The organism is Pseudoduganella sp. R-34, from assembly GCF_049904655.1.
GTDB lineage: Bacteria > Pseudomonadota > Gammaproteobacteria > Burkholderiales > Burkholderiaceae_D > Rugamonas.
Map to the genome: position 1 here is coordinate 2,596,189 of NZ_CP184572.1, position 52,424 is coordinate 2,648,612.

The window sequence follows — 52,424 nt, forward strand, 5'->3', positions numbered from 1 at the left end:
TGTGCTATGTGAGTGAACTTAGTGTGTGCTTAAGTGGCACTATCTTTGTACGGACTTTGATGTCGATTTTGCGCCCGGTCTCGCCGCTGCGTTCGCGGCTGCCCGTTTCTTCAATTCTTTAAACATCGTTTTTGCGTCATCAATGTCGGCTTGTTGCCCTTTTTTTGTGCCGCCTGCGAGCAGAATGATTACTTGGCCGGCGAGCTCGCCGAAGTAGACCCGATACCCAGGCCCATGGTCGACCCTAATCTCACTGACCTCTTCTCCAACCGGTGCGACGTCGCCGAGACCCCTTTCCAACTTCTCGACGTTGGACGCAACGATCGCCGCTGTCTTGACATCCTTGATGCTGGCCATCCAGTCCCGATACTTTTGCGTGCTTTTGATAGCCTTCATAGGCAACTCGTGTAATCATTCGATTACATTCATTGTAATCACTCGATTACGGCAACGCAATCGAATAATCATGCGCTGCGGGAGTATTGCGAAGTCGCGGACTTAATGAAGTGTCCCAAGTTGCGGAACGTCGTTGCCTGTAATCTGCAATTAACAAGACGCCAAAAGAAATCTCATAACTGTTGTTACGCATTCCCAACCGGCATATATTGTGTCAAATATGCAATTTCCGGAGAGGAGGGCAGATCATGACTGTAGCTGAACATCAGCGGTTGCAAAGAGCTTGACATGAAAAAGGCAGCCATTTGGCTGCCCTCAACTGGTGTGACGCTTACTGCTTAACCCCAGCCGTACCACGCATCGCGCAGTTCGCCGACTTTGACGTCGGTCAGCTTGCTCTGCTTGGCAAGCCATTCCTGAACCAGGGTGCGATGGTGTTCTTCAACCTTGCCGTAGGCTTTGTTCGAAACCACAATGCCACCGAAATCATCGTTGTAGCCGCCGCCAAAAGCGAGGCCGTTTGGCTCGATTGCTTCGTCGAGGAATTGATGGATCAGCGCATTGTGTTCGGCCATGGACAATTGGCCCACGATTTGTGCTTCCACGAGGAAGCCGAGTTCCTGGAACTCACCGAGGTGTTTTTTCTTGAGTTGGCGTTTGTTGTAGCGGCGGGATGCGGTCATGGTAGATCGTGGTCAAAAAAATTGGGTTGATGGTCATCTATTACCACCAACCCATCAGTCAGGCTTACCTCACAATTCCGAAGTCAGCAGCCTTGATCTTCACCATGCGACCATCCGGGTGGTACCAAACCACACCTTCCATCACATTCTTGGTCAAGTAAGACTTCAGGCCATCGAAATCACGAGGGCAATCAACAAGTACATCTTTGCCGTGAGGTACCAGCAGGTGTTCAGATAACCGTTCAGGATTTGCGCCATGGCGGGTGCCGACCGTAGGACCGCAGAATTCGTACGTCCCATCAGGCAGGCCTTCTTTTACGGCCGCCATGATCCTCTTCAAGTTCTTGCCTTCCACCTTGACCCAGCCCGGCCAGTGACCGGTTTCAGGATCGGGTTGTGGTTGAGCAGGCTCAAAGCCGGCGGGAGGGGTGCGTCCTGTTTTCGCGTCGTAGCGTACAAAGATCACGCCATCTTTCAACCGCACAGCCAAGCCATCCCATTTACGGGTTGCGTAGCCGGTACCTTCGGTGACCCATTCGGATCCCGGCACGACTTCGTTTCGAACTTGACGATTTCCGTCGTAGTTACGCTGAAACAACGACTTAATCTTAATCATTTGCTGCTCCTAGGTAGTTGGTAAGGTTTCGATTCCGGCCCCATCCACACTAGGTACTTCTACTACTGCACTACTACTGCACATCAGGATCAAAGTCACGCGACCAAGTCCCAAAGCACGTTGGCGGAAGCGGTGAGATTCGAACTCACGAACGGGATTAACCGTCGGCAGTTTTCAAGACTGCTGCCTTCAACCACTCGGCCACGCTTCCGGAGGGCTGGATTATACATTCCCGGAGCGGATCGCGCCAAGAATCGTGCAGTTCGTCGCAAATTCCCGCGCCGGGATGCCTGCGCCGGTATGGTCGGCCCACGATTAAAACCCTGGGGGACCGAATGAAACTGCATGCCATCGCTTTTGCCGCAATGACCTTGACCTTGGGTGCTGCCATGGCCGCTCCGATCGAGGTGAGCGTGGCGCCTTCAAAGCCGCTGATCGAGCAGGGCAAAGGCCAGCAATTGCTGAACATAGACTTCCTGATCAAGAATGACAGCCAGGATAAGGTTGAATTGAGCGAAGTCGAAGTATCCGTGCTGGGCGACGCCGGCAAGCTGGTGGCGCAGTATCGCGTAGGCGCCAATGGCCGCAGCGTGCTGGTGGTGCCGAACCGTTTTATTGAGCCGGGCAAGTCGGAGCTGGTCTTCAATCCCCTGTATGCATTCCCTCAGGAGCTCGATTTGTCGCGCCTGCGCTATACCTTCAAGTTCGACGTAGGCGACGATACCAAATACACGGTCGAAATCCCGGTAGCGCCAACTTCCTACAAGCCGAAAGCGCAGCTGCAACTGCCCGTTGCCGGGCCGGTCCTGGTACATGACGGACACGATTTTTACGGCCACCATCGCCGCCTGCCGTTGCTGGACCCTATGGCGCAGGCGCTGAAATGGAAGCGCAACTTCATGCGTTACAGCTATGACTTCGTGGCCACCGATGACCAGGGGCGCATGTTCAAGGGCGATGGATCGCGCAATGACGATTGGTATGGCTGGGGCAAACCGATCCTGGCACCGGCTGGCGGGAAGGTAATCCGCGCCGTCGGCACAATCCCGGACAATGCCAAAGGCAAGGGGCCGTCGTTTGGCAAGGAGCAGTTCATCGCTGATCCGAGCATCATGTGGGGCAACCACGTGGAGATCGAACATGGCAACGGCGAAATCAGCTTGCTGGCCCATATGAAGCAGGGCAGTGTGGCGGTCAAGGCCGGTGATATCGTGAAGGCTGGCCAGAAGGTCGGAGAAATGGGCTTTTCCGGCGATGCCTTCCTGGTTCACCTGCACTATGACCTGAAAAACGCGCCGGGCTTCGATGCCGATGCGCTGCCATCGCCGTTCAATACCTTCGAACGCCTGACAGGCAAGAACTGGCTCAAGGTCAAGCAAGGCCAGGTCGATAGCGGCGATGTGGTGCGCCGCCTGCCGTAAGCCTTAGCGGATGCGCCGGGTGGTTTCGCGCACCACCAGCTCCACCGGCGGGATGGTGCCTTCCACTTCCTCGCTGTTGATGAGGCCGAGCATCGATTGCACGGCCGTCTGTCCGATCACGTACAGCGGCTGGCGGATGGTGGTCAGCGGCGGCGTGGTGTAGGAGGAGCCGGGCAAATCGTCGAAGCCGACCAGCGAGATGTCGTCAGGTACGCGAATGCCTTTGCGATACAGGAAAAGCCGCGCGCCATAAGCCGTCTGGTCATTCACCGCGAAGACGGCGGTAAAGGGATGGCCGCCGTCGAACAGTCGATTCATGGCCAACAGGCCGCCGGCCTCCTGCAGGTCGCCTTCCACCACCAGCGCCGGATCGAAATCGATGTCGGCTTCTTTCAGCGCGCGTTTGTAGCCGGCCAGGCGCTCGACCGAGTCGCGGTTCTCGCCCGGCCCGGCCAGGTGGGCAATGCGGCGATGGCCCATTTCGATCAGGTGGCGTACGGCCAGCCAGGCGCCGTGTTCATTATCGAGCGCGAAGCCGATGGCGCGGTTGGTGCGCAATACGCGGCCCAGCGAGACGATAGGGCGCTGGGCGGCGAAGCCCAGCACCGCTGCGTCGGTCATGCGGCCGGTCAGCAGGATGATCCCGTCCACTTTGCGCGCCAACAGCAGGCGGATGCGCTCCGCTTCTTCGTCGGCGTTCCAGTGGCCGCTGACGATTACCGAGGCGTAGCCGGTGCCTTTCAGGCCATCGTCCACACCGTGCAGGATCTCGTCGAAGAAGGGTGAGGCGATATCCTGCACCACGATCCCGATCGTCATCGTGCGTCCGTGCTTCAGGCTTTGCGCCATCTGGTTGGGTGCAAAATTCAGTTCGCGGATCGCGGCCAGCACGGCTTGCCGTTTATCGTCGGCGACCTTGGCGGTGCCGTTCAAGATACGCGATACGGTGCTGGGGGAAACGCCTGCGCGGCGGGCGACGTCGGTCAGCGTGGCGGGCGATGGAGCAGTGGAGTGGTCGTTCAAAGGATTTCTCATTCTGAAAAGCTTTTCAAATGGAGATTACCATAGAACACGACAGTAACTTGAACTTAGTGAATTACTGTTGCACGAATAGTATGAAAGTCGTTTCTGAAAGCGTTTTCATGCCGGCATAACAGGGCCACGAAGGCGCGGTGGTCGGGCAGGTCCGCGACCGCACGCGCTGACACTGCAGCGATATTGGCGAATTCCTGGCGCGCGGCTTCGGCCAGCGGTTCAAGGCCGGGCAGGGGCGGCATGGCTTTCGGGAAGTCCATTCCATACAAGACGTATTGCCAGCTGGTGGGCGGGTACATCTCGAAATCGGTCAGGAAATCCATGCGTTGCGGCGGGCGGCAGCGCCACATGGCCAGCTTGTCGCGCAAGCTGTCGGTCCAGGTGGCGGGGTCGCAATTGTCGATCCAGAATTGTTCGCGGCGTTTGCTCAGGCAATAGTGCAGCTTGATGAAGTCGACGATGCGGGCATAGCGCTCGCCCATGAACTGGTTGAAGTGGCGCGCCACCGGCGCCATTTCGCCGTTATGCGGGAACAGGGCGCCCAGCATGTGCACCGCGGTTTCGACCAGGCCGATGCCGGATGCCTCCAGCGGTTCGAGGAAGCCGCCAGCCAGGCCGATCGCCACGCAGTTTTTGATCCAATGCTGTTCGCGGTAGCCCACGCGCATGGGGATCTTGCGCACGTTCAGGCCTTCGGCGGCTGGGCCGGCGTAGGCGCGCAGCACCTGTTCGGCGCGCTCGTCGCTGGTGTGGCGGCTGGAGTAGACGTAGCCGATGCCGCGCCGTTCCTGCAGTCCTATGTCCCAGGTCCATCCCGCCTCGTGCGCGGTGGAGATGGTGGCGGAGGCGATCGGCGTATCGGGCGCCGGATGCGGCACTTGCACGGCCAGCGCGGTATCGCATAGCAGGATATCGCTCACGCTGTGGAACGGCGCGCCAAGTGCGCCGCCGATCAACAGGGCGCGGAAGCCGGAGCAGTCGATATAGAGGTCGGCCGTGAGCGCGCCGTGTTCGCGGGTGTCGACGCTGGCGATGGCGCCATCCAGGTCGAGCTGTACGCCTTCGACATGATCCTGCACGTGGCGCACGCCGAGTTTGCGCGCATGCTTTGCCAGCAGGCCGGCAAAGCGCGCGGCGTCGAAATGGTAGGCGTAGTTCATCGGGCCGTTGTAGTCGCTGTCGCCGGGACGCTTCGGCGCGCGTTGCGCATCTACCACGCGCTTTTGCATGGTGACTGCTTCGGCAAACGGCTTGTTGCCGGCCAAGCCTTGCAGCCAGTAAGGCAAGAGCTCCGGCGCGCCCGGCCGCTGGCTTGGCATGGAGAAGGGATGGAAGTAGTGCTCTTCGCCGTGCAGCCAGTTCTGGAAGGTGATGCCTTGCTTGAAGGTGGCACTCGATTCGCGAATGAATTCCGCCTCCGGAATGCCGATCGCCGCGAGCGTGGCGCGCAGGGAGGGGAAGCTGCCTTCGCCCACGCCGATGGCGCCGATGTCGGGCGCTTCCACCAGGGTGATTTCCTTGCTGTCGCCGAACAGCTTGGCCAGGTAAGCGGCGCACAGCCAGCCTGCGCTGCCGCCGCCAACGATCAGTATCCGCGTGGTTGGGATCGTTCCCATTTTGTCGTCTCCTTAAAAATTTTTGTTGACTTTTTATTTTTTGAAAATGTACCATGAAAACGTTTTCAAGAAATAAGAAATCGTTTTCACAACAACTACCGGAGACAACATGAAGTTTTCTGCAATCCAGGTCGGGGTACTGGCCCTGGTCTCGTCCGTCAGCGCCTCGGCGCAGCAAGCCGCCCCTGCGGCCAACACCGAATCCGCCGTCGTGCCAGAGGTTCTGATCACGGCGACCAAGCGCACCACCTCCCTGCAAAAGACCCCTGTGGCTGTTACCGCCCTGGATGCAGCGGCACTCGAAGACGCACACGTGCAAACCATCCAGGACGTGACCAACCTGGTGCCAAGCTTCCAGGCCACCGGCCAGGGCGACCACGGCGTCATCACGATGACCATGCGCGGTATCGGTAACGACTCCGCCAAGACTGAATACGCCGATCCGGAAGTAGCCTTCTTTGTGGACGGCATCTACTCGCCTCGTCCGGAAGGGGCTACCGCGCTGCTGTTCGACGTGGAAGCGATTGAAGTCCTGCGCGGCCCGCAAGGCACGCTGTGGGGCCGCAATTCCACCGTCGGCGCAGTCAATATGCAGACCGTCAAGCCCAAGCTGAAGGAGTTCTCGGGCAGCGTTTCCGGCGGCATCGGCGATTACGCCCGCCTGGGCGCCCGTGCGGCGTTGAACGTGCCGACCGGCGACAACTCCGCCCTGCGCGTGGCCGTGATCCACGAGCAGCACGACGGCTACGTCAAGTACCAGCCCTTCCCGAACATTTCGCTGGCCGACCAGCGTGCGGCCTACCTGGCTGGCGGCGGCGACCCGGCCAAATTCCAGCCGATCAACCCGAACCAGTACGTCGTCAACGGCCCGCGCTACAACGCGCAGAACCAGAGCGGCGTACGTGTGAGCTGGCTGTACCAGCCGACCGATCGCCTGAAGTGGAACATCTCCTACGAGCGCTTCCAGGACCGTGGTACCCCGAACATGAACCTGATGCAGACTCCGCGCGCCGGCCAGGACGAGTGGTCGGCACTGATCGACACCGCGCCGTTCCTGCACCGTAACGTGAACACCTTCCGCAGCCGTCTCGAATATGCGGTGAGCCCGGACATGGCGCTGACCTACATCGCCGGCCATTCCAAGTTCTCCGGCTCGTCGACTTACGACCAGGACGGCGGCCGCGTACTGCCGACCAGCTTCACCACCGGCGGCGACTTCCAGGCCAATAACACGGTCTGGTCGAAATACAGCAGCAATAGCCACGAGCTGCAACTGCAGTCGGTCGGCCAGAAGGAAGTGGACTGGCAACTGGGCGCCTACTACGCGGCGGAAGACAACGGCATCCGCTTCGACATCCCGATCATGCACGGTACCCAGCAAGGCAGCGTGGCATGGCAAGGTTCCTTCATCCAGCCGAAGGAAACCGTGGATTCGCGCGCTGTCTTCGGCCAGGCGACCTGGAACGTCGGCAGCATGCACCTGACCGGCGGCCTGCGTTACACCTCGGACAAGCGCACCAATGAAGGCGGCAACGGCTATACCTGGAATTCTGACCCGAACGCACCGCAGGTTCCTCTGAGCCCAAGCATCGACCCGACCAAGCCGGGCCAGGGCTACAACCCGAGCGTGCCGTCCAACGATGGCCGCTACAAAGGCAGCAAGACCACCGGCCTGGCGCGCCTGAGCTACGACGTCGATAAGAACCACATGCTGTACGCCAGCGTCGCCACCGGCTACAAGGCGGGCGGCCTGCAGGACGGCGGCCGTACGTACGACCCGGAGACCCTGACCAACTACGAGATCGGCAGCAAGAGCTCCTTCCTGGGCGGCGCATTGCGCATCAACAACGCGCTGTACTACGAGGACTTCAAGGATTTCCAGTTCAGCTCCCCGGTCACCAATCCGGACGGTTCGCACACCTTCGTCACCAGCAATGTGGACGGCGCGAAAGTGTGGGGCTTCGAATCGGAAATCCAGGCCAAGCTGTCGCCGGATGACAAGCTGGCGCTGGCCCTGGCTTACACCCACACCAAGCTGGGCTTCCTGATCGCCGGCTCCAACGACTACGCGCTGCCGTTCTGCCCGGACCTGAACTCGAACTGCCTGAACGTCACCGGCAACATCATGCCGCACGCGCCAAAGTTCTCGGCCCACCTGAACTACCAGCACACCTTCCGCATGGCGAATGGCGACACCCTGATCCCACGCGTTTCGGCACACTACGAAACCAAGTCCGAACTGTCGATCTTCAACCTGGGCCCGGAAGACCAGCAAGCTGCCTACACCAAGTTCGACCTCGGCCTGCGCTACCAGGGACCGAAGCAGTTTTGGGTGGACGCCTTCGTGCGCAATGTGGGCGACAAGCGCATCAAGACCAGCGCCATGAACGGCGCCAATGTGTGGGTGGCGCAGTACCTGCCTCCGCGCACCATCGGTGTGAATGCGGGCATCGAATTCTAAGCCCGTTGCAACGCGGCCTGCCTCGTCCCTCGGGGCAGGCCATCCCTAAGCCTTAACCTGTGAATCAAGAAATGAAAGATAAACGCCTGCCGCCCGAATTTCTCTGGGGCGTAGCCACCAGCGCCTTCCAGATTGAAGGCGCCAACCAGGAGGACGGCAAAGGCCTCTCTATCTGGGACGTTTTCTGCAATACGCCCGGCAAGATCAAGGACGGCAGCGACGGCAGCGTCGCCTGCGATCACTATCATCGCTACCGCGAGGACGTCGACATCATCGACTGGCTCGGTGTCGATGCCTACCGCTTCTCGATCGCCTGGTCGCGCGTCCAGCCGGACGGCAAGGGCGCCTGGAATGAAGCCGGTTTCGCTTTCTACGACCGCCTGATTACAGCCCTGCACGAAAAGGGCAAGCAGGCATACATCACGCTGTACCACTGGGACTTGCCGCAAGCCTTGCAGGAAGAGGGCGGCTGGCTCAATCGCGATACCTGCTACCATTTTGCGGCCTACGCTGCCGAAGTGGCGCGCCGCTTTGGCGATCGTGTGGCCAGCATCGCCACCCACAACGAGCCGTGGTGCACAGCCAACCTGGGCTACGGCAACGGACAGTTCGCGCCTGGCGTGCGCGACGCCAAGGCGGCCATACAGGTTTCGCACCACTTGCTGTTGTCGCACGGCCTGGCTATGAACGCCATGCGCGCCGTCGGCTCGAAGGCAAAATTGGGCATCGTGCTGAACCAGTGGACCGCTGATCCTGCCACCGACAGCGACGCCGACCGCGAACTGGCGGAGTTCGAGTATGCGCGTTCGGTACAATGGTTCATGGACCCAATTTTCAAAGGCCGCTATCCGGAACTGGCGCTGCGCAAGCACGGCGCGAACGCGCCGCTGGTTGAGCCGGGCGACATGGCCGTCATCCACCAGCCGATCGACTTCCTCGGCGTGAATTACTACTTCCGCGCCTTCTGCAGCGCCGAAGACCCGCCGCGTACGCCGCCGCTGGAAAACGGCCGCACCGACATGGGCTGGGAGATCTACCCGCAAGGCCTGACCGAACTGCTGCTCAAGCTGAAGGGCGAGTACGAGCTGCCACCGATTTACATCACCGAGAACGGAATGGCCAGCAGTACGCCGGAGCACGATGAGGAGCGCATTTCCTTCGTCACGCGCCACCTCGATGCGCTGGCCAGCGCAATGGAGCAGGGCGTCGACGTGCAAGGCTACTTCATGTGGAGCCTGCTGGACAACTTCGAATGGGATTCCGGCTACGCCAAGCGCTTTGGCATCGTCCACGTCGATTACGCCACGCAAAAGCGCACGCTGAAAGACAGTGCGCACTGGTATCGTGAATTGATCAAGGTACAGCGTTCATGAACCGATCGCCGCTGCAGTGGGTCCCCACCGGCTACTTCGCGATGGCGATGGGGTACATGATGCTGACCAGCGTCACGTCCATCATGTTCAAGAACCTGGGCATGGACAATGGCCGTGCCGCGCAGTATTCGAGCATGCTGATCCTGGCCTACACCATCAAGCCCCTGTTCGCGCCAGTAGTGGAAATGTACCGCACCAAGAAGTTCTTCGTGCTGGTCACACAGTTGCTGCTTGGCCTGGGCTTCGGTGCGGTAGCCCTGGTGATGGGCATGCCGGGTTCGATGGCCCTGATGATGGTGCTGTTCTGGATCATGTCCTTCATCGGCGCCACCATGGACATTGCCAGCGATGGCGTGTACGTCACTTCGTTAAGCTCGCGCAGCCAGTCGCTTTACTGCGGCGTGCAAAGCCTGAGCTGGAATATCGGCCCGGTGGTGGCCTCCGGCGTGCTGGTTTACCTGAGCGGCCGCCTGCATTCGGACTACGGCATGGATTGGCTGGGCGCCTGGCGCATCGTCTTCGTGGCCGTGGCGATCCTGTTGCTGGCAATTACGGCATGGCACTGGCGCGCTATGCCGGACGGCGCCCGTGCCGCCGATACGCCGGAAAGCCTGGGCCAGGCTGCCTTCATCCTGCGCGACGCTTTCAAGACCTTCTTCGAAAAGCGCGGCGTGTGGATGATGGTAGCCTTCGCGCTGCTGTACCGAGTCTCGATCGGCCTCCTGGAAAAGATCGGCCCCTTCTTCATGGTAGATCCGGTCGGCAAGGGCGGCCTGGGCATGTCGAATGAGTTGCTGGGCATCGTCTACGGCACATACGGCTTGCTGGCCGTGCTGGCGGGCTCCCTGATTGGCGGCTGGTACGTGGCGAAGCGCGGCCTGAAACCGGTGTTGTTCACGCTGTGCTGCGTACTGAACATCCCGATTGCCACCTTCCTGCTGATGGCGATCTACCAGCCGTCCAACCTGTGGGTAATTGGCGCCGGTGTCGTGATCGAGAAATTCTCCTTCGGCTTTGGCTCGGTGGGCTTCATGATCTACCTGATGCAGCAACTGGCGCCCGGCAAATACACCACGACCCATTACGCTTTCGGCACTGGCCTGATGGGGATGTGCGGCATGTTGACCGGCATGGTCAGCGGCCACCTGCAGGAAGCACTGGGCTACGTCAATTATTTCTGGCTGGTGATGGCGGCGACCGTGCCATCCTTCATCGTGACGTGGTACGCGCCTTTCCACCATGAAGAAGCGCGTCCTGCTACCGAACCCGATCAGCTGCAGCGCAAGGCTGGCTGACGCTTGTCGTCGTGGGCGCCGATCACGTCGCGGATCGCGCTGACCACGACCTCGGGATTGGCCTGCTGCATCTGGTGGTCGGAATCCACGATCACCTTGCAGGCTTTCGGATACATGTTCTTGACCATGTTGCGAGTCTGTTCGTCGTCGTTGACGGTACCCAGGTCCACCGCCACGGCGCCGGCCGATTTGGGCACGTTAAACAGGCGCACGACCGGGATGTCGTCATTCCACGGCATCGCCAGCACGGCCTGTCCGGTGCTGTTGATCTGGTCGACTTCCGCCTCCATCGCGGCATTCAGGAACACATACTTGGCCACGCGCGTCATGAAGGGAAATTCTTCCGGCTTCTTGATGATGCCGGGGTAGACCGAGTCGACCAGCACCACCCCCTGGACTTCCTGCGGGTAGGCGCGCGCATACATCTGCATGTACAGGCCGCCAAGGGAATGACCGACCAGGGTATAGGGCGGCTGCAAGCCTTGCTGGCGCAGCAGCTGGCGCAATTCCTCGACCACGGTCTTGCCGTCGCGCGGGGTGGAAGGCTTGTCGCTCTTTCCGTATCCGGGGCGGTTGTAGGCAAACACCGTCGATTCCTTGGCCACTTCCGCAATGACCTTGTCCCATTTATCAAGGGTGATGCGCGAACCGTTCTCGAAGACCACGGTGGACGGCGCTCCTGGCTTGGCGATTTTCAGGACTTCGATCTTATGGCCTGCAAAGTTCTGCAGCACGGCTTCGGCATGGGCCTGGGCGCTGGCCAGCGCGATTGCCAGCACAGGCAGGGTGAAACGAGTCAAGGGCATGAATGTCTCCAGTCTGATAACGGTGGCGATTCTGACGGTTGCCACGGTTAGCTACCGGAAGATTGCGACGAGTTGTCAAAAATAATGCTTGAATTGCACAAATCGCGGCCTGGGGGCTAGAATAAAAGTCACTACTTAGAGGGGAATCGCCATGACGCCTATCCTGTTTGCACTGCCCGGCAATGAGGCAATGACAGCGCAACTGTCGGCGTTGCTGGGTTGGGAGCAGGGGCGTTTGCAGGTGCGGCGCTTCCCGGACGGCGAATCCTACGTGCGCTACCACTCGGAAGTGAAAGGCCGCCAGGTGGTCCTGGTGTGCACCCTGGACCGGCCGGACGATCGTTTCATGCCCCTGTATTTCGCCGCCAGCATCGCGCGCGACCTGGGCGCGGCCAGCGTAGGACTGGTGGCGCCATACCTGGCCTATATGCGCCACGACGCCATCTTCAACCCCGGCGAAGGCATCACCTCTGCCCATTTTGCGCGGCTGGTGTCGGGCGTGTTCCATTGGATGGTGACCATCGATCCGCACTTGCACCGCCACCATGACCTGGCCGAGATCTACACGATCCCGACCCGCGTGGTGCGCGCCGCGCCTGCCATCTCGCAATGGATCGCGGCCAATGTGCCGCAGCCGCTGGTGATCGGGCCGGATTCGGAAAGCGAACAATGGGCCTCCGAAGTGGCGCGCGGCGCCGGTTGCCCCTTCATCGTGCTGGAAAAAGTGCGTCGCGGCGACCACGACGTGGAGGTATCGGTGCCGGACACCGAACGCTGGCTGCACCACACCCCCGTCATCGTTGACGATATCGCATCCACTGCCCGCACGATGATTGCCGCCGTGGGCCACGTGCGTCGGGCCGGCCTGCCGCTTCCCGTATGCGTCGCGGTCCACCCCCTGTTCGCAGGCAGCGCCTATGAAGATCTGCAAGCCTCCGGCGTGGCCCGCACTGCCAGCTGCGACACCGTCCCGCACAGCAGCAACGCCATTCCTGTCGCATCCTTGCTGGCCCCGGCCCTGGCAGGCATGACACAAGGCGCAGGCTAGGCTATATTCCTGCCTATGTGGAATTGGATTCGTAACTGGTATCGCAAGCTGCGCATGCCCGCAGCCTATCGCGCCTACGAGCGCAGGCTGCGTGCCGCCCATGAGGAAGAGGCACGCAAGAAGTTTTCAACCGTGCGCTACGAGGCGCGCCTGCTGGCCGCCAACAAGGCGATGGAGGAGCGCGCCCAGCGCCGGTTCGACATGCCGGTCGCCAAACTGCAGCTGGAAGTGGTGGCGCTGGAAAAGCAGCTCGAGTCCTGCCGCGCCCAATTGGGCAATTTCGAACGCCCCTTCCGCGACGAGTACGAAGTGCTGGAAGCGGAAATGGCCCTGCTGGGGGAGCGCCGCCGCAACGCCTACGCGGCCAAGGACGCCCAGGCCATCGACGAGGTCAACGCGGAAATCGCCGAACTGCAGAAGCGTACCAACGCCGTGCGCGGCGACCTGGCAGTGCAGACCGACTTGCGCGACCAGGGCTTGACGCCGGAAAAGCTGCGCCGCACCGTGCAGCGTTGCGAGGGGCGCCTGCAGACCATCAAGGACGAGCAGGAACGGATCCAGCGCGAACGCGCCAACTACATGAACCATTCGGCGGACCGTGCTGAAATCGACGCGATCGAGCGCGAGATGCTGGCGCTGGAACGCAAGCACATCCAGTTCTTGCGCGACTTCGACTCTCCGGCCGAGCGCCGCCGCCGTGAACGCGCCCACGAGCAAACCTGGCTCAACGGCGCTTAATCGCTGCACCTTTAATCTGCGTCAAGCCGGGGTATATTCCCGCCGGCCCAGTGCTGCCTATACTTGGCTTGTCGCGCCATGCCTTTGCACGGCGGATCGTCGGGAGGACGGCCATGCGCAACCAATCCCTTGGCAGCAATCTCGGTGCGCTCCTGCGCCGCTGCAAAAAAATGGAAGCCACAATGCGGGGCGTGGGCTTGCCAAGCTTCCTGGCCTGCCTGCCGCTGGCCCTGCTGGCCTGGCAATACGCGTTGATGCTGCACCAGAAAAATGCCAACATCAATCGCATCAGCCGGCGCATCCAGCGCTGGCAAGGTACGGTGTCGCAACTATCGGCCCACGAATACGCGCGTACCGAGTTCATCGACCTTGACCGCAAGATGCGCGCCGACATCGAAGGCGCATGCGATTCCATGCGCACCCTGCGCGATCTGTGCTCGGATATCTGCGAAATGTTCAGCGTAGTCGGTTACCAGTCAGCCATGCTGACGCGGGGCCGCGACCGCTTCGATGCCACGGTCAGGGAGGCTTGCCGGCTTTCGCAATCCCTAATCGACCTGGTCGATGCGCATGATCGCCGCGCGCTGGCCATCCGCCAGCAACTGCACGCGATCGAACAGGCTGGCGAGGCGAGCGCGGCAGCGCATGCCGCGCGTGCCGCCGCTGAAGCTTAAAACCCTTCCAGCACGATCTTGCCGCGCGCGCGATTGCTTTCGAGCAGGTCGTGCGCGCGTTTCAGGTTGGCTGCGTTGATGGCGCCGAAGCGCTCGCCCACCGTGGTTTTCAGCACCCCGCTATCGACCAGGCGCGACACATCGTTCAACAGCGCATGCTGTTGCGCCATGTCGTCGGTCTCGAACATTGAGCGCGTGAACATGAACTCCCAATGCAGTGATACGCTCTTGCGTTTCAGCAGGCGCACGTCGATATGCGCAGGATCGTCGATCAGGGCCAACTTGCCTTGCGGTGCCACCAGTTCGGCCAGCGCGGCGAAATGGCGTTCGCTCTCGTTCAGGCTGGCGATGTAGTGGACGGGCGGCAGGCCGAGACGAGCGATTTCTTCGTCCAGCGGCTTGCTGTGGTCGATAACGTGGTGCGCGCCAAGCGACTTGACCCAGTCTGCAGTTTCAGCGCGCGAAGCGGTACCGATCACGGTCAGTCCCGTCAACTGGCGTGCAAGCTGGACCAGGATGGAGCCGACGCCTCCGGCGGCGCCCGTCACCAGCAGGGACTTGCCGGCTTCGCGCGCCTTGTCGCGGCTGGTGCCAAGGCGGTCAAACAGCAATTCCCAGGCGGTGATGGCGGTCAGGGGCAGGGCAGCCGCGTCGGCGAAGCCAAGCCTGGAAGGCTTATGGCCAACGATGCGTTCGTCAACCAGGTGCAGTTCGGCGTTCGTGCCAGAGCGGCCCAGAGCGCCGGCGTACCACACTTCATCACCCGGCTTGAACAGCGTCGCCTCCGGGCCGACCGCGCGCACGATGCCGGTGGCGTCCCAACCGAGCACCTTGTGTTCTCCTTCGGCGGGAGCGACGTTGCGCCGAATCTTGGTATCGACTGGGTTGACGGAAACGGCCTTGATTTCGACCAACAGGTCGCGCCCGCTGGCAACCGGTGCCGGCAATTCGATGTCGACCAGCGCTTCGGCGTGGTCAATGGGCAGGGAGGCGCGGTAGGCAACAGCTTTCATTGTGATGTCCTTCGTAAAAAGTGGTGATGTCGCTATCTTCGATCATCACGGCTTCGCGAAAAAGACTAAAATTATGGAAACACTTTCAAAGGAATGCTGAAAATGCTGCGCCTCGACGATCTGGAAGTCTTCGTCAGCACGGCCGACCGCGGCAGCCTGTCGGCGGCGGCGCGTTCGCTCGACATCTCGCCGGCCCTGGCCAGCGCAGCCTTGAAGCGGCTGGAAGACGAACTGCAACTGCGGCTGTTTGCCCGCACCACGCGTTCGCTGCGCCTGACTGCGGAAGGCGAGCATTACCTGGGGCACGCGCGCGAAGCGGTGCGCCAATTGCGCGAAGGACATGAGGCGATCAGGCAAGGCCAGCAGGAATTGGCGGGCTTGTTGAAAATTTCGATGCCATCCGATGTGGGCCGTAACGTGCTGCTGCCCTGGCTGGACGCTTTCCAGGCCGAATATCCGGCCATCAGCCTGCAGTTGTACGTCAGCGACCGGGTTGCCGATATGTATCGCCAGCCGGTAGACCTGGCCCTGCGTTATGGCAAGCTCGATGATTCAAGTCTGGTTGCCATGCCTGTTGCGCCAGGAAATCGACGCACCCTGGTCGCCTCGCCGGACTACCTGCGCCGGCACGGCGCCCCGGCCAACCTGGATGAGTTGGCGCGGCACAATTGCTTGCGCTTTGCTTTGGATGATGTGCTGTATGACCGCTGGGCCTTCCCCGCCCAGGGCAAAGTCGTGCAGGTCAGGGGCAACCGCAGCAGCGATGATGCCGACCTGGTGCGCCGCTGGGCGGTAGCGGGACTGGGGATTGCCTATAAATCACGGCTGGACGTGACCGCCGACCTCAAGGCCGGTCGCTTGCGCATGCTGCTACCAGATGTAATGGGTGAAGAGGTGCCATTACAGTTGGTTTGCATGCATCGCTCGCAGGTCACGCCCGTCGTGATTCGTTTGCGCGACTATTTGCGCGCTCGGTATGAACAGCTATGCGAGACTGAAGCTTAGTGGGCCTTGGAGAAGATCAGCAGCCAACGGCTGAACAGCAGTACTTCCAGGTGGCCAGGCTGTACGCCGGTGTCGCATTCGATGATCGGGTTCACAGCGTAGAAGCGCTTGCGGAAGTCGCGGCACACCAGCACTTCGCGTTTGCCGAAGCGAACCAGGAAAGACATAGGGGCATATTCCAGGCCAAAGCGGGAGCCGAAGGTGCTGTGCATAGTGGTCATGACGAATTCCTTTTGCTGTGATGTGTTTAACGAGTGATTAGAATAACACAAATACTGTATGAATCAACAGTACTGGATGAAATATCAGGTTTTTTTATTAAGCGTTGTATGAGAGATACGATCCGACTTCCCCTGCATCTGGTGGCCGGCCTGCTTCTGTTGCTCAGCGCCGCGGCCGTGTTTGATGCGATTGCCGGCGCTGCGATGGGACCCGGCGCCCAGCTGGCCGCACTCGATATCAGTGTTTCCCAATGGCTGCACGTTCGTGCCAGCGAGCCCTGGACTACGCTGATGCTGGCGGTCAGCCATCTGCACAGCGTGGCGGGAATTGCCTTCCTGACGCTGCTGTTTGCCTGGCAGCTGTGGCGGCGCCAGGCGCATTACTGGCTGCTGACCTTGCTGCTCTCCGTACCACCGGGCATGGTGCTGAACGTGTTGCTCAAGCACAGCTACCAGCGCGTGCGGCCCAGCTTCGACGCGCCCCTGCTGACTTTGCCGACCTACAGCTTTCCCAGCGGCCATACGCTGGCCGCAACCGTGTTTTATGGCGTGCTGGCTTGTTACCTGTGGCCGCGTGTTCGCGGCGCGGCCCAGCACGCGGCGCTGCTTGCTGGCGCAGTGGCGATGGTGGCGCTGGTCGGGTTCAGCCGCGTCTATCTCGGCGTGCATTTCCTGAGCGATGTGCTGGCGGCGGTGGCGGAGGGGCTTGGCTGGTTGGCCATCTGCGTCACGGCGGTGTCCAGCCTGCGCCGGCACCGGGAGCGCCGATGAGCCGCATGGCCGTCATCATCAACGCTGGAGCTGGCCTCGGATATGGCCTGCCGTGGCGCGAGTCGCTGGCCGCGCGTTTCGCCAGCCACGGACTGGATGCCGACATCACGCTGGCCGCCGACCTCAATCACCTGATGGAGGCCGCCCGGGCAGCATTGGCCGCCGGCGCGCCAGTGGTGGTGGCGGGAGGCGGCGACGGCACGGTCAATGCCGTGGCCTCGGTGGTGCTCGATAGCGGCGCCGTGTTCGGCGTCCTGCCGATGGGAACGCTGAACCATTTTGCGCGCGACCTGCGCATCCCGCCCCAGCTCGACGCAGCCATTGCCAACCTGGCTGCCGGCCACGTGGCAATGGTCGACGTCGGGGAGGTCAATGGCCGCATCTTCCTGAACAACTCGAGCCTTGGGCTCTACCCGGACATCGTGCGCGATCGCCAGCGGCAGCAGCGCCGCCTCGGGCGCGGCAAGTGGACTGCGTTCGGCTGGGCGACGCTGGCCGCGCTGAAGCGTTATCCTTTCCTCAGCGTGCGCCTGACCCTTGGTGAACAAGGCCATGCGCGGCGCACGCCCTTCGTTTTCATCGGCAATAATGAATACCATATGCAAGGATTCAACATCGGCGAGCGGGCACGGATGGATGGCGGCACGCTGAGCGTGTACGTGGCCCAGCGGCCGACGCGTTTCGGCTTGCTGAAACTGGCCTTGCGCGCGCTGTTCGGACGGCTGCGCCAGTCGCGCGAGTTCCATGTATTCCAGGCCGGTGAGATGGTGATCGACACCCGCCACCGCCGCTTGCGTGTGGCGACCGATGGCGAGGTGTCGGTCATGGTGCCGCCTTTGCGTTACCGGATCCGCCCGGCAGCCTTGCCGGTGCTCGTGCCGCGCCCTCTGGAGAAGTGATGCGAACCCTGGTCCATATCTCCGACTTGCATTTCGGCCGCGTGGACAACGCCTTGCTGGCGCCCTTGCGCGAATTGATCGGGGATTTGCGGCCGGACGTGGTAGTGGCTTCCGGCGACCTGACCCAGCGCGCCCGCAGCGCGCAATTCCGCCAGGCACGGCACTACCTCGACACCTTGCCCCAGCCGCAGATCGTGGTGCCGGGAAATCACGACATTCCCCTGTATAACGTGGCAGCGCGCTTCTTCCAGCCGCTGGTCAAATACCGGCGCTACATCACGCGCGACCTCGCGCCAGAGTTCGTCGACGATGAAATTGCCGTGCTGGGGTTGAACACGGCGCGCTCGCTGACCTTCAAGGATGGCCGCGTCAATCGCCGCCAGGTCGAATACTTGCGGCAACGCTTCTCGCGCCTGCCGCGCAGCGTCACGCGGGTTGTCGTGACTCACCATCCCTTCGACCTGCCACCGCACAAGGACAATGACGATATCGTGGATCGCGCGCCAATGGCGATGGAAACGTTCGCGCGCTGCGGCGTGGACTTGCTGCTGGCAGGGCACTTGCATACCAGCCACACTCACAATACTTCTGAGCGCTATGAGATAGACGGCTATGCCGCACTGGTGGTGCAGGCCGGCACTGCCACCTCCACCCGTAGCCGGGGGGAGACCAATTCATTCAACGTGCTGCGCGTACAGCACGACGAAATCCAGGTTGAGCGTTACAGCTGGCGCGAAGGAAGCGGCTTCGCCTTGGCTGCTACCGATATCTTCTGCCGTGAGGGTGACATCTGGCGCCCAGCTGCTTAAAGCACGCCAAGGTGGCGAGCTTCAATGCATATCAAACCTCAGAGCCAGTAGTCCCATACGCGGGCAAGCCACTCCTTCAGACGCGTGGAGATCGGCCGCTTGTTCCACTCCACCAGCGTGATCTCACGGGAATTGTGCAGGTCTTCCTTGAACGCCTTTTCCATCTCGAGGCCGAACACATCGCCCATCACGATCACATTCACTTCACTGTTGTGGAGGAAGCTGCGCCGGTCGAGGTTGGTTGAGCCGACAGTGGACCATACGCCGTCAATCACCACCGTCTTCGCATGCAGCACCGACAGCTTGAGCTCATAGATCTTCACGCCAGCTTCCAGCAAAGGCTGGTAGAACGCCCGCCCTGCGTGGAATACGAGCCCGCTGTCCGACACGCTGGGCAGCACAAGCTGCACATCCACGCCGCGCCGGGCGGCATCGGTCAGCGCCTCCAGGGTCTGGTCATCCGGCACAAAATAGGCGCAGGTGATATGGATCGACTTCTTCGCTTCCTGCATCGCCAGCAGCAGCGCCTTGTAGATCTCAAAATGTCCTTCAGGCCGCGAACCCAGCACGCGCACCACCTTGTCTCCCGCCGGCGCTACCTGGCTGAAGTATTTGGCGTCGCGCAAGTCGTCCGCATCCTGCTCGATCCAGGCTTGCACGAACAACCACTGCATGGCCTGCACGGCCGGCCCCTCGATGCGCACATGCGTGTCGCGCCAGCCGACGTCATTTTCGCCTTTTTCACGCCCCGGGCCGGACCCGCCGCCGGCGCCCGAACCCACGCCGCTCGAGCCGCCGCGGAATGGTGAACTCTTCGAGTACGTATCGCTGATATTGATCCCGCCCGTGAAGCCGACCTTGCCATCGACGATCAGCATCTTGCGGTGGTCGCGCGCATTCAGCTTCCAGCCGTTGCCGCGCGCCTTGGCAGGATTTACCGGGTTGAAGGCCAGCAGCTTCACGCCGCCTTCCTTCATGCGGTCAAAGAATTCCTGCGGCACGCCGATGGTGCCGACACTGTCGTAGATCACATTGACCACCACGCCTTCGCGCTGTTTCTGGATCAGCAGGTCGGCGAACTTCATCCCCAGTTCATCCTGGTCGAAGATATAGGTCTCGAAATTGATATGGTCGCGGGCTGCCGCAATGGCCTTCATCATCTCCGCCATGGTCTGCGGGCCATCGAACAGCAATTGCACCTTGTTGCCGGCAATAAGCGGCACGCCGGTTGCCGACTCCTCCAGGGCCGCCTGGGCTTTCAGGTCCAGCGTGGACTTGGCCCAGCGTTTCTTCAGCAGTTGTTCGGTGGTCTGGCGCGGCAGCTTGCCCTTGGCGGTAATGACTTGCGGCACGGTGCCCGCGCGTGGCTTGGCCTGGTCGGCATCGACCTCCGGCAACGAAGCGCAGGCCAGCAGCGTCCAGCCCGCGAGGATAAAAGCCAGCCAACGACTTGCCTGCATGGGGCACCTCCGAAGGCCAGTCTAAGACAGCAGCGAACGGTTGAATGTTCGCTGCCGAACATAGTCAGCTGTAGTTCAGCCGGGCTGCTTCACGCCGCAATTCGCCCCTGAAATCGGGATGCGCAATCGAAATCAGCGCTTCGGCGCGTTGCTTGGCCGACTTGCCGCGCAATTGTGCCACGCCATATTCGGTCACCACGTAGTTGATGTCGTTCTTGCTGGTGGTCACATGTGTCCCGGCGCACAGGGTGGGCACGATGCGCGAGACACTGCCTTCCCTGGCGGTCGACGGCAGTACGATAAAGGACTTGCCGCCGCGAGATCGATTGGCCGCGCGTACAAAGTCCACCTGGCCGCCGGTGCCGGAATAGGGCAGGTGAGCCAGGCTTTCCGAGCCGCACTGTCCCAGCAGGTCGACCTGCAGGCTGGCGTTGATCGATACCAGCTTGTCGTTCTGCCCGGCGATATAGGGATCGTTGCTGAAGCTGACCGGGTGCATTTCCAGCATCGGGTTGTGGTGCATGAAATCGTACAGCTTGCGCGAGCCCAGCGCGAAGGTCGCCACCATGCGCCCGGGCATGAAGCTCTTGCGGCGATTGGTCACGGCGCCGCACTCCACCAGCTTGAGGATGCCGTCGCCAATCATTTCGGTATGGATGCCCAGGTCCTGCTTGCTGGTCAGTTGCATCACCACCGCGTCGGGAATGCCGCCATAGCCGATCTGCAAGGTCGAGCCGTTCTCGATCATCGGCGCCACATGGGCGGCGATCGCCTCCTGCACCGGCCCGATCTTCGGCAGCCCGACTTCGATCACCGGCGCATCGCTTTCCACCACCGCCGTCACCTGCGAAATATGGATGTGGCATTGGCCGTGCGCAAAAGGCACGTTGGGATTCGATTCGAGCACGATGACACGCGCTTTCTGCAGGGCAGCCATGGTGTAGTCGGCGCCCAGGCTGAGCGAGAAGTTGCCGTGCTGGTCCATTTCCGATGCCAGCGCAAAGACCACGTCAGCAGGCATTTGCCCGTGCTTGATCAAGGAGGGGATTTCAGAGAAATACGCCGGGATGAAGTCTGCCCAGCCAGCCTGGCCCGCCGGCCGCGAAGCGCCGCCGAAGAACAGGGCGCAATGCCGCACGTGGTGCGCCGTTTCCTGGTCGAAGTAATCGTACTTGCGCATGGCCAGGATTTGCGCCACCTGCACGCCTTTGAAATTGCGGCGCTGCGCCGACAGTTCGGTCAACAGGGCCGGCGGCTCGCCGGCGCCGGTAGGGACAATGATCATGTCGCCATCACGCACGAGGCGGATGGCGTCGGCGGCGCTGCAACGCTTGCTGGACATACGCGGTCTCCGAATAGTTTTGTTTGTGTGCGCACAGATTGCATGACCGTGCTTACCCTAAGCTGACAAGCATGAAAGCTCTTGCCATCCTGCTCACAATGCCCGCACTGGCGCTGGCGCAGACCAGGGAACCGCCGGCGGGACAAGGCGTCCAGCCCTATGGCGTGGTCGATGCCGGCGTGGTGCTGGAGCGCGGCTGCAAGGAGGGCTGTGCCGGCAGCAAGGTTTCCCCCGGCATAGCGGAAGGCTCGCGCATCGGCATCACGGGGCGCGAACCGTTGGGCAGCAACGGGAATTCCGCCGTCTTCACGCTGGAAGGCGGCGTCGAGAACGATACCGGCCGCTCCGAAGAAGGCCGCCTGCTGGGGCGCCAGGCCTGGGTCGGGCTCGATGGGACGTGGGGCATGCTGACGCTCGGCCGCCAGTACAACCTGCAATACGAAACCTTGGCCGAGGTGGCTGACCCCTTCCATGGCGGACTCGCCGGTACCGCTACCAACCTGATGGGCTTTACCACCAAGCGTTATGACAATGCCGTCAAATACCGCACGCCGTCCGGCCACCAATGGAATGCCAGCGCCATCTACAGCTTCGGCGAATCCGAATTCAGCACCTCGCGCAACCGGGCATACGGCGCGACGCTGGGCTTTGCCAACGGCATCTTCAATGTCCGCATCGCCCACCAGCGCAAGCGCAATCCGATCGAAGCGGTCGGCACCACGCAGCCGGTCGACCTGTCCGCCCGCAATACCCTGGTGGCGGCCAACCTGAACTTTGGCGCCACCACCGTCTTCGCGGCCTATGGCATCAATCGCGGCCTCGGCAGCTCGCCGTGGGACCCGGCCAACCCGTATGGCGCGCTGACGCTGAACACGCCCTCGCTCTACAGCCACGATATGCTGGCAGGCATTTCCTACACCCGCGGCCGCACCACCTACATGGCTTCCTTCATCCACAAGGACGATCGCAGCCCCCCCAACCAGGACGCCGACCAGGCGGCTGTCGGCGTGGTGTATTCGCTGTCCAAACGCACCGCCCTGCATGCCTCCTTCGCCCATATCCGCAACCGCAACAACGCAGCCTATACCGCCGGCACCGCGACCGAAACCGGCAAGGGCAACCGCGCCATCACCTTCGGCCTGCGCCACGCTTTCTGATGTGCTACATTCCCAAGCTGGAACTTTCAGCGGGGAACACTATGTATCTGACTTACTTCAATGGAAACTGGGCGGAAGGCAATGCGCCACTGTTCGGCGCAATGGACCACAGCGTCTGGCTCGGCTCCTCGGTATTCGACGGCGCGCGCGCCATGCGCGGCAAGCTGCCGGACTTGCGCCCGCACCTGGAGCGCGTGATTCGCTCGGCGCGCAGCCTGGGCCTGGAATGCCCGCTCAGCGTGGATGAAATGGAAAAGCTGGTGAAAGAGGGCGTGGCCCGCTTCCCTGCCGATGCCGAGCTGTACATCCGCCCGCTGGTATTTGCCACCGATGGCCTGCTGATCCCGGTCGCTGAAAAATCCGCCTTCGCGCTGACCCTGTTCGACGCACCGGTGCCGCCATTCACAGGTTTCTCGGCCTGCCTGTCGGCCATGCGCCGTCCGGACCCGGACATGGCGCCTACCGATGCCAAGGCCTCCGCGCTGTATGCCAATTCGACCCGCGTGCTGCGCGAAGCGAAAGAACGCGGCTGCGACAACGCCGTGGTGTGCGATAGCCAGGGCAATGTGGCGGAGTTCGCCACCGCCAACCTGTTCTTCGTAACGCCGGAGGGGAACGTGGTGACGCCGGCCCTGAACGGCACCTTCCTGGCCGGCATTACCCGCGCCCGCGTGATCAAGCTGCTGGCCGAAGCCGGCATTGAAGTCGAGCAGCGCACCGTCCGGCCGGAAGAGCTCGATCGCGCCAGCGAAATCTTCAACACCGGCAACTTCGGCAAGGTCACGCCTTGCGTGCGCTATAACGGCCGTGAACTGCCGGCTGGTCCGGTCGCCACCAAGGCCCGCGAGCTGTACTGGGCCTTTATTGAGCGCGGCGAGTAGGCGCCTGCAAATCCGGCCCGGGCTTGCTGGGCGGTGCAGCGGGCGCCGGCGGCGCCACGCTGCCGCAGTCGGCGCTGAGCCAGCGGCCGCTGCCTTCCACCACCATGTTTTGCGACTTGCCCTGCGCTGAACTGTTCACGTTCATGCGCATGCTGTAGGCCGTATTGCCGTTGAAGATCACCTGGCCATTACCGCTGGACGGCGGCCGGGTGCAATTGAAGGTCACGTTCAGGCCGCCCGGCACGGGCGTGCGGGTAGTGGTGCACTGGCCGGGTTGGCCGGCCGGCAGATCCTGCTTCTCGGCCATGTCCTTGGTCAGGCAATAGGTGAGCTTGACGCCACCGTTAGCGCCCAGTCCCAGGTTGACGCCGTGGCGCGCCATCATCTGTTCCATGGCCTTGCGCTGTTCCGGCGCCATATTGGCCATCTGTTGCTGGGCTGCCTCCATGATGGCCATCATTTCGGGGCTGGCCGAGGCAATGCGGTTATCCAGCTCCCACAGTCCCGGTTTCAAGGTCTGCGCCATCGCCGGCGCGGCGGCCAGGCAAAGCAGGAAGAAGGCTTGGATTTTCATGCGGGCTCCTTGGGGGCGGGATGCGCGGCCCGGAGCGCCATGCCCCGGGCCGATGCGGCTTGCTTAGCCTTGCGGCTGGCGTGGCTCGGCCACGAAGATTTCCACGCGGCGGTTGCGTGCGCGGCCGGCTGCGTCGTCGTTGGAGGCGATCGGCTCCTGCTCGCCGCGGCCTTCGATCACGATGCGGGTCGGCGATACGCCGCGCGTGGCCAGGTAGTCGCGCGTATGGGCTGCACGGTCGACCGACAGTGGCTGGTTCACGCTGGCGTTGCCGGTGCTGTCGGTGTGGCCGACAATGCTGACGGTGGTCGCCGGATTTTCATTGAGCGTGGTGGCAAAGCGGTCCAGGATCGGGCGGAAGTCGGGCTTGATGTCGGAACGGCCCGTATCGAACGAAATATCGCTCGGGATTTCCAGCTTCAGGCGGTTGTCGCCGGTTTGCGAGACTTGCACGCCAGTGCCCTGGGTGGCCTGTTCCATCTGCTGCTTCTGCGCTTCCATGCGCTTGGACCAGACGTTGCCGACCACGGCGCCGACTGCCGCGCCAATCGCAGCACCGCCGGCCGCCCGTTTGCCGCCGCCTGGACCGGTCGCGGCGCCAAGCACGGTGCCGATGCCGGCGCCGACGCCGGCCCCGGTGGCAGTGCCGCGCTGGGTGGCGGTCATGTCCGCACAGCCGGTTGTGGCGAGCACGGCAATCAGCAGGGCAGCAAGGGTTTTATGAGGCATGAGCTTTCTCCTTCGTTAAATATGCTCGAAAAAAAGCGGGACGGGTCCTGCGCCGCAGTTCCCGCCCCGCTAGTGTACGCCGGCTTGGCCGGCTTAACTAAATGCCGCGCCCACTGATCAGGCGCAGCAGGATCATGATGACTGCCACCACCAGCAAAATATGGATGAAGCCGCCCACAGTGTAGGAGGTCACCAGGCCGAGCAGCCACAAGATGATAAGTACGACAGCGATCGTATAGAGCATGATGTTTTCCTCTCATATTCCGTAATCCTGGATGCATTATTGCTGCGTCCGACCGCGTCATCTGTACGTTGTCGAACTATCAGCGTCGTTGCAGGCGTCCCTTGACGACTTTCACATGGTCGCCAGCCTGCCAGTTGGCCGAGCTGCTGCTGACGGTGCGCACCTTGCCGTCATCCATCCGCACGCGCACCTGGTAGGTGGTGGTCGACTTCATATTGCCTTCCACCTGGTTGCCGACCACGGCGCCGCCGACTGCGCCGGCCACGGTGGCCAGCTTGCGGCCGGAGCCGCCGCCGATCTGGTTGCCCAGCAGGCCGCCGACAATCGCGCCGCCCGCCGCGCCCAGGCCGCTGCCCTGGCCGCGCTGGGTGACGGCATGCACCGCTTCCACTACGCCGCAGCTATGGCAGACGGCCGGCGCCGGCGCCGCCATGTGCGCTGCGGCGGGCTGCGGTGGGGGTGCTTCTGCCGGGGCCGCACTGCCGCCGCCGTAGTTGCCGGCGCCATAGCTGCCGCCACCGCTACCGGAATAGCCGGAAGTATCGGCCACGCGATTGACCGGCGCATAGCCGGCCGGCGGCGGCGGCGGGCCGGCGTCGCGCGTATCGACCTGTACCGGCGCTTCGGCAACCGGCGGCCCCATCTTCGCCCCTGATTGCGGCAGCCAACCCATGACCGCAGCGATGCCGACGCCGCAAAACAGCACCACGGCAATGGCTGCGATCAGCAGCATCGGGTGGGTGGTGTAGCTCATGATTCTGGTTTCTCGTTCCATGCTGTAATTCCTTTCCTATTGGATAGACGCATTCTGGCGGCCGGGCTGGCCTGCTTCCGTGCGTCAGCGTACATACAGTCTTTTTAATTGCCGATACGCTCCGCCTAAACTCCACCAGGCTGACGGCAATGACCCTGAATCTTCATACCGTTCCAAGCAGTGAATCGCCACCACCCCGTATTGGCAACCGCCTGCTGGCAACCCTGCCGGAAGACGACCTCGAGCACCTCGAGGGCCTGTGCGAACTGGTGGACCTCGAGGCCGGCGACATCCTGTTTGAAGCCGGCCAGCCCATCGACTACATCTTTTTCCCGCTCGATACCCTGGTCTCGCTGCTGGCAGTGGCGGAAGGGCGCATGACGCTGGAAGTTGGCTCGGCCGGCCGCGAAGGCATGGTCGGCGCTTCGGTAGCGCTGGGCCAGCGTTTCGCCCAGGTGCGTGCCGTGGTCCAGCGCAGCGGCCATGCGCTGCGCATGGAGGCGGAAGATTTCATCGCCGAGTTTGCGGAATTGGAATCGCTGCAGCGCCTGCTGCACCGCTATACCGACAGCCTGCTGGCGCAAGCGATCCAGATCGCTGTCTGCAGCCGCTTCCATGTGCTGGAGGCGCGCCTGGCGCGCTCACTGCTGGTCACGCGCGACCGCCTGCAATCGGACCGCTTCCACATGACCCACGAATTCCTGGCCCACGCGCTCGGCGTGCGCCGCGTTGGCGTGACCAAGGCGGCCAGCGCCTTGCAGGGACAGGGCTTGATCAGCTACAGCCGGGGCAATATCGAAATACTGGACCCGGCTGGCCTGGAAGCGGTGTCCTGCCATTGCTACCAGCAGGTCCGCACGCCGTCTTAGCGGCGAGGTTTGTCGACCTGGTTACCGATCACGCCGCCGACCACGGCGCCGCCCACCGTACCGGTGGTGGAGCCGCCCGTCAGCACGGAACCGGCGACCGCGCCGACACCGGCGCCAATGGCCGTGTTCTTATCCTGTTGCGACATCGAGGAGCAGGCACCCAGGCCCAGCATGGCGGTAGCGATGGCGAGGCGGGCTGCGATCTGTTTGGTATTCATGATGTTTCCTCCGTAACGTGGAATGCTGGCTCCAGCTTACGGGGGAGGGCAGATGTGATCTGTTCGCTATTTCACGGTGTAACGGTTTGTTACCTTTGCGTCTTGCCCGGCGGCGGCGCCTTCGGCTTTTCGCGCGCGGCGGCCAGCAGGCTGGCGCATTGGTTGTCGCCTTCGCCGCCCGCGCTGATCAGGGGCACCAGGGCCGCCGGTGCGGCCAGCGCGCCCAGCGCCAGTGCGCCGCCGGCCCGCATGGCGATCACGCCCTTGTCGATGTCGACGTCGGGTTGCTTGAGCGAGCCGCGCACATAGATCGGGGCGCGCAGCGAAATAATGCGCAAGCCCTTGCTTTCCGGTTTCATGGTGAGGTCGATTTTCTCGCTGGCCAGGTTGACTGCGCCGTTGATGCGCACCGTGGCATCGTCGGTATCGGCGATGAAATAGCGCGTCTGCGCCAGGCCGTCGCGCACGCCGAAGTCGCCGGCCAGGCAGTTCAGGTGCACCGGCTTGTCGCCAAACAGCTTGGTCAGCACGATGTTGCCGATGTTCAGGCCCATCTGCTCCAGCAGCAGCTTGCTGACGGTGCCGTCGTTGACCAGGGTTTTCAGTTCGCCATTGGAATGCGCCAGCAGGGTGGCCACCGAGTTGCCTTTCGCAGTCAGCTTGGCGTCGGCATTGATTTCGCCGATGGTGGCCTGCTTGAGTTCGGGCAGCTTGGGCAGCAGTTGCCTGAGCTTGATATGGCGGGCCGTGGCGTCGAGCGTGGCGGCGACAGCTTCGCCGCTGCTGCCGTCCAGCGTTGCCTTCGAGGCGACGCGGCCGCCGGCGAAATCAAAGTTGAGCGGGGTCAGGCGCAGCACGCCGTCTTTCAGGTGGAAGGCCGTTTCCAGTTTGCTGAGCGGCAGTTCCTTGGTGCGCACGATGCGCTCGGCGCGGAAGCCGACGTCGGCATCGAGCGCCGTCCAGCGTTCCGTCTTGAAGGTCTCCACCGGCAGCAGCTTGCCGGCCGGCTGCACTGCCGCCACGCCGCGTTCTTCTTTCTTGGCATTGGAGTCGGCGCCGATCAGCGGTCCCAGGTCGGCGAACTGCAGCAGGCGCGAGTGCACTGAGCCGGTCAGCAAGCCGCGCGGCTGGCGCTGCTGGTAGGACAAGGTGCCGGCGATATCGCTGTCGCCGACGCGGCCGGTGAATTTTTCGTAGGTCCACTGGCTGGCGCCCTCGGCCAGGTGGCCGCTCAGGCGCCCGGCGGTACTGAAGGGCGGGGTTTCCGGCAGCAGCAGCCCGGTCAGTGCATACAGGCGTGCGGCCGAAGCGCCGGCGACCTTGAGCTGCAGGTCGATGGCAGCGAGCTGGGCCGGATTGGTCAGCGTGCCTTCGGCAGCCACGCTGACCAGGCCGATCTTGGCATCGGCCTGGATCGGGAAGGGCAGGCCGGTGTCGCGCAAGGCCAGCACGGCGCCGGTCTTGCCCTTGCCGCTGATGTCCTGCTTGTTCCATTTGCCGGCCAGGGTCCATTGCACGCCGTAGCGAGGATCGTTGTCGAGCGTGTCGACGTGGGCGGTGGCCGCGATCTGTTGCTGGGCATCGTCCAGCTTGATGGTGCCGCGCGTGAAGACCACGCGCTCCAGTTCCATGCGCCACTCGGACGGCGGGCGCTTGGGCAGGGTCCAGTTGTTCCTGCCGTCGGCCTGGCGCAGCAGGTCGAGCTGCGGCTGGTCGAAACGCAGTTCCGGGATGGCGATCTTGCGGCCCAGCAGGGCAAATGGACTCAGCGAGAACGCCAGGCTCCGGGCTGCCGCGGTGTCGCCTGCCGGCAGGCCGGCCGGGTTACCGACGTGCACGTCTTGCGCGACCAGATGGGGCCAGGGAATATGGTCGCGCCAACTGCGCGCCTGCGGCGGCAGCGCCTGCTTTTGCCAGGTCAGCGACAAGTTGCCGCGCAGTTCCACCGGCCTTTGCAGTGCCTCGGTGGCGCGCGCGCCCAGCCAGGGGCGGGCGCGGTTCCAGTCGTAGTTCAACACGATCACCAGGGCCACCGCCGGAATGGCCAGCAGGAAGCCCAGCACAGCCAGGCTAATCTTTGCGCGGCGAGAAATTGTGTGTGCCATGGCGCCAGCTTACACCCGGGCAGCCCGACTTCAATGTGCGGCACCGTACTGAACCCATCGGGGACAGCTTATATAACTGGCATACCCCAATCGCTTTGAGGAGAACAACAATGGATTCGCTGAATCGCCTACCGCTGTTGACTACCGCCTGCGCAGCATGCGTGATTGCGTTGGCAGGTTGCAGCAGCATGAAGACCCCGGCCACGGCCGAAGTAGCATCGTCGCGTACGGCGGTGGAAGCCGCTGCCTCGACTGGCGCACCGGAACTGGCTCCGGCCGAAATGGCGGCAGCGCGCGACAAGATGCTGCGCGCCAACCAGGCGCTGGCAGCCAAGGATTACCGCACCGCCCAGGACCTGGCACAGCAGGCGCAAGCCGACGCCAAGCTGGCGCAAAGCAAGGCCAGCAGTGCCAAGGCCACCGAGGCCGCCAACAAGCTGCAAGACGATATCCGTGTGCTGCGCGAAGAACTCGATCGCGCCAACAGCACCATGACTCGCTGAGAAAGGGGCCATCATGTTCAAGCCATTCCTGAAACCTGTTGCCCTGGCCGCCGCCCTGGCCCTGGCAGCCTGCAGCACCACCCCGACCACCACCGGCGAACTGGAAACCGCGCGCGCCAATTACGCGCAGGCGCAGGGCAACCCGATGGTCGCCAAATACGCCAGCGCCGAACTGGCTGCCGCCACCCGTGCCATGGACCAGGCCAATACAGCGGCGGCGCGCAATGAAAGCCTGCAAACGATCGACAAGCTGGCCTACATCGCCAAGCAGAAGACCGCCAGCGCCGAGGAAATCGCGCGTGCCAAGTCCGCCGAAGACCAGTTGAAGGACGCCGCCTCGCAGCGCGACCAGGTGCGCCTGCAAGCGCGCACGGCGGAAGCCGAGGCGGCCAAGCGCCGTGCCGACCAGGCCCGCATGGAGGCCGAAAATGCGCAGAACCAGGCCGCCAGCGCCGAAGCGGCGAAAAGCGACGCACAAGCCCGCGCTGCCGCCCTGGCGGCGCAGCTGGCCGACTTGCAGGCCAAGCAGACCGAGCGCGGCATCGTGATCACCTTCGGCGACGTGCTGTTCAACGTCGACCAGGCCGTGCTGACCTCGCAAGGCATGGCGACCGCCCAGCGCCTGGCCGATGTGCTGCGCGACAATCCCGACCGCACCGTGCTGATCGAAGGCTTTACCGACAGCACCGGCAGCGATGCCTACAACCTGCAGCTGTCGCAGCGCCGCGCCGAAGCGGTGCGCAGCGCACTGGGCCAGATGGGCATCGAGCGCTCGCGCATCGAGACGCGCGGCTATGGCGAAGCGTATCCAGTGGCCGGCAATGCCACGGCTGGCGAGCGCCAGATGAACCGGCGGGTGGAAATCGTGCTGTCCGAAGCGGGCCGCCCGGTGACCTATCGCCGCTGACGAGGAGTTTCCATGATCGATAAAAATGCGATCCGCGCGGCAGCCCGCAACATGGCCGACGGTCCGGTGACCGAAGGCTACAAGGGCAACCGCGCGATGGTGCTGCAAATGCTGAACGAAGCGCTGGCCACCGAACTGGTCTGCATCCACCGCTACAAGCGCCACTACTACATGGTGACCGGCCTGTCGAACGCCTCGATCAAGGCCGAGTTCCTGGAGCATGCGACGCAGGAGCAGCAGCATGCCGACTGGCTGGCCGAGCGCATCGTCCAGCTCAATGGCGAACCCGATTTCAATCCAGCAACGTTGCTCGACAGGAGCCATGCCGAGTATGATGACTCAAGGGAGGTGCAAGCGATGGTGCGGGCCAACCTGGTGGCAGAACGGGTGGCCATCGAGAGCTATCGCCAGATGATCGAACTGATTGGCGACAGCGACCCGACGACCAAGCAACTCTTGACGCAAATCATGGCGGTGGAGGAAGAACACGCCGACGATATGCGAGACCTATTGGCGTAAATCACTTACGAAAGAGGAGTCCTATCATGCTGGAACAGAACATCAGTACCGTCAATAACGATGTGAAAACGCTGGTCAAGGATGCGCAAGCCCTGTTCACGGCCGCCACCGCGCTCACTGGCGAAAAAGCGGATGAATTGCGTGGCCGCGGCATGAAAGCGCTCGATAGCGCACTGGCCAAGGCCCATGAAGCCCAGGCCAGCGCGATTGCCGGCGCCAAGCATGCCGCTGCTTCGACCGATGCCTACGTCAAGGAAAATCCATGGCGTTCCATCGCCGTGGCAGCCGGCGTGGGTCTGCTGGTAGGCGTTATCCTCGGCCGCAAATAAGCGATGTCCGCCGAGAACCAGGTACCACCACCGCCCGGCCTGATCGCCTCACTGGCCGGGCTTGCCAAAAACAGCCTGCATCTTTTACTGTCGCGCCTGGAACTGGCAGCCCTTGAGCTGACCGAGGTGCGCGACACCCTGCTGCAATTGTCCATCGTGTTTGCCGTGGCCCTGCTGGCTGCCTGGTTCGCCATCGCGTTCGGCACGGCGACCCTGATCTACCTGTGTTGGGAAGCGATGGGCTGGAAGATCCTGCTGGTGCTGGCGATTGCCTTTGCGGTAGTGGCGATCGGCCTGGTGCTGTGGGGGCGCAGCCTGGTGCGGCAAGGCAAACTGGGCTTGTCGGCGACGATGGCGGAACTCAAGTCCGACCGCGACATGCTGCTTTGAAAGGGAGACCATGGCGTCCAGACAGGAATTACAGGCGCTTGCCGTAGCCAAGGAAAGGCTGGTGCGGGAAGGCGAGTTGTACCGCCTCGGCACGCTGCGCTCCAAGCATGAAGTGATCAACGCCCTGCAGCCGCAAGCGCTGCTGCATGGGGCGGTGGACCAGGCCATCGGCACGCTGCAGTCACGCCTTGGCAGCTTCATCGGGCAGGGCGGCGGCTTGTCCGGCATCAGCTTCAAGACCGTGCTGCCGTATGCGGTGACACTGGGTTCGTGGATTGCCCGCAAGCGCTTGTGGAAGCCGGCCGCGGCGGCCGGGGTGCTGGCGGCAGTCGGCGCCTGGTGGCTGATGCGGCGCAAGCCCGATGCTTAAAGGGTCTTGCGCAGGCGCGACATGTACTGCGTCGTAATGCCGAGGTAGGAGGCCAGCGCGCGCTGGGTGATGCGTTGTTCCAGGCCGGGGAACTGGCTGCGGAACGCTGCCAGCCGCGCTTCCGCCGTATTGTGGCTGCGGATCTGCAGGTTGGCCGCATAACGGCGGATGCTGCATTCGATGATCTTCAGGTAGTACTCATTCACAAAGCCATGCTCGGCCCTGTGGCGCTGCATGGCCATCCAGTCGATGCGCCAGGCCTCGACGGCCGTCTCGGCGACGAAGAATTCGCGCGCCGGCTCGCCCTGCAGGCCGCCCATCATATCGCTGTGCGAACCGGTGTTTTCACCTTCGGTGATGAAGCCCAGGGTCAGGTCTTCGCCGGCCACCGAGATATGGCCGCGCCGCGCGACCCCGCTGGAAATCCAGTAGTAATGGGTGGCGCGCGTGCCGGCCTCCTGCAGCATGGTGCCCTTGCGCACGTGTACCGAAGTCACGTGCGGGGCGCTCAGCTCGGTGTAGCGGTCGTAGAGCTCAATGCCAATGCCCAAGCGCTGGACGGTGGTAGCCCGGTGTTGCTCTCTTTGTAATTGGTATGCATGTGGCATGCTCGCATCATACCCGACCTGCTGCCAGGCCAGGATGACTTTTTATGATGCGGCCATAACTGGCGGTTGTACGCTTGCTTATTTGCCACTGGTTTCAAAGGTACGCGACATGTCGCGCGTGGCCAGGTGGATCTGGCGCGCGTTGGCCATGTCCGACTGGGCAATGCTGCGCGCTTCTTTCACGCAGTCGCTGTTGGCGCCGGCCCCTTGCTGCTTGCAGGCTTCCAGGGCTTCACGCAGGGCTGCGTTGATTTCCTTGCGCAGCGTAGCAAGCTGGGCCGCTTCGGTGCGGTCCGGCCTGGTCCAGCGCGGCGGGTCGCCGCGCTTCAGTTCTTGCTGTTGCTGCCTTGCAACTTCCGGCGGCGTGACCTGGGCGCTGGCCAACCCGCACAGGGCCAGGGCGGCAGCGCCAATCAGCATTTTCATGATGGGCTCCTTCGCTACAGCCTGCCGGTCAGCAGCAGGATGAGCAAGACGACAACAATCAGGCCGGCAACGCCGCTCGGGGCATAACCCCAGTTGCGGCTATGCGGCCAGGTTGGCAGGGCGCCGATGACAAGCAGGACCAGCACGATCAGCAGGATGGTGGCCATGGCAACCTCCTTTAATAGCGGTAAACCCGGCCATCGACCACGCGCACGCGCGTGCCGACCCGCAGGTCGTAGGCGCTGTCCTGGTTGACGGTACGGTAGTCGCCGTTATCCAGGCGCACGCTGATCTGGTACACATCGCGCGGCATGTTGCGGCTCTCTTCAACGCGGTTGCCGATCACGGCGCCGCCAATCGCACCGGCAGCGGTTGCCGCGGTACGGCCGGAACCGGAGCCGATCTGGCTGCCGGCCAGGGCACCCAGCAAGCCGCCGGCGACTGCGCCGGCTCCGCTGGTGGCCGGGTCAACGCGCACCACGCGGATCGAATCGACCGTGCCATACGTCGAGACATCGGCCTGCGAGGAATAATCGGTTGCCTGGGGATAGGATGAGTTGCTGGCGCAGCCGGCCGACAAAGCGGCCACCGCCACCATCATCGCTGCAAGGGATACAGTCGGTTTCATAACGTCTCCTCCTGTGGGTGGGATTAGGCGCAGCTTATGGCCGCCCGCCCTTGCTCGTCTGTGCGATTCCGCACAATGTTCGCCAGCGAACAGAAAAAGGGGCTTGTTAGCTGGACACTAGTGCCCGGAACACCCACCTCACAAAGGAGAAGCGTCATGAAATTCACCCAGAAATTCGCTACTGCCGTGTTCATTGCCTCAACCCTCGGCCTGGCTGGCTGCGCCTCGACCCCCACCAAGGAAAGCGCCGGCGAATATATCGACGACGCCGCCCTGACCACCAAGGTCAAGGCCAGCATCTTCAACGAGCCATCGCTGAAGTCGACTGAAATCAATGTCGAGACCTTCAAAGGCACCGTGCAGCTGAGCGGCTTCGTGGCCCAGCCTGCCGACATCACCCGCGCCGGCGAAATTGCCCGCGGCGTGAAAGGTGTCAAGGAAGTCAAGAACGACATCCGCGTCAAATAAACGCGGGTGGCATGGCTCATGCGCCTGGCGCAGACCATCCTTGCCACCGTCGCCTTCCTGTACGCCTTGCAGTGGGGCCGGGGTTTCCTCGTGCCCCTGCTGCTTGGCATCCTGCTGGCCTACACGCTGAACCCGCTGGTGGCCTGGCTGGAACGCGTGCGCGTACGGCGTGCGCTGGGCACGACGCTTGTCACTTGCGCCATCCTGGGGGGCGGTGCGGTGACGGCGGAGAAAGTGCACGTCGAATTTTCCAACATCATCGAAGAACTGCCCGATGCGGGGCGCAAACTGTCGCGCCTGGTGGCCTCGACCACCAGCGGCAAGGACAGCACGCTCAAGCGCATCCAGGATGTCGCCACCCAGATCGAGCAGGCGACCGCTGGCAAGCCTGCCACGCCGCCGCGCAAAGCGATCGCCGTGGTCACGCAGGATGGCGGGCATATCAAGGTGATCGACTGGGTCTGGGCCGGTTCGCGCGGCCTGCTGTCTTTCCTGAGCCAGGCCACCATGGTGGTGTTCCTGGTGTTCTTCCTGCTGCTGTCCGGCGACACCTTCAAGCGCAAGCTGGTCAAGCTGGCCGGGCCTTCGCTGACGCGCAAGAAGGTCACGCTGCAGATCCTCGACGAGATCAACAGTTCGATCCAGGGCTATATGTTCATGCTGCTGGTGACCAATGTGCTGCTGGCGCTGCTGATGTGGCTGGCCCTGCATTTCATCGGGGTGGAAAACGCCGGCGCCTGGGCCATCGTGGCGGGGCTGCTGCACCTGATGCCTTATTTCGGCCCGCTGCTGATTGTCTGTGCGCTCAGCGTCGCCTCTTACCTGCAATCGGAATCGCTGCAGATGGTGGCGCTGGTGGCGCTGGCCTCGATCGCCATCGCGACCCTGGTCGGCACCGTCATTGCCACCTGGATGACCGGGCGCATCGCGCGCATGAATGCCGCCGCGGTGTTCGTCAGCCTGCTGTTCTGGGGCTGGCTGTGGGGCGTGTGGGGCTTGCTGCTCGGCGTGCCGGTGGTGGTGATCGTCAAGGTCGTGGCCGAGAAGGTCGAGGGCATGGAAGTGGTCGCCGAGCTGCTGGGCGAGTAGGCGGGGAATGCTGCCGCTATCTGAGCGTATCCATTCGGGGGCTGCCGTGCCGGTGGCGCAGGCTGCCCAGCTGGAGCGCATACTGGCGCGCAAATTCGGCGCCGAGGAAGAACACCTGGGCCGAGTAATAGACCCACAGCAGGACCGCGATCAGGGAGCCGGCGGCGCCGAAGCTGTCGGTCACGCCGCTGTTGCCGATGTAGACGCCGATGCCGTATTTGCCCAAGGTGAACAGGGCCGCGGTGCCGAAGGCGCCAATCACCACGTCGCGCCATGACAGCCTGACGCGCGGCAGCATCTTGTAGATCACGGCAAACAGGGCGGAAATCACGAAGAAACTGATGACGTGGTTGAGGATGGTCAGCAGCAATGCGGCATCCTGCCAGTAAGCGCCCATTTTCTTTTCGACGAGGGCGAGGGCGGCGCTGACCACCAGCGAAACCAGCAGCAGGAAGCCGAGCACCAGCACCATGCCGAAGGATAGCAGGCGCGTGCGTACGGTATCCCAGATGCCGCCGCCTTGCGCAGGTGGCAATTGCCAGATTTCGTCGAGGCTGCCTTTCAGTTCGGTGAACACGCTGGTGGCGCCAAACAGCAGCAGGGCGCCGGCCACGAGGGTGGCGATCATGCCTTGTGTTTCATTGCTGGCGCCAGAGAGGATCAGCTGGATCGCTTCCGCGCCCTGGCTGCCAACCAGGCCGCGCAGCTGGAAGAACAGTTCCCCCTGGGCCGCCTCCTTGCCGTAGAACAGGCCGGCTATCGCGATCACCAGCACCAGGATCGGCGCCAGCGAAAACAGGGTGTAGAAGGCGAGCGCGGCCCCTTTGCTGCTGGCGCGGTGCTCGAGCCATTCGGTGATGGCGCACCAGCCAACGGCAGGCAGCTTCTTGGCGATGTGGGGAAAGCGTCTCCAGCCCATGAGCCGAGTGTACGTCCGGCGCGGCCAGGCTGACGGTGCGCCGGGGCACAAAAAAAGGGGCCCGCAGGCCCCTTCCATACCGCGTTGGCAGTGATTACTTCACGCGGCGTTCCGCGGTCACATTGTCGATTTCAACGCGACGGTTTGGTTCCAGGCACTTGATCAGGTCGGCGCGCTTCATCTTCTTGTCGTTGCACTGTACCACTGGCTGGGACTTGCCCTTGCCTTGCGCGGTCAGGCGGGATGCATCAACACCCTTGCTGACCAGGTAGGTCTTGACGGCTTCGGCACGACGCTCGGACAGCTTCTGGTTGTACTTGTCCGAACCCAGGCGGTCGGTGTGGCCGGTGATGACCACGTTGTTGACCGACTTGTCTTCGTTCAGCAGCTTGGCCATGTCGTCCAGCTTAGGCTGTTCCGGCGCCAGGTTGGCGCTGTCGAAGGCGAACAGTTCGTTGGCGGACATGGTGACTTTTTCGAACTTCGGTGCTGGTGGCGGAGGCGCCACTGGAGCGGCGACTGGCGCCGGGGTTGGCTCAGGCGCCACGACTGGCGCCACCGGTGCAGGCGGTGGCGCTGGCTGTGGCGCTGGGCCCAGCAGGTAGTTCAGCGAGAACATCAGGTATTTGTTGTTCGATTTCGAGTTGTCGAACTCGTTGCCGCGGATGAAGCCGTGCACATTGCGCAGGTCAGCTTGCAGGAACAGGCGGTCGGTGATGTTCGACTGCAGACCTACGCCAACGGAGACGAATGGGGAATTGCGCTTTGGCTCAGCAACGCTGTTCGCTGCGGTGAACACGTCGCGTTCCATGCCGGCACCAACCAGCAGGAATGGACGCACCGTCTTACGGGTCAGCATGTACAGGCCGTCAACGCCCAGGGTCTTCTGGCCGTAGCGGGAGCCGAACTTCTTGGTGGCAGCGTGGGTGGCGTTGAATTGCAGGTCCCACTGTTCATTCAGGGCTTTACCCAGTTTCAGGCCGTAGGCACCGTCGTATTTGTCGATGCCCCAGTCGCCGTCAGGGCGGAACGCGCCAGCGCCAGCGCCGACGTACCAGTTCTGGTTGAGCAGGGTGTCCTGCGCCGAAGCGGCGAACGAAGCCGACAACATCGCAGCGGCGATGGCGATATTCTTAATCTTATTCACTAGAAAACTCCCGTTGTTTGAGTAGCAAAGTCGCAAAAAAAAGTTGCGCGACTCCCTTTCCCAGCGGTGATACATTGCTGTGGGTTCAGTTTAGGCGGCGTTAACCGTCAGTATCCGTGCGTTGGCGCACATTTGGCTTGAAGTATAGCAATCACGTGGCATTTATACAACATATACCATAATTCACTATTGAAATTTCGTCAGGCCGCCACCTAAACGGGGATAGGTGGCGGTCGGTTGACAGACTGACTATTTCTTTTCAGGCTCAGGCGGCGGCGTCTGCGGCTGCACGATGACGGTGTCGCCGGCCTTGCCTGGCTCGCCTTGCGGACCAGGGGTGCCAGGTTCGCCTTTCGGGCCTTCCGGCCCCGGCGGACCCGGCACGACCGCTGGCGGCGGCGCCGGTTCCACCGTGGGCGGCGGATTATTGGTGACGGTCTTTTCGCAGGCGGTCAGGCCCACCAGGGCCAGGGCTGCGAGCAGGACTGGATATTTCATGGTCGTTCCTCTCTGGTTGGTTGATGCCGGCTCCAGCATAGGCCGCTGTCGGGTTGCGCCTCTGTTCGGGAACACACACAGGAAATCAGGGTCCAAGCTCCTGACGCAGCAGAGATTGGCAAATAACCAATGTTTGTTCGTTTGTATGTTCGTTGCCGCACAGACCGATGAGTCGCAGGCAGGGCACTCTGGAGCCTGCGAATCCACCCTGGCATCTACAAGGAGTGTTCAAATGCACGCAATCAGAGAATCGTCCCATGGCCTCGAAATCGAAGCTACCGCAGAGCTGCCGGCACCGTTGCCGGCTGTGCCGTCCCGTCCACGCCTGGCGCTTGTCGAGCGTCCCGGTCCCGTGACGGAGCGCAAAGCCCTGTCGCTGGCCCCGATCGAGCGCGTCCGATCCACCTCGGCGACCCTGCGCCGCATCGAAAATATGCAGAAACTGGTGGCGGAATTACAAAACCACGAAATGCTGGCTGACGAAATCGCCTGGTTCCTGAAATTTTCCCCATCCGGCGCCCGTAAATATATCCGCGACCTGCGCGAAGCCGGCGTGATCGAACTGGCCCGTTATATCGAAGGCACGGCGACCTACCTGGGCAAGGCTGTCTACCAGCTGACCCCGGATGCCGAACGCGTGCAAGCCTTCCTGGCCGCGATCGCCCAGCCCAAGCGCGAAGGCGCGCCGCCGCGCAAGGAGCGCCCCAGCCTGCGCGAACAGAGCATGGCCGGAAATGGCCGTCACTTCCATATCCTGGCAGATGACACCCATTACGCCATCCGCGTCAACCGCGGCCCGGTCCAGCGCGACCCCCTGGTGGCAGCGCTGTTTGGCGCCCCGAGCTCCCTGCAAAAGGCCATGCCTTAAGCCGGAACAGTGATAAGCTTCCATCAATGGCATGTTGAAATGCCATTGACCAGCCCCATCTGTGGCGGAACGAGTTCTGTTATGGACGGCATCATGGACGCTTGGGTTTTGCTTATCTTGACGGCGCTGGGCATCGCGGCGCCGATCGTGTATCCACGCTGGACCTTGCGGCGGGCGCTGGCCCGGCCGCTGGCAGCCGCCGAGCAGGCTATGCTCGAGCGCAGCATGCCTTTCTACCGCCAACTGGCGCCGGACTTGCAGCGCCAGTTGCAGCGCATGGTGGTGCAATTCCTGCACCAGAAAAAATTCGTCGGTTGCGCCGGCCTCGAGGTGAGCGAAGAGATGCGCATCACCATCGCCGCCCAGGCTTGCCTGCTGTTGCTGAACAAGCCGAGCAAGGTCTACAGCGCCTTGCACACCATCCTGGTCTATCCGGGCGCCTTTGTCGCCAACCGCGACGAAGTGGGGGCGGGCGGCGTGATCACGCCGGCGCGCCGGCAGATGCTGGGTGAATCCTGGAGCGATGGCCGCATCGTGCTGTCCTGGGACGATGTCGCGCGCGGCACGCTGGATTGGCAGGGCGGAAACAACGTCGTGCTGCATGAGTTCGCCCACCAGCTCGACAGCGAATCGGGCAGCAATAACGGCGCACCCTATCTTGGCAGCCCGGACAGCTATCGCAGCTGGTCGGAAGTGCTGTCGCGCGACTACGCCAACTTGCGCCATGCTGCCTGGCTGGGCCGGCAGGATAGCGTGCTGGACCATTACGGTGCGACCAGTCCTGCCGAGTTCTTTGCCGTGGCGACGGAAACCTTCTTCACGCGGCCGTGGCAACTGGCCGAGCGCCATGCCGCCTTGTATGGCGAGCTGCAAAAGTATTACCGGGTCGATCCGCGCGACTGGTTGGCCGCACCGCCGCCGCCAGCGCCCGAACCAGCCTTCCTGTCGATGCCAATGCCTGTGCGGTCGTTCGCCTGGGCCGACTGGTAAGGAGACTCAAAGGCGCCCATGGAATTCGAAGACTTCGATTTCATCACCAGCGAAGCGCCGGCCCGCGCCAGCGAACCGGCCGATCCGCTGCAGCGCCTGAAATACCTGGTCGACAATACCCCGGCCATCATCTACAGCACCGTGCCAAGCGGCGACTTCAAGATGACCTTCGTCAGCGCCAACGCGCTCAACGTGCTGGGCTACCGGCCGGAAGACATGGTGGCCGACCCCAATTTCTGGTTCGACCATATCCACCCCGACGATGCGCCGAACATCTTCTCCAGCCTGGCGCAGATCTTTACCGAAGGCGAGAAGGCCTACGAATACCGTTTCCGTACCGCCGATGGCCGCTACCTGTGGATGCATGACCAGTTGCGCCTGATTCGCGACGAGCAGGGCGCGCCGCTGGAGGTGATTGGCTCGCTGACGGACATTACCGACCGCAAGCAAATGGAAGAGACCCTGGTGCAGGCCCAGAACATGGCCTCGATCGGCCAGCTGGCGGCGGGCGTGGCGCACGAAATCAATAACCCGGTCGGTTTTGTCACCTCCAATATCGGCACCCTGAAAAGCTATGCCGACACCCTGTTCGAACTGGTCGAGCACAGCACCACGGCGGAGCAGCGCAGCGCGGCCGATTTCGAGTTCATGAAGGAAGATACGGAAGCCTTGCTGCGCGAGTCGATGGATGGCCTGCGCCGCGTGCGCGACATCGTGCAGGCGCTGAAAGACTTCTCGGAAGCCGGCGACAGCCAGTGGCAGCAGACCGACCTGCATGAGGGTCTGGAGAGCACGCTCCATGCGCTGGCCAATGAGCTGCGCTTCAAGGCCAAGGTGGACAGGCATTATGGCAAGCTGCCGCTGGTGCGCGGCTTGCCGGGCCAGTTGAACCAGGTATTCCGCAACATCCTCATGAATGCCATCCAGGCCATCCCCGGCGAAGGCATCATCCGCATCGTCACCAGCGCCGACCGCGAGGCCGTGCATGTGCGGATCCAGGACAACGGCGTCGGCATCCCGCCCGAGAATCTGGGCCGTATTTTCGATCCCTTCTTCACCACCAAGCCGGTGGGCAGCGGCACCGGGCTGGGGCTCTACCTGGCTTACGGCGCCGTCAACAAGCACGGCGGCCGCATCAATGTGATCTCCGAGCCCGGCAAAGGCTCGGCATTTACCGTGGTCCTGCCACTGCGCTCCGCTGAACCCAGATAGGCAGGCGGTGGCCGCTCTTTTTCTCGAAGTCCTGCAACTGCTGGATCATGCGCTCATTGAGCACGTGGTCGGAGGCCAGCAGCATCAGGCCATCGCGGCTGACGACGTCACGCGCGAGCACCATGCCGGGCACCAGTTCGCCCGACAGCAATTCGACGTCGGTGCTTTCCGCCACGCCGCGCACGCCGCCGTCGACCACCTGGCGGAAGGCTTGCACCACTTGCGGGTCATAGCGCTTGCCGCTGCCATCCATGACCAGCGACTTGGCTTCTTCCGGCTTCAGGTGGCGCTGCACCAGGGCGCCTTGCTGCAGGTTGAAGTAATCGATCGCCAGCGTCAGGATGCGCGAGCCGATCGGGATCGCAAAGCCCGCCAGCCGGTCCGGGAAGCCCTGGCCGTCGAAGCGCTCCATCTGGTGCCGCACGATGGCGGCGACGCCGGCCATGTCGGTCAGCGGCATCAGCAACTGCGCGCCGGAAACAGGATGCTTGCGGAACAGCGCCAGGTCGGCGCCGTGCAGCATGGTCATCGGGGTGCGCAGCATCTCGTCGGAAAAGCCGATGCGGCCAAGGTCGTGCAGCAGGGCGGCGATGAAGATATCCTGCACCTCGTTCATGTCGAGCTTGAGCTGGGTCGCCATCTTGCGCGCCAGGTCGGCCACCTGGCGCGTCTGGCCGGTCTGGCCGGTGCCGCGCGCTTCGGCGATGCTCGACAGGATCTTGATCGTGGTCAGGAAGTTGGCCTTGAGCTGGCGCGTACGTTCCTCGACCTTTTGCTCCAGGCCGGCGTTGAGCGACTTCAGTTCCTCGTTCTGCTTCAGGGTCAACGCTTCCAGGCGCTGCTTTTCCAGCTCGAGCTGGTGGCGTTCCAGCGCGTGGCGCACGATCAGCAGGATGTCGTTGTCGTCCCAGGGCTTGGTGATGTAGCGGTAGATCTCGCCGCAGTTGATGGCGTCCTGGATCGACTGCACGTCGGAATAACCGGTCAGCAGCAGGCGCACGGTATTGGGCCAGCGCTCGCGCACCTGGGCCAGGAAACGCGCGCCGTCCATTTCCGGCATGCGCATGTCCGAGATCACCAGGTCGACCGGCTGCTGCGCCAGCAGCTCGAGCCCCTGCGCGCCGCTGATGGCCGTCAGCACCTCGTAGCCTTTGCCGCGGAACAGGCGGCGCAGGGAAGAGAGGATGTTCGGCTCGTCGTCGACACACAGGATGGTCATCATGGGGTGGCTTCCTTCTGCTCGTTGGGAGGTCGCTTCTTGGGTAGGGTGACGCGGAAAGTGGTGCCCTGGCCGAGGGCAGAATCGACCTCGATCCGGCCGTGGTGCTTTTGCACGATGCCGTAGGACAGGGACAAGCCCAGGCCGGTTCCCTTGCCGACTTCCTTGGTGGTGAAGAAGGGGTCGAAGATGCGGCCCAGGTTTTCCGGCGCGATGCCGGCGCCGTTGTCGGAGACGCTGAACCAGACGTGATCGCCGTCGCAGCCGGTGCGGATCTCGATGCGGCCGCGCATGGAACCGATGGCGTGGGCGGCGTTGACCAGCAGGTTCATCACCACCTGGTTGATTTGCAGCGGCAGGCATTCGATGTCGGGGATTTCGGCGTATTCGCGCACCACGTCGGCCTTGTACTTGATTTCGTTGCTGACGATGTTGAGGGTGGAGTCGATGCCCTGGCGCAGGTCGGCCCAGACCCATTCCTGCTGGCTGTCGACGCGCGAGAAGTCCTTCAGGTCTTGCACGATATGGCGCACGCGCACGATGCCTTCCTTCGATTCCTGCATCAGGGTCGGGATATCGGTGCGCAGGAAGCCCAGCTCCACCTGGTCGCGCATGGCGCGCAGCCGGGCCGCGACGGCCGGATCCACGATCGCCGCCTCGGCTTCCTGATAGGCGTCGAGCATGGAGAACAGGCTGTCCAGGTAACTTTGCAGGGTGCCGAAATTGGAAAAGATGTAGCCGATCGGATTATTGATTTCGTGCGCCACCCCGGCCGCCAGCTGGCCAATGGAGGCCAGCTTGTCGGACTGCACCAGCTGCTGCTGGGTGCGACTCAGGGTTTCATTGAGCTCGGTCAGTTCGATATTGCGGCGCCGCAGCTCCTCTTCGGCGCTCTGGCGCTGGCGGATGTCTTCGGCCAATTGGGCGGTGCGCTGGCGCACGGTCTGCTCCAGGTTGTCGTGCGCGCGGCGCAGGGCGTTTTCCGCCACGCGCCGCTCGGTCACGTCGCGCAGGCTCTGGATTGCGCCGACCAGCTTGCCGTCATGCCCGCGCAGCGGCGCTGCCGTCGATTGCAGCCAATGCCCGGCCGCGCCGAGGTTGGGGAAGAAGTCCTCTTCCTCGTAGGCGCCGTCGATCAGCGAAGACGGCTTGTATTTGTCGCGGAAATTGCGGTCGGTGGCCGGATCGATGTTATCGACGATCAGGTCGGCCAGCAGGGGGCGCGGCTTGGTATAGAAAGCTTGCCAGTGCTGGCGGGTGCCCACCATTTCGTGCGTGCCCCAGCCCAGCAGGTGTTCGCAGGCCTTGTTCCAGTGGGTGATGACGTGGTCGGTATCGATGACGAAGGTCGCAACGGGGTGACCGTCCAGCAATTCGGACAGGGCGCGTTCGACAGACCTTTCGACGTGGAAGCTGCTCATGTCAAAGTGGCATCTGGTGTGGACGGTCTGATTATACGGCGGGAAATAGAAAAGGTGCGCGTGCGATAGCTAACAGTCATAAAGGCCAGGCTTGGGCAGGCTAGGGCTTTTGGGAGGAACCGCCATGGCCACCATCATTGCAGGACATTTCCAGTTGCAGGAAACCGCGCTCGAGGTATGCGAAGCGTTCAAGGCTGCCGGTTTCGCTGCCGGCAGCGTATCGACCTTCTTCAACAACCCGCCCGGGCAGCACAATGTGATTCCGACCGGCGGCGACCGCCCCGAGTCGCCGGGCGCGCAGCAAACCCCGGAGGCGGTGGCCAAGGGCGAAGTGACCGGCGCGGCCATCGGCGCCGCGGCAGGGGCGGCCACCATTCCCTTGACCGGGCCGCTGGGCCCGGTGCTGGGCGGCCTGGTCGGCGCCCACGTGGGCTCGCTGTACAGCTTTTCCGAACTGAAGGAGAAGAACGAATCGGGGCCGCCGCCACGCCGCTCCGGCATGATGGTTGCCGTGGCAGTCGACGGCGGGCAAGAGGCGCGGGCGATCGAGCTGATGCGCCAGCAGGGCGCGGAAAAAATCGAGCGCGCCCAAGGCATTATCGAGAACGGCGACTGGAAGGATTTTGATCCCTTGTCAGTCCCACAATTTGTTTGAGCGCCCTGTTGCGGAATGCAAACGCCCCCTGTGCGAAAAGTAATTTTCGGTATGATAGTTGCTACAATAAAAGCAGCGAACTAGACGTGGATCATGACCACGGCGTGCCGTCCAGTACATCATCTGCCACAAGAGCTATCGCTTTGTTCTGAGGGGGAGAGGGCCAATGACACAGGCATGGGTAGTCCTTTCGCGGCCGGATCGCCGCGATATTTCGGCGCCGACCGAAGCCCAACTGGTGGCGGCACTGTCGGATGTGTACGGCGGCAAGATCCACGGCCCCGATGGCATTCCCGGCAGCGCCACCCTGAAGTTCGGCTATGACGACGGCCTGATGTACCAGGTCGAAGTCGGCCAGGACGGCGCCGTACGCTACGAGGAGTGGTCGGACCGCGATTGCGAAATTGCGCTCGCCACGCCGCGCCATATGAGCTGCAAGCAGGAAGATGCATTGCAAATCTGGAAGTGGCTGGCGCTGCGCCAGGTCGCCAAGATTCGCAGCCAGGCCTGGCTCTCCGAGGGATGATGGCGCGCTCAATGCGACATCAGCAGCGGCAGCGTCATCGCGTCGAGCACGTTGCGCGTGACGCCGCCCAGCAGCGTTTCGCGGAAGCGCGAATGGCCGTACGCCCCCATCACCAGTAAGTCGCAATCGCGCTCGCCGGCCAGGGCCAGCAGCTGTTCGCCCACGTTGCCGGGGCGCTTCAGCAGGCCCAGGCGTTCGCTCTGGGCCAGCACCAGTTTCGCCATCACGCCGTGCCGCTCCAGCCAGGCCAGCACGTCGGTGCCGGGCGGATCGCCGAAGACGCCGGGACGCGCCTCGGCATCGACAATCGCCACCGTCACGCGGTCGGCGCGGCGCAGCAGGGGCAGCGCATCCTGCAGTGCGCGCCCGGCTTCGCGGCTGGCATTCCAGCCGACCAGGATGTGGCGCGCCGGCGCCGGGCCGCCCGGGCTGGCCACGCCATCGCTGCTGACGGCAATGGCAGACGAGGTGCGGGCGGCAAAGGGCATGACCAGCACCGGCTTGCCGCTGCCGGCCAGCACTTCGGCCGGCACGTCGGGACCGCGCCCGTTCGGCGCGAGCTGGCCGACGATCACCAGGTCGGCATGGCGCGCCATCAGGCTCAGGCCGGCGGCCGGTTCATCGTCGAGGATGCGCTGTTCGAACGATTGCACGCCCAGCGCCTGCAGGCGCGGCGCGAAGTCGGCCAGCGCATGGCTGGCCCGCTCGCGCAGGATGTCGAGGTGGCGTGCCAGATTGGGATCGTTGTCGTCCACCGTTTCGTTCTGGTACAGGAAGCGCGAAATGCCGGTGGTGGCGACGCCGATGACGTGGGCGCCTTCCTGCAGCGCCAGTTCGCCGGCCAGCAGGATGCGCGCTGCGCTATGGGGCGCTTCATCGACGTGCACCAGGATAGTTTTGTAGGCCATGGCTTTTTCTCAGCGCAGGGCCGCCGTCGCTTTCTCCAGCCGCGTCTGGCACGCGATGCACAGCGGTGCTTCGGGCCGCGCATTCAGGCGCGAGAAGGGGATCTCATTGCCGCAATTGTCGCACAAGCCGTAGCTGCCTTCGTCGATCTTGGCCAGGGCGTGGCGGATACTGCTGAGCTGTGCCTGCTTGTGTTCGTCGGCTTCCAGTTCGAGCTGGTTGAGGGTGCGATTGCTGGCGCTGTCTGCCGGCGAGGTTTCGATTTCCTCCACCGCCGGGACGCGCGCCAGCTCGCCGTCCATGCGGCCGGCAAGCTGCTGCAAAAGTGCTAGCTTGCGTTGCTCCAGCGCGGCTTGCAATGATGCAAGCTGATCCGGCGACAGGCCCATGGCGGTCTCCACGAATTCATTGTTCGGAAGACCATTGTATGCCTGCTGCGTTAATTACGCACTCTCGCGTGCATGGCGTGCGGCCAGCTGTTTTTTCAGGCTCTCCAGCGGCGCTGCCAGGTGTTCGGGCCGGGCCGCGGCAATCGCTGCCGCCACGGCCAGCAAGTCGGCGCTGATGCCGGCCAGTTCCTTGACGCGCTCGATGCGGCGGATGGTTTCGCGTGCTTCGCTGGCCAGCCGCAGCAGTTCGGGCAGGGTGACGCCCATGCCTTCCAGCGAATGGCTGGCGGCATCGACGTACAGGCTGTTGGCCTGCTGGCGCAGCGCCACTTCGTTTTCGAACAGGGCCTGGGCCGCGCCGTGCGTCAGCGGCGCGCCTGCGCCCTTGCCGTTGTTGCCCTCCAGCCGTTGCTGCTGGCGGATGCCGCGCATGATGCGCTCGTGCAGTTCGTCGGCGCTGGCGGACAGGCTGTCGGCCAGCGTTTCCAGGTCGTGCGGCAGGGCGGCGGTCAGGCTCATGGCTGGGCTCCTTGGGCGGTGGCAGGCGGGATGGCGGACGATGCGCTGCCGGCGGTGTCGGTCGCAGGCAGCGGGTCGAGGCCGCGGTACAGGGCGGCGTGGCGTTCGCGGATGGCATCGATGTTTTGCGCCGCCAGCGTGTGGCGCAGGCCGAGCAGGCGGTATTCCTTCAACTTTTCCTGCTGGTGCGCGCGGGCCAGGGCGGCCAGCAGGCGGTCGCGCGGCGCGTCGGCATAGGGAATTTCCACCGCCAGCATGCCGAGCACGATGCGCTGCTCGTTGTCGTGGTTCTTGTTGAAGTAACGCAGCAGGGTGTGCATGGCGTCAAGCGTGCCTTGCAGCGGCTCGTACCCTTCGCGCAGCATGGCTTGCACGGCCTGGTCCTGTTCGCGTGCCGTGGCGCTGCGCAGCAGCAGGCGCACCAGGCCGGCATAGGCGTTGACATGGCGGTCGCTCAGGCCGGTTTCGGGCCAGGCCTTGATGCTTTGCGACATTTGCTTGACCTGGTCGCCGTAATGGAAGGTGTCGCCGCTGGCCAGGGCGCCCAGGGCACGCAGGTAGGTGGTGGCGGCGCTGTGCAGGGCGATGAAATCGGGATAGGCGTCGTGGCGCTTGCGGTCGATCGCTTCCTCGCGCTGGACGGCTGCGGCGCTGAGGTAGGGCTGCTCGCGCTGGAAGGTATCGCGGAAGCGTTGGCTCAGGTCGTTGAATCCGGCCAGCTTGGGCGCGTCGTCGGCAAGGGCGCGCACCTCCCGCAGGCGCGGATTGCTGGCGCAGGCGGCCAGTAGCAGGCACAACAGGATGCACAGGTAGCGTTTCATGGCGGGTCTCCTCGGGCGGCAGAGACCATCTTGCACCTCGGCGCAGCGGGCGCGTTTGCGCCAGCGCAAAGGTCAGGCGCGCAGGTAGGGCGTGGCCCAGGCCAGGCTGTCTTCGGTGCGCGCGCCAGGCAGGTACTCGCAGCCGATCCAGCCCCGGTAGCCGAGCTCGTCGAGCAGGCTGAACAGGAAAGGATAGTTGATCTCGCCCGTGCCCGGTTCATGGCGGCCCGGCGTGTCGGCCAGTTGCATGTGGCGGATATGGGGCAGGCAGGCGCGGATGGTGTTGGCCAGCTCGCCCTCCATGCGCTGCATGTGGTAAATGTCGTACTGCAGGAACAGGTTGGGGCGCGCGGCGTCGGCCAGGGTCTCGAGCGCCTGGCGGCTGTGGTTCAGGAAATAGCCGGGAATGTCGAAATGGTTGATCGGCTCGATCAGCACCTCAATGCCATGCGGCGCGAACTGGTCGGCGGCGTATTGCAAGGCGCGGATATACGCCTCGCGTGCACGTTCCGGCGCCAGGCCGCCGGGCAGGATACCGGCCATGCAATGCACGCGCGGCGTGTCCAGCTCCCTCGCGTATTCCAGGGCGAGGCCGACGCTATCCTGGAATTCCTCGAAGCGGCGCGGATCACAAGCCATGCCGCGCTCGCCCGCTTGCCAGTCGCCGGGCGGCAGGTTGTGCAGCACCAGTTGCAGCTGGTGGCGCTGCAAGCGTTCCTTGATGTCGTCGGAATCGAAGGCGTAGGGGAAAAGGAATTCCACGCCCTTGAAGCCTGCCGCATGCGCCAGCCCGAAGCGCTCGATGAAGGGCGCTTCGGTGAACAGCATGGACAGGTTGGCAGCGAACTGTGGCATGCCCGCGATTATAGCGGGCCTGGCCTGGTTCAGCGTGGAGGGCGGTTGCGCGGGGCGTTGGATGGGCGCGAGCCGCTTGGGCTGCCGCCTGGACGGGCGTCGCGGCGGATGCCGGCCGGGGCTGCTGCGCGCGGGGCGCCGCCGTTGCCGCTGGCAGCCACGCGTGGCTTGCCCTGGCCATTCTGGCTGCGGTTGCCGCCGCCGTTTCCGCCATTGCCGTTGCCGCCAGGGCGTGGGGGGCGATTCGTATGGCGGCCGACACCGCTGCGCAGCTGGATCGGCTGCGCCTTGGCGTTCGGGTCCGGCTCGAAGCCCGGGATGATTTCGCGCGGCAGCGTGACCTTGATCAGGCGTTCGATATCGCGCAGCATGACGTGTTCGTCCACGCACACCAGGGACACTGCTTCGCCCTTGGCGCCGGCGCGGCCGGTGCGGCCGATGCGGTGCACATAATCTTCCGGCACGTTCGGCAGGTCATAGTTGACCACGTGCGGCAACTGGTCGATGTCGATGCCGCGCGCGGCGATATCGGTGGCGACCAGGCATTGCAGCGTGCCATCCTTGAACTCGGCCAGCGCGCGGGTACGCGCGGTCTGGCTCTTGTTGCCGTGGATCGCCATGGCTTTCACGCCGTCCTTGCCCAGTTGCTCGACCAGCTTGTTGGCGCCGTGCTTGGTGCGGGTGAAGACCAGTACCTGGGTCCAGGCGTGGGTGCGGATCAGGTGCGACAGCATCGGGTGCTTCTTGTCGCGGTCGACCGGATGGATCTTCTGCGAGATGATTTCCACCGTCGAATTGCGGCGCGCCACTTCGATGGTCTTCGGGTTGTCCAGCAGGCCGTCGGCCAGGGCCTTGATCTCGTCGGAGAAGGTGGCCGAGAACAGCAGGTTCTGGCGCTTCGGCGGCAGGGCGGCCAGCACTTTGCGGATATCGCGGATGAAGCCCATGTCCAGCATGCGGTCGGCTTCGTCCAGGATCAGGATCTCGATCTTGTCGAGGTTGACGGTGCCCTGGCCCATGTGGTCCAGCAGGCGGCCTGGCGTGGCCACCAGGATGTCGACGCCGTGCTTGAGCAGCTTGATCTGCGGGTTGATGCTGACGCCGCCGAAAATCACGGCCGAATTCAGCTTGGTGTATTTACCGTAAGTCTTGACGCTTTCCTCCACCTGTGCCGCCAGTTCGCGGGTCGGGGTCAGGATCAGGGCGCGGATCGGGCGCGGCGAAGTATTGTTGACCAGTTTGCTGCCGAAAGCGTCGGTGGACAGGCGGTGCAGAACGGGCAGCGTGAAGCCGGCAGTCTTGCCGGTACCGGTCTGGGCGCCTGCCAGCAGGTCGCCGCCATTCAGTACGGCAGGAATGGCCTGGCCCTGGATCGGGGTTGGGGCTGTATAGCCGGTTTCGGCGACCGCGCGCAGAATGGCATCGGACAAGCCGAGATCGGAAAAGTTCATAGTTATTATATAAATTATGTGGAAATTATTGCCATACGGAAACGTCGGCCCTGTGCGGAGTATAGCAGCAAGTCCGATTCATTGACGCACGGCAATAACAAAAGAGGCCCCGCAGGGCCTCGTTTGTGGCGGTTTTGGGCTTGTTTTTATGCAAATTCTGCCAGCAGGCCAACCATCTGGCCGAACACCTTTGGCGAGGCCGCGATGATGTGGCCGGTGTTCATATAGTTCGATTCGCCGTTGAACTCGCCGGCGATGCCGCCCGCTTCGGTCACCAGCAGGGCGCCGGCCGCGATGTCCCATGGCTTGAGGTTCTTTTCGTAGTAGCCATCCAGGCGGCCGCAAGCGACGTAGGCCAGGTCCAGGGCGGCGGAGCCGGCGCGGCGGATGCCGTGCGAGCGCTCGGCCATGATGGTGAACATCTTGGCGAATTCAGCGATGGCGGCCGGGCTGCCTGGCTTGTAGCCGGAAGCGAGCAGGGCGCCGCTGATACGGTCGAGCTTGTTGACGCGGATGCGCTTTTCGTTGAGGTAGGCGCCAGCGCCCTTGGTGGCGGTGAACAGGTCGTTGTGTACCGGGTCGTAGACCACGGCCTGGGTCACGACGCCTTTTTGCTGCAGGGCGATAGAGATGCAGTACTGTGGGAAGCCGTGCATGAAGTTGGTGGTGCCGTCCAGTGGATCGATGATCCACACGTATTCGCTCTCGTCATTGACGGTGCCGGTCACGCCGGATTCTTCGGCGAAGATGGCGTGGTCGGGATAGGCTTTCAGCAGCACTTCGATGATGGCCTGTTCGGCGGCCTGGTCAACATCAGTGACGAAGTCATTGTGTTGTTTTTCAGTTACGTTCACGCGATCCAGGTCGAAGGATGCGCGGTTGATCACAGCGGCGCCACGGCGCGCGGCCTTGATGGCCGTATTCAGCATTGGGTGCATACTAGCTTCCGTAAAATAGACATTGCCGCCCACGGAAACGCTTCGCGCTTCCGGCAGCGGAAATGATGACAAGATTGAAAAAGAGCGGCGCGTTGTGCGGGCAGAGTAAAATGCGGCCCAACGCAGAATCCCGCTATTGTAAATGAAGCAGACCGAAACCGCACCTTCCGCCTTCCACCGCCTCCGGGTCGTCCTGGTGGAAACCAGCCGCCCCGGCAATATCGGATCGGTGGCGCGCGCCATGAAAACCATGGGTTTTTCCGACCTGGTGCTGGTCAATCCGCGCTTCGAAGGGGCCTGCGAGCATGAGGAAGCGGTGGCCTTTGCCTCCGGCGCGCAGGATATCCTGTCGTCGGCGCGGGTGGTGGGCAGCATGGCCGAAGCGCTGGAAGGGATCAACTTCACGGCGGCCGTGTCGGCGCGGCTGCGCGAGTTTTCGCCGCCGGTGGTGACGCCGCGTGAATTTGCCGGCCAGCTGGCGGCCGGGGCGGAGCTGAACGCGGCCCTGATCTTCGGCAATGAGCGCTTTGGCCTGCCGAATGAGATTGTCGAACCTTGCAATGTGCTGGTGAATATCCCGGCCAATCCCGACTATTCCTCGCTCAACCTGGCGCAAGCGGCCCAGGTCCTGGTGTATGAATGCCGCATGGCGGCGCTCGACGGGCAGCGTGCGGCCAGCCCGGTCGGTTTCCACGGCGAAGCGGCCAGCGCGGCCCAGATCGACGGCATGTACGAGCACCTGGAGCAGGCGCTGGTCGAGGTCGGCTTTCTCGACGCCAGCAATCCGCGCAAGCTGATGCCCCGCCTGAAGCGCATGTTTGCGCGCGCCGGGCTGGAAACGGAAGAAGTCAATATCCTGCGCGGCATTGCGCGCCAGATGCAGGTGCGCAGCCGCAGGGATTAGAGGTCTTTCTCTAGTCGGGGCGCAGCGGCGTCCTTAGAATCCCCCTATAACTATTAAGAGGGGACTAGATGCAACGCAGATCATTCTTGAAGGCTGGGCTGCTGGGCGGCCTGGCGCTGGTCGCCGGCGGGGCCGTGTACCGGCAACTCCGTCCGGCCGTGGCCGAGCGTTTTGCGCTCGATGCCGAGGGCCGCACCATGCTGGCGGCGCTGATTCCGGCCATTACCGGCGTCGCGCCCGACGCGGCAGCGCTGCAGGCGGCAATCGACCGCGTCGGCGCGGCCATCAATGGGCTGCCGCTGCGCGTGCAGAAGGAAATCAGTGACCTGTTCGGCTTGCTGAACATGGCACCCACGCGCCGCCTGCTGGCTGGCGTGCCGGCCTGGCCGGAGGCAAGCCCCGAGCAGGTGGCGGCCTTCCTGGAGGGGTGGCGCACCCATCGCACCGAGATGCTGCAGACGGCCTACCATGGCTTGCATGACCTGGTGCTCGGCGCCTGGTATGCCGAATCGTCGACCTGGGCGGCCATCGCCTATTCCGGCCCGATGAAGGAGTTGAGCGCATGAGCAGCCCGATTCCAGATCCGATCCAGGCCGGCATCGCCGCCGGCTGGCAAGTCATCGATGCCTCCACCTTGCAGCAGGACCGCAGCTTCGACGCCGACGTGGTCGTGGTCGGCACGGGCGCGGGCGGCGGCGTGACTGCGGAAATCCTGGCGCAAGCCGGCCTGAAAGTG

At 63.2% G+C, this 52,424-nt stretch carries 62 protein-coding genes and 1 tRNA gene (1 of these 63 running past the window's edge); 30 read left to right on the forward strand and 33 right to left on the reverse strand.

Annotated elements, in window-relative coordinates; all coding sequences use genetic code 11:
* Positions 1–39: 39 nt before the first annotated feature.
* From ACN9MW_RS11935 to ACN9MW_RS11950, 4 genes are all read right to left on the reverse strand, one after another.
* Positions 40–396 carry a type II toxin-antitoxin system RelE/ParE family toxin gene (locus ACN9MW_RS11935; RefSeq protein WP_426170943.1) on the reverse strand — a complete coding sequence of 119 codons (357 nt, stop codon included), beginning with the start codon at positions 394–396 and terminating at the stop codon, positions 40–42.
* Positions 397–734: 338 nt separating this feature from the next.
* Positions 735–1,079 (reverse strand): YggL family protein, encoded by a 345-nt coding sequence (locus ACN9MW_RS11940; RefSeq protein WP_426170945.1) that lies wholly within the window; start codon positions 1,077–1,079, stop codon positions 735–737.
* 64 nt (positions 1,080–1,143) lie between these two features.
* The gene (locus ACN9MW_RS11945) at positions 1,144–1,695 is read right to left on the reverse strand and encodes a hypothetical protein (protein WP_426170947.1); all 552 of its coding nucleotides are present in this window, start codon (positions 1,693–1,695) and stop codon (positions 1,144–1,146) included.
* A 121-nt stretch (positions 1,696–1,816) separates the two neighbouring features.
* Positions 1,817–1,906, reverse strand: a tRNA-Ser gene (locus ACN9MW_RS11950).
* Between the two features lie 124 nt (positions 1,907–2,030).
* Here ACN9MW_RS11950 and ACN9MW_RS11955 point away from each other — a divergent pair.
* Entirely contained in the window at positions 2,031–3,116 is a 1,086-nt protein-coding gene (locus tag ACN9MW_RS11955) for a M23 family metallopeptidase (RefSeq protein WP_426170949.1), read from the forward strand.
* Positions 3,117–3,119: 3 nt separating this feature from the next.
* Here the strand turns inward: ACN9MW_RS11955 and ACN9MW_RS11960 are convergent, their stop codons facing one another.
* Both ACN9MW_RS11960 and ACN9MW_RS11965 read right to left on the reverse strand, forming a co-directional pair.
* On the reverse strand, positions 3,120–4,139 hold the full coding sequence (locus tag ACN9MW_RS11960; protein WP_426170951.1) for a LacI family DNA-binding transcriptional regulator: 1,020 nt from the start codon (positions 4,137–4,139) through the stop codon (positions 3,120–3,122).
* A 65-nt stretch (positions 4,140–4,204) separates the two neighbouring features.
* Complete coding sequence (locus ACN9MW_RS11965) at positions 4,205–5,767, reverse strand: tryptophan halogenase family protein (RefSeq protein WP_426170952.1); 1,563 nt, start codon at positions 5,765–5,767, stop codon at positions 4,205–4,207.
* A gap of 109 nt (positions 5,768–5,876) precedes the next feature.
* Between ACN9MW_RS11965 and ACN9MW_RS11970 the strand changes: the two genes are divergently transcribed.
* From ACN9MW_RS11970 to ACN9MW_RS11980, 3 genes are all read left to right on the forward strand, one after another.
* Positions 5,877–8,228, forward strand: coding sequence for a TonB-dependent receptor (locus tag ACN9MW_RS11970; protein ID WP_426170953.1), 2,352 nt, complete (start codon positions 5,877–5,879; stop codon positions 8,226–8,228).
* A 71-nt stretch (positions 8,229–8,299) separates the two neighbouring features.
* Complete coding sequence (locus ACN9MW_RS11975; protein WP_426170954.1) at positions 8,300–9,601, forward strand: GH1 family beta-glucosidase; 1,302 nt, start codon at positions 8,300–8,302, stop codon at positions 9,599–9,601.
* Positions 9,598–10,896, forward strand: coding sequence for an MFS transporter (locus tag ACN9MW_RS11980; protein ID WP_426170955.1), 1,299 nt, complete (start codon positions 9,598–9,600; stop codon positions 10,894–10,896). The genes ACN9MW_RS11975 and ACN9MW_RS11980 overlap by 4 nt, the downstream gene beginning before the upstream one ends.
* On the opposite strand, the gene ACN9MW_RS11985 is transcribed toward ACN9MW_RS11980, so the two are convergent.
* Positions 10,872–11,702 carry an alpha/beta fold hydrolase gene (locus tag ACN9MW_RS11985; protein ID WP_426170957.1) on the reverse strand — a complete coding sequence of 277 codons (831 nt, stop codon included), beginning with the start codon at positions 11,700–11,702 and terminating at the stop codon, positions 10,872–10,874. The two genes, ACN9MW_RS11980 and ACN9MW_RS11985, sit on opposite strands and share 25 nt — an antisense overlap.
* Positions 11,703–11,853: 151 nt before the next feature.
* On the opposite strand from ACN9MW_RS11985, the gene ACN9MW_RS11990 reads away from it, so the two are divergent.
* From ACN9MW_RS11990 to ACN9MW_RS12000, 3 genes are all read left to right on the forward strand, one after another.
* Positions 11,854–12,750, forward strand: coding sequence for a ribose-phosphate pyrophosphokinase (locus tag ACN9MW_RS11990; RefSeq protein WP_426170958.1), 897 nt, complete (start codon positions 11,854–11,856; stop codon positions 12,748–12,750).
* A gap of 15 nt (positions 12,751–12,765) precedes the next feature.
* Positions 12,766–13,488, forward strand: a complete 723-nt coding sequence (locus ACN9MW_RS11995; RefSeq protein WP_426170960.1) for a hypothetical protein — start codon at positions 12,766–12,768, stop codon at positions 13,486–13,488.
* A 113-nt stretch (positions 13,489–13,601) separates the two neighbouring features.
* Positions 13,602–14,162 carry a hypothetical protein gene (locus ACN9MW_RS12000; RefSeq protein WP_426170962.1) on the forward strand — a complete coding sequence of 187 codons (561 nt, stop codon included), beginning with the start codon at positions 13,602–13,604 and terminating at the stop codon, positions 14,160–14,162.
* On the opposite strand, the gene ACN9MW_RS12005 is transcribed toward ACN9MW_RS12000, so the two are convergent.
* Positions 14,159–15,175: a zinc-binding alcohol dehydrogenase family protein gene (locus ACN9MW_RS12005; protein ID WP_426170964.1), complete on the reverse strand. Its 1,017-nt coding sequence runs from the start codon at positions 15,173–15,175 to the stop codon at positions 14,159–14,161. The two genes, ACN9MW_RS12000 and ACN9MW_RS12005, sit on opposite strands and share 4 nt — an antisense overlap.
* A 102-nt stretch (positions 15,176–15,277) precedes the next feature.
* On the opposite strand from ACN9MW_RS12005, the gene ACN9MW_RS12010 reads away from it, so the two are divergent.
* On the forward strand, positions 15,278–16,180 hold the full coding sequence (locus tag ACN9MW_RS12010) for a LysR family transcriptional regulator (RefSeq protein WP_426170966.1): 903 nt from the start codon (positions 15,278–15,280) through the stop codon (positions 16,178–16,180).
* On the opposite strand, the gene ACN9MW_RS12015 is transcribed toward ACN9MW_RS12010, so the two are convergent.
* Positions 16,177–16,401 carry a hypothetical protein gene (locus ACN9MW_RS12015; protein ID WP_055934969.1) on the reverse strand — a complete coding sequence of 75 codons (225 nt, stop codon included), beginning with the start codon at positions 16,399–16,401 and terminating at the stop codon, positions 16,177–16,179. The genes ACN9MW_RS12010 and ACN9MW_RS12015 overlap by 4 nt on opposite strands.
* A gap of 108 nt (positions 16,402–16,509) precedes the next feature.
* Between ACN9MW_RS12015 and ACN9MW_RS12020 the strand changes: the two genes are divergently transcribed.
* Genes ACN9MW_RS12020 through ACN9MW_RS12030 form a run of 3 tightly spaced genes read left to right on the forward strand, consistent with a single transcriptional unit; the run spans position 16,510 to position 18,880 of the window.
* Positions 16,510–17,172, forward strand: a complete 663-nt coding sequence (locus ACN9MW_RS12020; RefSeq protein ID WP_426170968.1) for a phosphatase PAP2 family protein — start codon at positions 16,510–16,512, stop codon at positions 17,170–17,172.
* Complete coding sequence (locus tag ACN9MW_RS12025; RefSeq protein WP_426170969.1) at positions 17,169–18,071, forward strand: diacylglycerol/lipid kinase family protein; 903 nt, start codon at positions 17,169–17,171, stop codon at positions 18,069–18,071. The genes ACN9MW_RS12020 and ACN9MW_RS12025 overlap by 4 nt, the downstream gene beginning before the upstream one ends.
* On the forward strand, positions 18,071–18,880 hold the full coding sequence (locus ACN9MW_RS12030) for a metallophosphoesterase family protein (RefSeq protein WP_426170971.1): 810 nt from the start codon (positions 18,071–18,073) through the stop codon (positions 18,878–18,880). The genes ACN9MW_RS12025 and ACN9MW_RS12030 overlap by 1 nt, the downstream gene beginning before the upstream one ends.
* A 38-nt stretch (positions 18,881–18,918) precedes the next feature.
* Here the strand turns inward: ACN9MW_RS12030 and ACN9MW_RS12035 are convergent, their stop codons facing one another.
* Both ACN9MW_RS12035 and ACN9MW_RS12040 read right to left on the reverse strand, forming a co-directional pair.
* Complete coding sequence (locus ACN9MW_RS12035) at positions 18,919–20,340, reverse strand: phospholipase D-like domain-containing protein (protein ID WP_426170972.1); 1,422 nt, start codon at positions 20,338–20,340, stop codon at positions 18,919–18,921.
* Between the two features lie 64 nt (positions 20,341–20,404).
* Positions 20,405–21,682, reverse strand: coding sequence for an acetyl-CoA hydrolase/transferase family protein (locus tag ACN9MW_RS12040; RefSeq protein ID WP_426170974.1), 1,278 nt, complete (start codon positions 21,680–21,682; stop codon positions 20,405–20,407).
* Positions 21,683–21,753: 71 nt separating this feature from the next.
* Here ACN9MW_RS12040 and ACN9MW_RS12045 point away from each other — a divergent pair, with 71 nt between their 5' ends.
* Positions 21,754–22,839: a porin gene (locus ACN9MW_RS12045; protein WP_426170975.1), complete on the forward strand. Its 1,086-nt coding sequence runs from the start codon at positions 21,754–21,756 to the stop codon at positions 22,837–22,839.
* A 41-nt stretch (positions 22,840–22,880) separates the two neighbouring features.
* A complete protein-coding gene (locus tag ACN9MW_RS12050; protein WP_426170976.1) occupies positions 22,881–23,720 on the forward strand; it encodes a branched-chain amino acid aminotransferase in 840 nt (279 codons plus the stop codon).
* On the opposite strand, the gene ACN9MW_RS12055 is transcribed toward ACN9MW_RS12050, so the two are convergent.
* The 4 genes from ACN9MW_RS12055 to ACN9MW_RS12070 form a co-directional block, all read right to left on the reverse strand.
* Positions 23,701–24,294 carry a DUF3617 domain-containing protein gene (locus ACN9MW_RS12055; RefSeq protein ID WP_426170978.1) on the reverse strand — a complete coding sequence of 198 codons (594 nt, stop codon included), beginning with the start codon at positions 24,292–24,294 and terminating at the stop codon, positions 23,701–23,703. The genes ACN9MW_RS12050 and ACN9MW_RS12055 overlap by 20 nt on opposite strands.
* A gap of 63 nt (positions 24,295–24,357) precedes the next feature.
* On the reverse strand, positions 24,358–25,023 hold the full coding sequence (locus tag ACN9MW_RS12060) for an OmpA family protein (protein ID WP_426170979.1): 666 nt from the start codon (positions 25,021–25,023) through the stop codon (positions 24,358–24,360).
* Between the two features lie 97 nt (positions 25,024–25,120).
* Entirely contained in the window at positions 25,121–25,267 is a 147-nt protein-coding gene (locus tag ACN9MW_RS12065) for a lmo0937 family membrane protein (protein ID WP_139232699.1), read from the reverse strand.
* Between the two features lie 79 nt (positions 25,268–25,346).
* Positions 25,347–26,042 carry a glycine zipper 2TM domain-containing protein gene (locus ACN9MW_RS12070; protein ID WP_426170981.1) on the reverse strand — a complete coding sequence of 232 codons (696 nt, stop codon included), beginning with the start codon at positions 26,040–26,042 and terminating at the stop codon, positions 25,347–25,349.
* 128 nt (positions 26,043–26,170) lie between these two features.
* Here ACN9MW_RS12070 and ACN9MW_RS12075 point away from each other — a divergent pair, with 128 nt between their 5' ends.
* The gene (locus ACN9MW_RS12075) at positions 26,171–26,890 is read left to right on the forward strand and encodes a Crp/Fnr family transcriptional regulator (RefSeq protein WP_426170983.1); all 720 of its coding nucleotides are present in this window, start codon (positions 26,171–26,173) and stop codon (positions 26,888–26,890) included.
* Here the strand turns inward: ACN9MW_RS12075 and ACN9MW_RS12080 are convergent.
* Both ACN9MW_RS12080 and ACN9MW_RS12085 read right to left on the reverse strand, forming a co-directional pair.
* Positions 26,887–27,108, reverse strand: a complete 222-nt coding sequence (locus ACN9MW_RS12080; RefSeq protein WP_426170985.1) for a glycine zipper 2TM domain-containing protein — start codon at positions 27,106–27,108, stop codon at positions 26,887–26,889. The two genes, ACN9MW_RS12075 and ACN9MW_RS12080, sit on opposite strands and share 4 nt — an antisense overlap.
* An 89-nt stretch (positions 27,109–27,197) precedes the next feature.
* The gene (locus tag ACN9MW_RS12085) at positions 27,198–29,213 is read right to left on the reverse strand and encodes an AsmA family protein (protein WP_426170987.1); all 2,016 of its coding nucleotides are present in this window, start codon (positions 29,211–29,213) and stop codon (positions 27,198–27,200) included.
* Between the two features lie 110 nt (positions 29,214–29,323).
* On the opposite strand from ACN9MW_RS12085, the gene ACN9MW_RS12090 reads away from it, so the two are divergent.
* Genes ACN9MW_RS12090 through ACN9MW_RS12115 form a run of 6 tightly spaced genes read left to right on the forward strand, consistent with a single transcriptional unit; the run spans position 29,324 to position 32,231 of the window.
* On the forward strand, positions 29,324–29,716 hold the full coding sequence (locus tag ACN9MW_RS12090) for a DUF4398 domain-containing protein (protein WP_426170988.1): 393 nt from the start codon (positions 29,324–29,326) through the stop codon (positions 29,714–29,716).
* Between the two features lie 13 nt (positions 29,717–29,729).
* Entirely contained in the window at positions 29,730–30,623 is an 894-nt protein-coding gene (locus tag ACN9MW_RS12095) for an OmpA family protein (RefSeq protein WP_426170989.1), read from the forward strand.
* Positions 30,624–30,635: 12 nt separating this feature from the next.
* On the forward strand, positions 30,636–31,142 hold the full coding sequence (locus ACN9MW_RS12100) for a ferritin-like domain-containing protein (RefSeq protein ID WP_426170991.1): 507 nt from the start codon (positions 30,636–30,638) through the stop codon (positions 31,140–31,142).
* 26 nt (positions 31,143–31,168) lie between these two features.
* A complete protein-coding gene (locus ACN9MW_RS12105) occupies positions 31,169–31,471 on the forward strand; it encodes a DUF883 family protein (protein ID WP_426170993.1) in 303 nt (100 codons plus the stop codon).
* Between the two features lie 3 nt (positions 31,472–31,474).
* Complete coding sequence (locus tag ACN9MW_RS12110) at positions 31,475–31,861, forward strand: phage holin family protein (protein WP_426170995.1); 387 nt, start codon at positions 31,475–31,477, stop codon at positions 31,859–31,861.
* Between the two features lie 10 nt (positions 31,862–31,871).
* Positions 31,872–32,231, forward strand: a complete 360-nt coding sequence (locus tag ACN9MW_RS12115) for a hypothetical protein (RefSeq protein WP_426170997.1) — start codon at positions 31,872–31,874, stop codon at positions 32,229–32,231.
* Here ACN9MW_RS12115 and ACN9MW_RS12120 read toward each other — a convergent pair.
* The 4 genes from ACN9MW_RS12120 to ACN9MW_RS12135 all read right to left on the reverse strand — a co-directional run bounded on the left by ACN9MW_RS12120 (position 32,228) and on the right by ACN9MW_RS12135 (position 33,893).
* Positions 32,228–32,839 (reverse strand): Crp/Fnr family transcriptional regulator, encoded by a 612-nt coding sequence (locus tag ACN9MW_RS12120; RefSeq protein ID WP_426170999.1) that lies wholly within the window; start codon positions 32,837–32,839, stop codon positions 32,228–32,230. The two genes, ACN9MW_RS12115 and ACN9MW_RS12120, sit on opposite strands and share 4 nt — an antisense overlap.
* A 78-nt stretch (positions 32,840–32,917) precedes the next feature.
* Positions 32,918–33,265 (reverse strand): hypothetical protein, encoded by a 348-nt coding sequence (locus ACN9MW_RS12125; protein WP_426171001.1) that lies wholly within the window; start codon positions 33,263–33,265, stop codon positions 32,918–32,920.
* A 14-nt stretch (positions 33,266–33,279) separates the two neighbouring features.
* Positions 33,280–33,432 carry a DUF3309 domain-containing protein gene (locus tag ACN9MW_RS12130; RefSeq protein ID WP_082507486.1) on the reverse strand — a complete coding sequence of 51 codons (153 nt, stop codon included), beginning with the start codon at positions 33,430–33,432 and terminating at the stop codon, positions 33,280–33,282.
* 11 nt (positions 33,433–33,443) lie between these two features.
* A complete protein-coding gene (locus ACN9MW_RS12135) occupies positions 33,444–33,893 on the reverse strand; it encodes a glycine zipper 2TM domain-containing protein (protein WP_426171002.1) in 450 nt (149 codons plus the stop codon).
* A gap of 156 nt (positions 33,894–34,049) precedes the next feature.
* Here ACN9MW_RS12135 and ACN9MW_RS12140 point away from each other — a divergent pair, with 156 nt between their 5' ends.
* Positions 34,050–34,361, forward strand: a complete 312-nt coding sequence (locus ACN9MW_RS12140; RefSeq protein WP_426171004.1) for a BON domain-containing protein — start codon at positions 34,050–34,052, stop codon at positions 34,359–34,361.
* 18 nt (positions 34,362–34,379) lie between these two features.
* Complete coding sequence (locus ACN9MW_RS12145; protein ID WP_426171005.1) at positions 34,380–35,450, forward strand: AI-2E family transporter; 1,071 nt, start codon at positions 34,380–34,382, stop codon at positions 35,448–35,450.
* Positions 35,451–35,466: 16 nt separating this feature from the next.
* Here the strand turns inward: ACN9MW_RS12145 and ACN9MW_RS12150 are convergent, their stop codons facing one another.
* From ACN9MW_RS12150 to ACN9MW_RS12160, 3 genes are all read right to left on the reverse strand, one after another.
* Positions 35,467–36,369: a YihY/virulence factor BrkB family protein gene (locus ACN9MW_RS12150; protein ID WP_426171007.1), complete on the reverse strand. Its 903-nt coding sequence runs from the start codon at positions 36,367–36,369 to the stop codon at positions 35,467–35,469.
* Between the two features lie 94 nt (positions 36,370–36,463).
* Positions 36,464–37,516 carry an OmpA family protein gene (locus ACN9MW_RS12155; protein ID WP_426171008.1) on the reverse strand — a complete coding sequence of 351 codons (1,053 nt, stop codon included), beginning with the start codon at positions 37,514–37,516 and terminating at the stop codon, positions 36,464–36,466.
* Between the two features lie 249 nt (positions 37,517–37,765).
* Positions 37,766–38,014 (reverse strand): hypothetical protein, encoded by a 249-nt coding sequence (locus ACN9MW_RS12160; RefSeq protein WP_426171010.1) that lies wholly within the window; start codon positions 38,012–38,014, stop codon positions 37,766–37,768.
* 232 nt (positions 38,015–38,246) lie between these two features.
* On the opposite strand from ACN9MW_RS12160, the gene ACN9MW_RS12165 reads away from it, so the two are divergent.
* The 3 genes from ACN9MW_RS12165 (at position 38,247) to ACN9MW_RS12175 (ending at position 41,084) form a co-directional block, all read left to right on the forward strand.
* Positions 38,247–38,882, forward strand: coding sequence for a winged helix-turn-helix domain-containing protein (locus ACN9MW_RS12165; protein WP_229210060.1), 636 nt, complete (start codon positions 38,247–38,249; stop codon positions 38,880–38,882).
* Between the two features lie 93 nt (positions 38,883–38,975).
* Positions 38,976–39,872, forward strand: a complete 897-nt coding sequence (locus ACN9MW_RS12170; protein WP_426171011.1) for a zinc-dependent peptidase — start codon at positions 38,976–38,978, stop codon at positions 39,870–39,872.
* Positions 39,873–39,890: 18 nt separating this feature from the next.
* Positions 39,891–41,084 carry an ATP-binding protein gene (locus ACN9MW_RS12175; protein WP_426171013.1) on the forward strand — a complete coding sequence of 398 codons (1,194 nt, stop codon included), beginning with the start codon at positions 39,891–39,893 and terminating at the stop codon, positions 41,082–41,084.
* On the opposite strand, the gene ACN9MW_RS12180 is transcribed toward ACN9MW_RS12175, so the two are convergent.
* Both ACN9MW_RS12180 and ACN9MW_RS12185 read right to left on the reverse strand, forming a co-directional pair.
* Positions 41,044–42,306 carry an HD domain-containing phosphohydrolase gene (locus ACN9MW_RS12180; RefSeq protein WP_426171014.1) on the reverse strand — a complete coding sequence of 421 codons (1,263 nt, stop codon included), beginning with the start codon at positions 42,304–42,306 and terminating at the stop codon, positions 41,044–41,046. The two genes, ACN9MW_RS12175 and ACN9MW_RS12180, sit on opposite strands and share 41 nt — an antisense overlap.
* Entirely contained in the window at positions 42,303–43,724 is a 1,422-nt protein-coding gene (locus ACN9MW_RS12185) for an ATP-binding protein (protein ID WP_426171016.1), read from the reverse strand. Before ACN9MW_RS12185 ends, ACN9MW_RS12180 begins: the two co-directional genes overlap by 4 nt.
* 124 nt (positions 43,725–43,848) lie before the next feature.
* Between ACN9MW_RS12185 and ACN9MW_RS12190 the strand changes: the two genes are divergently transcribed.
* Both ACN9MW_RS12190 and ACN9MW_RS12195 read left to right on the forward strand, forming a co-directional pair.
* Complete coding sequence (locus ACN9MW_RS12190) at positions 43,849–44,379, forward strand: hypothetical protein (RefSeq protein WP_426171018.1); 531 nt, start codon at positions 43,849–43,851, stop codon at positions 44,377–44,379.
* A 166-nt stretch (positions 44,380–44,545) separates the two neighbouring features.
* Positions 44,546–44,905 carry a hypothetical protein gene (locus tag ACN9MW_RS12195; RefSeq protein WP_426171020.1) on the forward strand — a complete coding sequence of 120 codons (360 nt, stop codon included), beginning with the start codon at positions 44,546–44,548 and terminating at the stop codon, positions 44,903–44,905.
* Between the two features lie 8 nt (positions 44,906–44,913).
* Here ACN9MW_RS12195 and ACN9MW_RS12200 read toward each other — a convergent pair whose 3' ends face one another.
* The 7 genes from ACN9MW_RS12200 to ACN9MW_RS12230 form a co-directional block, all read right to left on the reverse strand.
* Positions 44,914–45,813 carry a universal stress protein gene (locus ACN9MW_RS12200; protein ID WP_426171021.1) on the reverse strand — a complete coding sequence of 300 codons (900 nt, stop codon included), beginning with the start codon at positions 45,811–45,813 and terminating at the stop codon, positions 44,914–44,916.
* 9 nt (positions 45,814–45,822) lie between these two features.
* Positions 45,823–46,200 carry a TraR/DksA family transcriptional regulator gene (locus tag ACN9MW_RS12205; RefSeq protein WP_055934865.1) on the reverse strand — a complete coding sequence of 126 codons (378 nt, stop codon included), beginning with the start codon at positions 46,198–46,200 and terminating at the stop codon, positions 45,823–45,825.
* A 54-nt stretch (positions 46,201–46,254) separates the two neighbouring features.
* The gene (locus ACN9MW_RS12210) at positions 46,255–46,719 is read right to left on the reverse strand and encodes a hypothetical protein (protein ID WP_426171023.1); all 465 of its coding nucleotides are present in this window, start codon (positions 46,717–46,719) and stop codon (positions 46,255–46,257) included.
* Complete coding sequence (locus ACN9MW_RS12215) at positions 46,716–47,540, reverse strand: hypothetical protein (RefSeq protein WP_426171025.1); 825 nt, start codon at positions 47,538–47,540, stop codon at positions 46,716–46,718. Before ACN9MW_RS12215 ends, ACN9MW_RS12210 begins: the two co-directional genes overlap by 4 nt.
* Positions 47,541–47,612: 72 nt before the next feature.
* Entirely contained in the window at positions 47,613–48,395 is a 783-nt protein-coding gene (otnI, locus tag ACN9MW_RS12220; RefSeq protein ID WP_426171026.1) for a 2-oxo-tetronate isomerase, read from the reverse strand.
* A 29-nt stretch (positions 48,396–48,424) separates the two neighbouring features.
* Positions 48,425–49,846 carry a DEAD/DEAH box helicase gene (locus tag ACN9MW_RS12225; RefSeq protein WP_426171028.1) on the reverse strand — a complete coding sequence of 474 codons (1,422 nt, stop codon included), beginning with the start codon at positions 49,844–49,846 and terminating at the stop codon, positions 48,425–48,427.
* 146 nt (positions 49,847–49,992) lie between these two features.
* A complete protein-coding gene (locus ACN9MW_RS12230; protein ID WP_426172179.1) occupies positions 49,993–50,775 on the reverse strand; it encodes an inositol monophosphatase family protein in 783 nt (260 codons plus the stop codon).
* Positions 50,776–50,926: 151 nt separating this feature from the next.
* Here ACN9MW_RS12230 and ACN9MW_RS12235 point away from each other — a divergent pair, with 151 nt between their 5' ends.
* The 3 genes from ACN9MW_RS12235 to ACN9MW_RS12245 form a co-directional block, all read left to right on the forward strand.
* The gene (locus ACN9MW_RS12235; RefSeq protein ID WP_426171030.1) at positions 50,927–51,688 is read left to right on the forward strand and encodes an RNA methyltransferase; all 762 of its coding nucleotides are present in this window, start codon (positions 50,927–50,929) and stop codon (positions 51,686–51,688) included.
* Between the two features lie 68 nt (positions 51,689–51,756).
* Positions 51,757–52,254 (forward strand): hypothetical protein, encoded by a 498-nt coding sequence (locus tag ACN9MW_RS12240; RefSeq protein ID WP_426171032.1) that lies wholly within the window; start codon positions 51,757–51,759, stop codon positions 52,252–52,254.
* Positions 52,251–52,424, forward strand: partial view of a GMC family oxidoreductase N-terminal domain-containing protein gene (locus ACN9MW_RS12245; protein WP_426171033.1) — the 5' portion only. The gene runs 1,434 nt beyond the window's last position; 174 of the gene's 1,608 nt are visible here — the first part of the coding sequence; the start codon lies at positions 52,251–52,253; the stop codon falls past the right edge of the window. Before ACN9MW_RS12240 ends, ACN9MW_RS12245 begins: the two co-directional genes overlap by 4 nt.

Coding starts and splice junctions, on each gene's coding strand:
- ACN9MW_RS12180 (WP_426171014.1), bottom strand. CDS start 42,306: ATGATGACCATCCTGTGTGTCGACGACGAGCCGAACATCCTCTCTTCC.
- ACN9MW_RS12060 (WP_426170979.1), bottom strand. CDS start 25,023: ATGCCTCATAAAACCCTTGCTGCCCTGCTGATTGCCGTGCTCGCCACA.
- ACN9MW_RS12120 (WP_426170999.1), bottom strand. CDS start 32,839: ATGCCACATGCATACCAATTACAAAGAGAGCAACACCGGGCTACCACC.
- otnI (WP_426171026.1), bottom strand. CDS start 48,395: ATGCCACAGTTCGCTGCCAACCTGTCCATGCTGTTCACCGAAGCGCCC.
- ACN9MW_RS12105 (WP_426170993.1), top strand. CDS start 31,169: ATGCTGGAACAGAACATCAGTACCGTCAATAACGATGTGAAAACGCTG.
- ACN9MW_RS12175 (WP_426171013.1), top strand. CDS start 39,891: ATGGAATTCGAAGACTTCGATTTCATCACCAGCGAAGCGCCGGCCCGC.
- ACN9MW_RS12110 (WP_426170995.1), top strand. CDS start 31,475: ATGTCCGCCGAGAACCAGGTACCACCACCGCCCGGCCTGATCGCCTCA.
- ACN9MW_RS12225 (WP_426171028.1), bottom strand. CDS start 49,846: ATGAACTTTTCCGATCTCGGCTTGTCCGATGCCATTCTGCGCGCGGTC.
- ACN9MW_RS12025 (WP_426170969.1), top strand. CDS start 17,169: ATGAGCCGCATGGCCGTCATCATCAACGCTGGAGCTGGCCTCGGATAT.
- ACN9MW_RS11995 (WP_426170960.1), top strand. CDS start 12,766: ATGTGGAATTGGATTCGTAACTGGTATCGCAAGCTGCGCATGCCCGCA.
- ACN9MW_RS11970 (WP_426170953.1), top strand. CDS start 5,877: ATGAAGTTTTCTGCAATCCAGGTCGGGGTACTGGCCCTGGTCTCGTCC.
- ACN9MW_RS12135 (WP_426171002.1), bottom strand. CDS start 33,893: ATGAAACCGACTGTATCCCTTGCAGCGATGATGGTGGCGGTGGCCGCT.
- ACN9MW_RS12210 (WP_426171023.1), bottom strand. CDS start 46,719: ATGAGCCTGACCGCCGCCCTGCCGCACGACCTGGAAACGCTGGCCGAC.
- ACN9MW_RS12050 (WP_426170976.1), top strand. CDS start 22,881: ATGTATCTGACTTACTTCAATGGAAACTGGGCGGAAGGCAATGCGCCA.
- ACN9MW_RS12095 (WP_426170989.1), top strand. CDS start 29,730: ATGTTCAAGCCATTCCTGAAACCTGTTGCCCTGGCCGCCGCCCTGGCC.
- ACN9MW_RS11945 (WP_426170947.1), bottom strand. CDS start 1,695: ATGATTAAGATTAAGTCGTTGTTTCAGCGTAACTACGACGGAAATCGT.
- ACN9MW_RS12150 (WP_426171007.1), bottom strand. CDS start 36,369: ATGGGCTGGAGACGCTTTCCCCACATCGCCAAGAAGCTGCCTGCCGTT.
- ACN9MW_RS12065 (WP_139232699.1), bottom strand. CDS start 25,267: ATGCTCTATACGATCGCTGTCGTACTTATCATCTTGTGGCTGCTCGGC.
- ACN9MW_RS12200 (WP_426171021.1), bottom strand. CDS start 45,813: ATGGCCTACAAAACTATCCTGGTGCACGTCGATGAAGCGCCCCATAGC.
- ACN9MW_RS12195 (WP_426171020.1), top strand. CDS start 44,546: ATGACACAGGCATGGGTAGTCCTTTCGCGGCCGGATCGCCGCGATATT.
- ACN9MW_RS12190 (WP_426171018.1), top strand. CDS start 43,849: ATGGCCACCATCATTGCAGGACATTTCCAGTTGCAGGAAACCGCGCTC.
- ACN9MW_RS12140 (WP_426171004.1), top strand. CDS start 34,050: ATGAAATTCACCCAGAAATTCGCTACTGCCGTGTTCATTGCCTCAACC.
- ACN9MW_RS12010 (WP_426170966.1), top strand. CDS start 15,278: ATGCTGCGCCTCGACGATCTGGAAGTCTTCGTCAGCACGGCCGACCGC.
- ACN9MW_RS11990 (WP_426170958.1), top strand. CDS start 11,854: ATGACGCCTATCCTGTTTGCACTGCCCGGCAATGAGGCAATGACAGCG.
- ACN9MW_RS12205 (WP_055934865.1), bottom strand. CDS start 46,200: ATGGGCCTGTCGCCGGATCAGCTTGCATCATTGCAAGCCGCGCTGGAG.
- ACN9MW_RS12055 (WP_426170978.1), bottom strand. CDS start 24,294: ATGAAAATCCAAGCCTTCTTCCTGCTTTGCCTGGCCGCCGCGCCGGCG.
- ACN9MW_RS12080 (WP_426170985.1), bottom strand. CDS start 27,108: ATGAATACCAAACAGATCGCAGCCCGCCTCGCCATCGCTACCGCCATG.
- ACN9MW_RS12015 (WP_055934969.1), bottom strand. CDS start 16,401: ATGACCACTATGCACAGCACCTTCGGCTCCCGCTTTGGCCTGGAATAT.
- ACN9MW_RS12045 (WP_426170975.1), top strand. CDS start 21,754: ATGAAAGCTCTTGCCATCCTGCTCACAATGCCCGCACTGGCGCTGGCG.
- ACN9MW_RS11975 (WP_426170954.1), top strand. CDS start 8,300: ATGAAAGATAAACGCCTGCCGCCCGAATTTCTCTGGGGCGTAGCCACC.
- ACN9MW_RS11965 (WP_426170952.1), bottom strand. CDS start 5,767: ATGGGAACGATCCCAACCACGCGGATACTGATCGTTGGCGGCGGCAGC.
- ACN9MW_RS11935 (WP_426170943.1), bottom strand. CDS start 396: ATGAAGGCTATCAAAAGCACGCAAAAGTATCGGGACTGGATGGCCAGC.
- ACN9MW_RS12215 (WP_426171025.1), bottom strand. CDS start 47,540: ATGAAACGCTACCTGTGCATCCTGTTGTGCCTGCTACTGGCCGCCTGC.
- ACN9MW_RS12145 (WP_426171005.1), top strand. CDS start 34,380: ATGCGCCTGGCGCAGACCATCCTTGCCACCGTCGCCTTCCTGTACGCC.
- ACN9MW_RS12040 (WP_426170974.1), bottom strand. CDS start 21,682: ATGTCCAGCAAGCGTTGCAGCGCCGCCGACGCCATCCGCCTCGTGCGT.
- ACN9MW_RS12000 (WP_426170962.1), top strand. CDS start 13,602: ATGCGCAACCAATCCCTTGGCAGCAATCTCGGTGCGCTCCTGCGCCGC.
- ACN9MW_RS11940 (WP_426170945.1), bottom strand. CDS start 1,079: ATGACCGCATCCCGCCGCTACAACAAACGCCAACTCAAGAAAAAACAC.
- ACN9MW_RS12235 (WP_426171030.1), top strand. CDS start 50,927: ATGAAGCAGACCGAAACCGCACCTTCCGCCTTCCACCGCCTCCGGGTC.
- ACN9MW_RS12075 (WP_426170983.1), top strand. CDS start 26,171: ATGACCCTGAATCTTCATACCGTTCCAAGCAGTGAATCGCCACCACCC.
- ACN9MW_RS12125 (WP_426171001.1), bottom strand. CDS start 33,265: ATGAAAATGCTGATTGGCGCTGCCGCCCTGGCCCTGTGCGGGTTGGCC.
- ACN9MW_RS12240 (WP_426171032.1), top strand. CDS start 51,757: ATGCAACGCAGATCATTCTTGAAGGCTGGGCTGCTGGGCGGCCTGGCG.
- ACN9MW_RS12185 (WP_426171016.1), bottom strand. CDS start 43,724: ATGAGCAGCTTCCACGTCGAAAGGTCTGTCGAACGCGCCCTGTCCGAA.
- ACN9MW_RS12005 (WP_426170964.1), bottom strand. CDS start 15,175: ATGAAAGCTGTTGCCTACCGCGCCTCCCTGCCCATTGACCACGCCGAA.
- ACN9MW_RS12070 (WP_426170981.1), bottom strand. CDS start 26,042: ATGGAACGAGAAACCAGAATCATGAGCTACACCACCCACCCGATGCTG.
- ACN9MW_RS11980 (WP_426170955.1), top strand. CDS start 9,598: ATGAACCGATCGCCGCTGCAGTGGGTCCCCACCGGCTACTTCGCGATG.
- ACN9MW_RS12090 (WP_426170988.1), top strand. CDS start 29,324: ATGGATTCGCTGAATCGCCTACCGCTGTTGACTACCGCCTGCGCAGCA.
- ACN9MW_RS12115 (WP_426170997.1), top strand. CDS start 31,872: ATGGCGTCCAGACAGGAATTACAGGCGCTTGCCGTAGCCAAGGAAAGG.
- ACN9MW_RS12160 (WP_426171010.1), bottom strand. CDS start 38,014: ATGAAATATCCAGTCCTGCTCGCAGCCCTGGCCCTGGTGGGCCTGACC.
- ACN9MW_RS12165 (WP_229210060.1), top strand. CDS start 38,247: ATGCACGCAATCAGAGAATCGTCCCATGGCCTCGAAATCGAAGCTACC.
- ACN9MW_RS12170 (WP_426171011.1), top strand. CDS start 38,976: ATGGACGCTTGGGTTTTGCTTATCTTGACGGCGCTGGGCATCGCGGCG.
- ACN9MW_RS12230 (WP_426172179.1), bottom strand. CDS start 50,775: ATGCTGAATACGGCCATCAAGGCCGCGCGCCGTGGCGCCGCTGTGATC.
- ACN9MW_RS12085 (WP_426170987.1), bottom strand. CDS start 29,213: ATGGCACACACAATTTCTCGCCGCGCAAAGATTAGCCTGGCTGTGCTG.
- ACN9MW_RS12035 (WP_426170972.1), bottom strand. CDS start 20,340: ATGCAGGCAAGTCGTTGGCTGGCTTTTATCCTCGCGGGCTGGACGCTG.
- ACN9MW_RS12130 (WP_082507486.1), bottom strand. CDS start 33,432: ATGGCCACCATCCTGCTGATCGTGCTGGTCCTGCTTGTCATCGGCGCC.
- ACN9MW_RS11985 (WP_426170957.1), bottom strand. CDS start 11,702: ATGCCCTTGACTCGTTTCACCCTGCCTGTGCTGGCAATCGCGCTGGCC.
- ACN9MW_RS12030 (WP_426170971.1), top strand. CDS start 18,071: ATGCGAACCCTGGTCCATATCTCCGACTTGCATTTCGGCCGCGTGGAC.
- ACN9MW_RS11955 (WP_426170949.1), top strand. CDS start 2,031: ATGAAACTGCATGCCATCGCTTTTGCCGCAATGACCTTGACCTTGGGT.
- ACN9MW_RS12100 (WP_426170991.1), top strand. CDS start 30,636: ATGATCGATAAAAATGCGATCCGCGCGGCAGCCCGCAACATGGCCGAC.
- ACN9MW_RS12020 (WP_426170968.1), top strand. CDS start 16,510: ATGAGAGATACGATCCGACTTCCCCTGCATCTGGTGGCCGGCCTGCTT.